The sequence below is a fragment of the Petroclostridium sp. X23 genome, from assembly GCF_030013905.1.
Classification (GTDB): domain Bacteria; phylum Bacillota; class Clostridia; order SK-Y3; family SK-Y3; genus X23.
This window is the reverse complement of sequence record NZ_CP124862.1, coordinates 5418671-5476341: the sequence shown is the minus strand read 5'-3', so window position 1 is coordinate 5476341 and position 57671 is coordinate 5418671. Positions and strand designations below refer to the sequence as shown.

The 57671-nt window shown below is 36.3% G+C and carries 59 protein-coding genes and 3 pseudogenes (2 of these 62 running past the window's edge); 9 read left to right on the top strand and 53 right to left on the bottom strand.

The genetic code is table 11. The features are described from left to right. The 14 genes from ssb to QKW49_RS25595 all read right to left on the bottom strand — a co-directional run. On the bottom strand, window positions 1-13 hold the 5' end (the start) of the coding sequence (ssb, locus tag QKW49_RS25660) for a single-stranded DNA-binding protein (RefSeq protein ID WP_282865480.1). It extends 398 nt beyond the left edge of the window; 13 of the gene's 411 nt are visible here — the first part of the coding sequence; the start codon lies at window positions 11-13; its stop codon lies off the left edge, out of view. A gap of 1 nt (window position 14) precedes the next feature. Beyond that, on the bottom strand, window positions 15-422 hold the full coding sequence (locus tag QKW49_RS25655) for a DUF5651 domain-containing protein (protein ID WP_282865479.1): 408 nt from the start codon (window positions 420-422) through the stop codon (window positions 15-17). A gap of 166 nt (window positions 423-588) precedes the next feature. Then, window positions 589-990 (bottom strand): DUF1064 domain-containing protein, encoded by a 402-nt coding sequence (locus QKW49_RS25650; RefSeq protein ID WP_282865478.1) that lies wholly within the window; start codon window positions 988-990, stop codon window positions 589-591. Between the two features lie 14 nt (window positions 991-1004). Beyond that, entirely contained in the window at window positions 1005-1535 is a 531-nt protein-coding gene (locus QKW49_RS25645) for a replicative helicase loader/inhibitor (RefSeq protein WP_282865477.1), read from the bottom strand. Further along, the gene (locus tag QKW49_RS25640; RefSeq protein ID WP_282865476.1) at window positions 1529-2458 is read right to left on the bottom strand and encodes a hypothetical protein; all 930 of its coding nucleotides are present in this window, start codon (window positions 2456-2458) and stop codon (window positions 1529-1531) included. The genes QKW49_RS25645 and QKW49_RS25640 overlap by 7 nt, the downstream gene beginning before the upstream one ends. Window positions 2459-2473: 15 nt before the next feature. Beyond that, window positions 2474-2791, bottom strand: coding sequence for a hypothetical protein (locus QKW49_RS25635; protein ID WP_282865475.1), 318 nt, complete (start codon window positions 2789-2791; stop codon window positions 2474-2476). A gap of 190 nt (window positions 2792-2981) precedes the next feature. After that, a complete protein-coding gene (locus tag QKW49_RS25630; protein ID WP_282865474.1) occupies window positions 2982-3887 on the bottom strand; it encodes a hypothetical protein in 906 nt (301 codons plus the stop codon). Beyond that, window positions 3884-5773, bottom strand: coding sequence for an AAA family ATPase (locus QKW49_RS25625; RefSeq protein ID WP_282865473.1), 1890 nt, complete (start codon window positions 5771-5773; stop codon window positions 3884-3886). The genes QKW49_RS25630 and QKW49_RS25625 overlap by 4 nt, the downstream gene beginning before the upstream one ends. A 2-nt stretch (window positions 5774-5775) precedes the next feature. Continuing rightward, on the bottom strand, window positions 5776-6120 hold the full coding sequence (locus tag QKW49_RS25620; protein WP_282865472.1) for a hypothetical protein: 345 nt from the start codon (window positions 6118-6120) through the stop codon (window positions 5776-5778). A gap of 33 nt (window positions 6121-6153) precedes the next feature. After that, window positions 6154-6417 carry a hypothetical protein gene (locus tag QKW49_RS25615; protein ID WP_282865471.1) on the bottom strand — a complete coding sequence of 88 codons (264 nt, stop codon included), beginning with the start codon at window positions 6415-6417 and terminating at the stop codon, window positions 6154-6156. A gap of 5 nt (window positions 6418-6422) precedes the next feature. Then, on the bottom strand, window positions 6423-6980 hold the full coding sequence (locus tag QKW49_RS25610; RefSeq protein ID WP_282865470.1) for a hypothetical protein: 558 nt from the start codon (window positions 6978-6980) through the stop codon (window positions 6423-6425). Between the two features lie 117 nt (window positions 6981-7097). After that, on the bottom strand, window positions 7098-7322 hold the full coding sequence (locus QKW49_RS25605; RefSeq protein WP_282865469.1) for a hypothetical protein: 225 nt from the start codon (window positions 7320-7322) through the stop codon (window positions 7098-7100). Window positions 7323-7366: 44 nt separating this feature from the next. Beyond that, window positions 7367-7537 (bottom strand): hypothetical protein, encoded by a 171-nt coding sequence (locus QKW49_RS25600; protein ID WP_282865468.1) that lies wholly within the window; start codon window positions 7535-7537, stop codon window positions 7367-7369. Between the two features lie 185 nt (window positions 7538-7722). Beyond that, window positions 7723-7956 carry a helix-turn-helix domain-containing protein gene (locus tag QKW49_RS25595; RefSeq protein WP_282865467.1) on the bottom strand — a complete coding sequence of 78 codons (234 nt, stop codon included), beginning with the start codon at window positions 7954-7956 and terminating at the stop codon, window positions 7723-7725. Between the two features lie 172 nt (window positions 7957-8128). Between QKW49_RS25595 and QKW49_RS25590 the strand changes: the two genes are divergently transcribed. Continuing rightward, entirely contained in the window at window positions 8129-8506 is a 378-nt protein-coding gene (locus QKW49_RS25590; protein ID WP_282865466.1) for a helix-turn-helix transcriptional regulator, read from the top strand. A 317-nt stretch (window positions 8507-8823) separates the two neighbouring features. Next, window positions 8824-10350: a recombinase family protein gene (locus tag QKW49_RS25585; RefSeq protein ID WP_282865465.1), complete on the top strand. Its 1527-nt coding sequence runs from the start codon at window positions 8824-8826 to the stop codon at window positions 10348-10350. Window positions 10351-10381: 31 nt separating this feature from the next. Here the strand turns inward: QKW49_RS25585 and QKW49_RS25580 are convergent. The 12 genes and pseudogenes from QKW49_RS25580 to QKW49_RS25525 all read right to left on the bottom strand — a co-directional run. After that, window positions 10382-10519 (bottom strand): annotated as a pseudogene (locus QKW49_RS25580) (ATPase); the annotation flags it as partial. Between the two features lie 198 nt (window positions 10520-10717). After that, window positions 10718-11371, bottom strand: a complete 654-nt coding sequence (locus QKW49_RS25575; RefSeq protein ID WP_282865464.1) for a response regulator transcription factor — start codon at window positions 11369-11371, stop codon at window positions 10718-10720. Beyond that, window positions 11358-12539 carry a sensor histidine kinase gene (locus tag QKW49_RS25570; RefSeq protein WP_282865463.1) on the bottom strand — a complete coding sequence of 394 codons (1182 nt, stop codon included), beginning with the start codon at window positions 12537-12539 and terminating at the stop codon, window positions 11358-11360. The genes QKW49_RS25575 and QKW49_RS25570 overlap by 14 nt, the downstream gene beginning before the upstream one ends. Before the next feature lie 259 nt (window positions 12540-12798). Next, window positions 12799-13005: a copper ion binding protein gene (locus QKW49_RS25565; RefSeq protein WP_282865462.1), complete on the bottom strand. Its 207-nt coding sequence runs from the start codon at window positions 13003-13005 to the stop codon at window positions 12799-12801. Between the two features lie 105 nt (window positions 13006-13110). Beyond that, complete coding sequence (locus tag QKW49_RS25560; RefSeq protein WP_282865461.1) at window positions 13111-14064, bottom strand: CPBP family intramembrane glutamic endopeptidase; 954 nt, start codon at window positions 14062-14064, stop codon at window positions 13111-13113. Then, window positions 14061-14630, bottom strand: a complete 570-nt coding sequence (locus QKW49_RS25555) for a 5-formyltetrahydrofolate cyclo-ligase (RefSeq protein WP_282865460.1) — start codon at window positions 14628-14630, stop codon at window positions 14061-14063. The genes QKW49_RS25560 and QKW49_RS25555 overlap by 4 nt, the downstream gene beginning before the upstream one ends. Window positions 14631-14645: 15 nt before the next feature. Beyond that, window positions 14646-15317 carry a DUF2085 domain-containing protein gene (locus tag QKW49_RS25550; protein ID WP_282865459.1) on the bottom strand — a complete coding sequence of 224 codons (672 nt, stop codon included), beginning with the start codon at window positions 15315-15317 and terminating at the stop codon, window positions 14646-14648. A gap of 13 nt (window positions 15318-15330) precedes the next feature. Next, window positions 15331-15750 carry a hypothetical protein gene (locus QKW49_RS25545; RefSeq protein ID WP_282865458.1) on the bottom strand — a complete coding sequence of 140 codons (420 nt, stop codon included), beginning with the start codon at window positions 15748-15750 and terminating at the stop codon, window positions 15331-15333. A 109-nt stretch (window positions 15751-15859) separates the two neighbouring features. Continuing rightward, window positions 15860-16921: a nicotinate-nucleotide--dimethylbenzimidazole phosphoribosyltransferase gene (cobT, locus tag QKW49_RS25540; protein WP_282865457.1), complete on the bottom strand. Its 1062-nt coding sequence runs from the start codon at window positions 16919-16921 to the stop codon at window positions 15860-15862. Window positions 16922-17008: 87 nt separating this feature from the next. Next, on the bottom strand, window positions 17009-17386 hold the full coding sequence (locus QKW49_RS25535; protein ID WP_282865456.1) for a zinc ribbon domain-containing protein: 378 nt from the start codon (window positions 17384-17386) through the stop codon (window positions 17009-17011). 27 nt (window positions 17387-17413) lie between these two features. After that, entirely contained in the window at window positions 17414-18022 is a 609-nt protein-coding gene (locus QKW49_RS25530; RefSeq protein WP_282865455.1) for a 50S ribosomal protein L25, read from the bottom strand. A 90-nt stretch (window positions 18023-18112) separates the two neighbouring features. After that, complete coding sequence (locus tag QKW49_RS25525) at window positions 18113-18409, bottom strand: hypothetical protein (RefSeq protein WP_282865454.1); 297 nt, start codon at window positions 18407-18409, stop codon at window positions 18113-18115. Between the two features lie 252 nt (window positions 18410-18661). Here QKW49_RS25525 and QKW49_RS25520 point away from each other — a divergent pair, with 252 nt between their 5' ends. Both QKW49_RS25520 and QKW49_RS25515 read left to right on the top strand, forming a co-directional pair. Continuing rightward, window positions 18662-19510: a hypothetical protein gene (locus tag QKW49_RS25520; RefSeq protein ID WP_282865453.1), complete on the top strand. Its 849-nt coding sequence runs from the start codon at window positions 18662-18664 to the stop codon at window positions 19508-19510. 126 nt (window positions 19511-19636) lie between these two features. Continuing rightward, window positions 19637-20848: a transposase gene (locus QKW49_RS25515; protein ID WP_282863267.1), complete on the top strand. Its 1212-nt coding sequence runs from the start codon at window positions 19637-19639 to the stop codon at window positions 20846-20848. Window positions 20849-21119: 271 nt separating this feature from the next. Here the strand turns inward: QKW49_RS25515 and QKW49_RS25510 are convergent, their stop codons facing one another. Further along, window positions 21120-21482, bottom strand: coding sequence for an MmcQ/YjbR family DNA-binding protein (locus QKW49_RS25510; RefSeq protein WP_282865452.1), 363 nt, complete (start codon window positions 21480-21482; stop codon window positions 21120-21122). Between the two features lie 278 nt (window positions 21483-21760). Here QKW49_RS25510 and QKW49_RS25505 point away from each other — a divergent pair, with 278 nt between their 5' ends. Further along, window positions 21761-22267, top strand: a complete 507-nt coding sequence (locus tag QKW49_RS25505; protein WP_282865451.1) for an acyl-CoA thioesterase — start codon at window positions 21761-21763, stop codon at window positions 22265-22267. A gap of 140 nt (window positions 22268-22407) precedes the next feature. On the opposite strand, the gene QKW49_RS25500 is transcribed toward QKW49_RS25505, so the two are convergent. The 7 genes from QKW49_RS25500 to QKW49_RS25470 all read right to left on the bottom strand — a co-directional run bounded on the left by QKW49_RS25500 (window position 22408) and on the right by QKW49_RS25470 (window position 30174). Continuing rightward, window positions 22408-23151, bottom strand: coding sequence for a 3-oxoacyl-ACP reductase family protein (locus QKW49_RS25500; RefSeq protein WP_282865450.1), 744 nt, complete (start codon window positions 23149-23151; stop codon window positions 22408-22410). Window positions 23152-23238: 87 nt separating this feature from the next. Next, the gene (locus tag QKW49_RS25495) at window positions 23239-24246 is read right to left on the bottom strand and encodes a LacI family DNA-binding transcriptional regulator (RefSeq protein ID WP_282865449.1); all 1008 of its coding nucleotides are present in this window, start codon (window positions 24244-24246) and stop codon (window positions 23239-23241) included. Window positions 24247-24522: 276 nt separating this feature from the next. Continuing rightward, the gene (locus tag QKW49_RS25490) at window positions 24523-25548 is read right to left on the bottom strand and encodes an alcohol dehydrogenase catalytic domain-containing protein (RefSeq protein WP_282865448.1); all 1026 of its coding nucleotides are present in this window, start codon (window positions 25546-25548) and stop codon (window positions 24523-24525) included. Window positions 25549-25645: 97 nt separating this feature from the next. Beyond that, window positions 25646-26917, bottom strand: a complete 1272-nt coding sequence (locus QKW49_RS25485; protein ID WP_282865447.1) for a lactate racemase domain-containing protein — start codon at window positions 26915-26917, stop codon at window positions 25646-25648. 169 nt (window positions 26918-27086) lie between these two features. Further along, window positions 27087-28376, bottom strand: coding sequence for a TRAP transporter large permease (locus QKW49_RS25480; protein WP_282865446.1), 1290 nt, complete (start codon window positions 28374-28376; stop codon window positions 27087-27089). 17 nt (window positions 28377-28393) lie between these two features. Continuing rightward, window positions 28394-28891 (bottom strand): TRAP transporter small permease, encoded by a 498-nt coding sequence (locus tag QKW49_RS25475; RefSeq protein ID WP_282865445.1) that lies wholly within the window; start codon window positions 28889-28891, stop codon window positions 28394-28396. Between the two features lie 179 nt (window positions 28892-29070). Then, a complete protein-coding gene (locus QKW49_RS25470) occupies window positions 29071-30174 on the bottom strand; it encodes a TRAP transporter substrate-binding protein (RefSeq protein ID WP_282865444.1) in 1104 nt (367 codons plus the stop codon). 530 nt (window positions 30175-30704) lie between these two features. Here QKW49_RS25470 and QKW49_RS25465 point away from each other — a divergent pair. Continuing rightward, entirely contained in the window at window positions 30705-32528 is a 1824-nt protein-coding gene (locus QKW49_RS25465; protein WP_282865443.1) for a sensor histidine kinase, read from the top strand. Between the two features lie 2 nt (window positions 32529-32530). Continuing rightward, window positions 32531-34159, top strand: a complete 1629-nt coding sequence (locus QKW49_RS25460; protein ID WP_282865442.1) for a response regulator — start codon at window positions 32531-32533, stop codon at window positions 34157-34159. Here QKW49_RS25460 and QKW49_RS25455 read toward each other — a convergent pair. The 3 genes and pseudogenes from QKW49_RS25455 to QKW49_RS25445 form a co-directional block, all read right to left on the bottom strand. Further along, window positions 34066-34350, bottom strand: coding sequence for a hypothetical protein (locus QKW49_RS25455; protein ID WP_282865441.1), 285 nt, complete (start codon window positions 34348-34350; stop codon window positions 34066-34068). The two genes, QKW49_RS25460 and QKW49_RS25455, sit on opposite strands and share 94 nt — an antisense overlap. A gap of 57 nt (window positions 34351-34407) precedes the next feature. Then, window positions 34408-35946, bottom strand: a complete 1539-nt coding sequence (citF, locus tag QKW49_RS25450; RefSeq protein WP_282865440.1) for a citrate lyase subunit alpha — start codon at window positions 35944-35946, stop codon at window positions 34408-34410. A gap of 13 nt (window positions 35947-35959) precedes the next feature. Then, a pseudogene (locus QKW49_RS25445) lies at window positions 35960-36271 on the bottom strand (HpcH/HpaI aldolase/citrate lyase family protein); the annotation flags it as partial. An 89-nt stretch (window positions 36272-36360) separates the two neighbouring features. Here QKW49_RS25445 and QKW49_RS25440 point away from each other — a divergent pair. Then, entirely contained in the window at window positions 36361-37716 is a 1356-nt protein-coding gene (locus QKW49_RS25440; protein ID WP_282863409.1) for an IS4 family transposase, read from the top strand. A gap of 32 nt (window positions 37717-37748) precedes the next feature. Here the strand turns inward: QKW49_RS25440 and QKW49_RS25435 are convergent. The 6 genes and pseudogenes from QKW49_RS25435 to QKW49_RS25410 all read right to left on the bottom strand — a co-directional run. Beyond that, window positions 37749-38345 (bottom strand): annotated as a pseudogene (locus QKW49_RS25435) (aldolase/citrate lyase family protein); the annotation flags it as partial. A 4-nt stretch (window positions 38346-38349) separates the two neighbouring features. Beyond that, a complete protein-coding gene (citD, locus tag QKW49_RS25430) occupies window positions 38350-38637 on the bottom strand; it encodes a citrate lyase acyl carrier protein (RefSeq protein WP_282865439.1) in 288 nt (95 codons plus the stop codon). An 85-nt stretch (window positions 38638-38722) separates the two neighbouring features. Continuing rightward, a complete protein-coding gene (locus QKW49_RS25425) occupies window positions 38723-39526 on the bottom strand; it encodes an alpha/beta hydrolase-fold protein (protein ID WP_282865438.1) in 804 nt (267 codons plus the stop codon). 14 nt (window positions 39527-39540) lie between these two features. Further along, window positions 39541-40290 carry a hypothetical protein gene (locus QKW49_RS25420; protein WP_282865437.1) on the bottom strand — a complete coding sequence of 250 codons (750 nt, stop codon included), beginning with the start codon at window positions 40288-40290 and terminating at the stop codon, window positions 39541-39543. Window positions 40291-40327: 37 nt separating this feature from the next. Beyond that, window positions 40328-41686 carry a 2-hydroxycarboxylate transporter family protein gene (locus tag QKW49_RS25415; protein WP_282865436.1) on the bottom strand — a complete coding sequence of 453 codons (1359 nt, stop codon included), beginning with the start codon at window positions 41684-41686 and terminating at the stop codon, window positions 40328-40330. Window positions 41687-42161: 475 nt separating this feature from the next. Beyond that, window positions 42162-42959, bottom strand: coding sequence for an alpha/beta hydrolase-fold protein (locus tag QKW49_RS25410; RefSeq protein WP_282865434.1), 798 nt, complete (start codon window positions 42957-42959; stop codon window positions 42162-42164). A gap of 357 nt (window positions 42960-43316) precedes the next feature. On the opposite strand from QKW49_RS25410, the gene QKW49_RS25405 reads away from it, so the two are divergent. After that, a complete protein-coding gene (locus QKW49_RS25405) occupies window positions 43317-44327 on the top strand; it encodes a LacI family DNA-binding transcriptional regulator (protein ID WP_282865433.1) in 1011 nt (336 codons plus the stop codon). A gap of 207 nt (window positions 44328-44534) precedes the next feature. Here QKW49_RS25405 and QKW49_RS25400 read toward each other — a convergent pair whose 3' ends face one another. The 10 genes from QKW49_RS25400 to QKW49_RS25355 all read right to left on the bottom strand — a co-directional run. After that, on the bottom strand, window positions 44535-45806 hold the full coding sequence (locus tag QKW49_RS25400) for a TRAP transporter large permease (RefSeq protein WP_282865432.1): 1272 nt from the start codon (window positions 45804-45806) through the stop codon (window positions 44535-44537). Then, the gene (locus tag QKW49_RS25395) at window positions 45800-46303 is read right to left on the bottom strand and encodes a TRAP transporter small permease (protein ID WP_282865431.1); all 504 of its coding nucleotides are present in this window, start codon (window positions 46301-46303) and stop codon (window positions 45800-45802) included. Before QKW49_RS25395 ends, QKW49_RS25400 begins: the two co-directional genes overlap by 7 nt. Window positions 46304-46417: 114 nt before the next feature. Further along, window positions 46418-47482, bottom strand: a complete 1065-nt coding sequence (locus QKW49_RS25390; protein ID WP_282865430.1) for a sialic acid TRAP transporter substrate-binding protein SiaP — start codon at window positions 47480-47482, stop codon at window positions 46418-46420. 322 nt (window positions 47483-47804) lie between these two features. After that, window positions 47805-48896, bottom strand: coding sequence for a TRAP transporter substrate-binding protein (locus QKW49_RS25385; RefSeq protein WP_282865429.1), 1092 nt, complete (start codon window positions 48894-48896; stop codon window positions 47805-47807). Window positions 48897-48916: 20 nt separating this feature from the next. Next, window positions 48917-51241, bottom strand: a complete 2325-nt coding sequence (locus QKW49_RS25380) for a helix-turn-helix domain-containing protein (protein ID WP_282865428.1) — start codon at window positions 51239-51241, stop codon at window positions 48917-48919. Window positions 51242-51638: 397 nt separating this feature from the next. Beyond that, a complete protein-coding gene (locus QKW49_RS25375; protein ID WP_282865427.1) occupies window positions 51639-52580 on the bottom strand; it encodes a transketolase C-terminal domain-containing protein in 942 nt (313 codons plus the stop codon). Beyond that, entirely contained in the window at window positions 52573-53412 is an 840-nt protein-coding gene (locus tag QKW49_RS25370) for a transketolase (RefSeq protein WP_282865426.1), read from the bottom strand. Before QKW49_RS25370 ends, QKW49_RS25375 begins: the two co-directional genes overlap by 8 nt. 18 nt (window positions 53413-53430) lie before the next feature. Beyond that, entirely contained in the window at window positions 53431-54498 is a 1068-nt protein-coding gene (locus QKW49_RS25365; protein ID WP_282865425.1) for a zinc-binding dehydrogenase, read from the bottom strand. Between the two features lie 381 nt (window positions 54499-54879). Further along, complete coding sequence (locus tag QKW49_RS25360; RefSeq protein ID WP_282865424.1) at window positions 54880-56823, bottom strand: sigma 54-interacting transcriptional regulator; 1944 nt, start codon at window positions 56821-56823, stop codon at window positions 54880-54882. Window positions 56824-57104: 281 nt separating this feature from the next. Beyond that, window positions 57105-57671, bottom strand: partial view of a TRAP transporter large permease gene (locus QKW49_RS25355; RefSeq protein WP_282865423.1) — the 3' portion only. Its footprint extends 714 nt past the window's final position; 567 of the gene's 1281 nt are visible here — the last part of the coding sequence; its start codon lies beyond the right edge, outside the window; its stop codon occupies window positions 57105-57107.

The window sequence follows — 57671 nt, the reverse complement described above, 5'->3', positions numbered from 1 at the left end:
CTTTATTAAGCACTTTAAGCACTCTCCCTATTCTTCATATCAATCTTGTACTCACACTTACCATTTTCATTCCACACCGGTATCTTTTTGAGCTTTAACAGCTTCCTTAACTCGCATTTCTCAGGTTTCTTATTGCAACTTTTATTGCAGTTCACAGCAATCAGGCACTCTGCCAAATCATATAACTGATCTTTATTTATCCTTTTGCTTCTTTCGAGCCATCTATCCCTTTCCAAGCTTTGCTCAAGCTTATATTGGATGTGCTGAGGAAGTCTGCTATTTAGTTCATCAAAGAATCTATTTGCTCTGACTTGACCAAATTGCAAGTGCCCTCTAACAGTCGCAAGTAGTGTTGTCCCAATACTGTTTATTTCCACTTTTAATGCGTCAATAAATTCCCTCTCTGTGAATGTTTTTTTCAATACCATTACCTCCAATCTCTGGGATATCTTGCTCTATGAATCTGATTTTTTATTATTTTTCTTCTTGTGTTCGCGTTTCTTCGCTTTCCGCTTTGATTTACCCCTATCCTTCGGCTTGCTAGAAGAGTAATTTTGCGCCCAATTCTTTAAGTGCATTATCTTCACCTCACATCTGTACTTTTAGCTCTAGCCCCGGATATTTCAGCCTGAATTGTTTAAAAGTTCGTTTCCACTGTTCGCTTTCAAAGCCTTTGGTATCAACTATTTCTGCCGTGCTATCATTGTGAAACACTATAAAATCAGCACTATAAGTAATTGCTTGATCCTGCTCATCCCCTTCGACCAATACAAATTTTGGCTGAAGGCAGAAACCTTTGATCTCCCCAACTTTTAGCAGTAACTTCAATCCAGCATAGTAGGCAGCTTCTTTTTGGCTATGGAATAATATCCCGTCCACCCTGACACGTTTTGCATTATACTTGCTTTTATTTTTCGGCTTTTGATCCTGCTGTTTTCCTGTTCGTTTTAGATAATCTTTAAAATCATCCTCTGACCATCTAAGGCTCATTGCTTACCACCTACTTACTCAGCAATGCTTTTAACAAGCTTTAGATTGCCTTTACTCGCAATTAATTGGATTTGAGACTTTAAATTCTCTGGCAATAAATTTTCACGTCTCTCTCTATTTGCTACCTGCTCAAACATTTTCAGGAACTGCCCTCTTATAACGCCTGGCTCTTCACACAAACATATCTCTCTAAAACCAATATAGTTTACAACTTTTGCAGTCAACGGCGATAAACTTTGTATAGCTTCCGTTTCTCTGTAGTACCCATATCTTCGCATTGCATCCACTACTTCGCCCCATGCATCAGCGGCATTTATTTGATTCTCAGACGGTGTTATAATTTCTGCAACCTGCTTTCTAATATCTGAGATAGCTGGTGGGAATGGGCTTTCCATTAGGAGCTTCTTAACTGCTAACTGTGCAATTTTATAATCAATATCTCCCAGCATTTCGTGCCATACATTTTGTTTGATCTCATCGATTTCGAACTTTGGATATGCTGCTGCAATAACAGCTAATATCTTTGCTATCTCGCTTTTTACCATATATCGCTATCCCCCTGTTCATTTTTCTGCAATTCTTCTTGTTCTGATTTTTTAACCAAATCGAGTGCCTTTTGAACATTACTGCGGATTTTAGGTTTCTCGATATCCGGGTACTCAGCTATGCCATTAATATAATCTTCAAACGGTTTACTTGGCCCTAAAAATGTTTTCGCATGCTTCACATATTGCACTGCCGTATTTTTAAGTTTGCATTCTTCAGCATAGTAATAGCTTGCTTTTATCAGATCGTGCGGAGAGATTTTACTTGATTTATTATTAACGAGTGTGTTCCAATTTTTAAATGCTGCCTTTTTTTCAACTCTCCTAGGGTAGTAACTCCAAAACTCTTCGAATTCTGTAGGGTATTCACCTTTGCCAGGACCGTTGTCCTGCGCTCCATTATCTTCTTCAGATAAATTCTCAGCCGGGGTGTCAACACACACATTATCTTCTGTTCCTGATACTGATACTGTTTCTGTTACTGTTTCTGTTACTGGTTGAATAAACCGTTTATTTAACTGTTCTTTTAACGGTTCCATAAATTCTTTTTCAAACTGTTCAATAACAACTTTGAAGTCTTGAATCAATGGAGTTTCAGGCAATTCATTTAATTTGTCTATTGCACTTTTAACCTGGTTTGGATTTTCTAGTGGATTATATTTTAGGTAATTACATACTAAAACTGTATGGTTTTTGTGATCGTATTTGATACGATTAATCCATTCTAGTTTTTCTAAGGCTTTAGTAAACCGTTTCTCATCCCACCCAAGATCAAAGCAAGCATATGGTATTGGTAAGAAGTAAAGCCCTAAAATATTCCGGTGTGGAGATGTGAGAAGATACAACATTAAGAATCTTTCATCACAATCAACAGACCGCATCTTATCATCCTGCCAAAATTGGCTCTCTACTCTTGTGTACATATATCATCTCTCCAGCTATACAGCTTCTTTATATAGTGCCTTGCTATTTGCTATCAACGTTGCATACTTTCTTTCTGCTGCTTTCCACTTATAAGTAGCAGCTTCTATAAATTCCTGATCTGCTTCTTCAAATTGCTTCTCTGCTATTTCCAATTCTAATTTTGCTTTTTGTATTTCACGTTTCAATATCTCCGCAAAATCGCTCTTTATTGGGTAATCCCTTTTAGCAGCTTCCTTGATCTGCGGCCATTCGATTGCCATCCAGATAAGTCCGCCACCGATAATCGTAATTAATATAATCACTTGGAGTAAATGTGCTGGTGAATAAATCATTGATGTGTCCTCCTTTACATTTTTGTTAAATTCGAGGAATAAAGTTCTATTTTAAAGGATATAATAATGGTGTGGAGGTATATGCCCCTGCCCCTATCAAAGAGACAGGATGCATACTCTCAGAACCCCTTTATAATTTAATATAGAACTTGTTAAATGCCTGCTGGACTGCGAATCTAGGCAGGTATTTTTATTTATTCCACGGAAGCCCTTCATCGTTAGGTTCTACTTCAAGTTCCGGCTCTTTTGCATCATTGACACTATTTGCGTCTTTCTGCTCTTTATGATCTTTGCTGCTTTTGTGCTCTTTTACTGCTTTTTTAATGAACGCACAAGCTTTCTTCAGTACTGCGTCACGTGCATTCTCTCCAAGCCAGTCAATATAATCCGGTTTTTCTTTATATATCTCACCAAGCGTTTTCCCTTTGTGCATTCCAAACGTTACTTTTATTTTAGAAGCACTTTCGGCAGTCATATTAGATGTTTGCTCATTTTGCATGAACTGCGCCATATCCTCAACGTCCTGGGTAAATATTTCAGAAAGGCTCGCTACTTGCAAAGTAGCATCAACAAGTGCTCTTTTCTTTGCCATCTTTAAAATAGTATTTGCTAACGAGCACCCTTCGTCATTTTCAACCTTATATTGCATGTTTCCGTATCTTTCTTTAGACTCAAGGCCTTCAATGTCTATACCAGATGGTATTTTATCTTCATTAACCCAAATATATCTATACTTACTTTCCTTTGAGTTGCAGCTTCCTACGCCTTCGCTAACCACTGAGCCGTTCTTATAAATCCGGCACTTAAAAGTGTAATTAAAAAATCCTTTATCAAAGTCCTCTATGCTGCTTATGATCTCATACTCAGGCGTCAAGCCCATCATCATACAGATTTTTTCAGAGCCAGGTTTTAAAAGAGTTGGCTTTGAAGTGCCTGGGACCTCTCCATAGTCGTGATCTTTTTTTAATGTCTGTTGAACAATCGCTTGAAAAGCCTGGATTTTTTGCATTGTGTTTTTAACTGTGTTTATGTCCATAGATTCAATAATACTTAATGCTAGATTCCCGTTCTGTGGGTATTCAACTATATTACTCATGCTGCGTCCTCCTCATTTTTATTTATTGCTTGTACCATTAACTTTTGACCTTCTACTACACGAGATTCGATGATCTGTGTGTCCGGCTTACTGTAATGTGTTATGCTCTCTGCATTATCTATGAAAATAGGAAACTGTAACCCAAGTAGATTAATAATCAAATTGCTTATTTCAAGTCCGGCCTTAATTCTTTCTGCACCGGATAGTACTTGAAATTCTCTGCCTTCATACATCAATTTGAATGTACCTTTAAGCTCCCCGGTGCTCTTTACCAACTCATAGAGTTTTAATGACACCTTGTCCAAATATTTATCAATCATCTGCGTCTGTATGTCTAACTTCTTAGTATTAAAGTTGATAGCAGAATTAATCTCTGCAGTAATACCTTCTTTGTCTTTCTTTAGCTGCGCAATACGCTCTTTAGCTTCTTTTAACTTAGCTTCATTTTCCTTAATTTGAGCGATACGTGCATTTCTTAAAGCATTCGCTTGATTAACATTTGTCTTTTTCAGTTCAAGTTCTGAGATTTTCACACGTATATTGCCTTTTTCAATATTGATCTTCTCAGCAACATTCTCATTTTCAATTATTCTTTCTTCAATCATTAAGTTATCTATCTCTACTTTAATCTCCGTAATTTGATCTTCACTAGAAGCCTCATGCTGAATTAAAAGCTGTTGATTATATGTCTCTGCCTCAATTATTTCAACTTTCAGTTGTTTTATTTTGGCTTCACAATCTTCAACATGCTGCTGGATCTTGAGGCTGTACTCGTTTTTAATTGCCTCGTTCTTCTTCTTGCCTTGATCTATCTGCCTTCGTAGTTCATTGCCGCAATCTACGATCTCCTGCATTTCATCTTTTAACCTGTTTTTCTCTGCGTCATTCAAGTCAATCTCATGTCCGCAGGAAGGGCATTCAATAGAAGGGTTTTCAGATAGTTTCTTTAACTTTGCATTGCACCTGTTATAATCTTGACCTAACACCTGCAACTTTTCTTCCATGCTCATAACGTCAATGTATCTTGGGCTCTCGCAAGGAACCATATTCTTTGACATTTCAAGATGATTTATTTTTTGTTGAATCTCTGATATATCCCGTAATTCCGGCTTATTCTTATTTTTTATATCAAGCATCTTTTGAGTTAATTTAAGTTTCTGCTCTTTTAATGCGTTGATATCATAAGGTAATTTAATCTCTTGGATCTCTTCCAACCTATTCCTTAGCTCCATAAGCTTCGCATCATCAAAGATAACTTCCTCTGGTATCTCTAAATTAGTGTTTGTTCCTTCTAAGAAGCCTTGTTTTTTAAGTAACTCCTCATCAACTTCTTTAATTAATTCTCTACGCTCTTGGAGGAATAAATCAGCATTTCTGAACCCTGCATTCGCAAGAATATCCCGAGAATTAGTATCCAACTCTTTCATAACCGCATCAGTTGATATATCCGGGATGATCTCCATCAAAAGTTCCTTTGCATCCTTCGGAGTTAGTGCCGGAAAATATGCCGGGTTAAATATACTGTAGAACACTCTCTTATCCTTATAGAACGCCGCCAAATCATTGTTAGTGACCTTCTTATCATCTAGGTATATGTCTGTTTTACTGCCTTTTCTATGCCGCCATACAGAATGTTGATCACTATCTACGGTAAAAACTAATTCTACATCTGTTACTTTGCTCTCAGGGTTCACAAGCACACTATCTGCTCTCTCGTTGCCCCATAGATTCGCACCAAATAACGCCCAACAGATACCTTCTCCTATAGTTGTTTTGCCTTGTCCGTTTTCGCCAGTAGCCTTAGTAAAATCACTAAAATCATACTCAACTTTATTTTTATGATTCTTAAACCCTTGCATGATCAGCTTATTAATTACTAATCTCATAATCACACTGCCCTCCATCGTCTGTAAAATCCGTTTTCTTGCTCGATTCCTTCAAGTCGATTCCTTAGTAGCCTGTTTTCATTTTCTAACTCATCTATCTTTTTCTTATAAGTTTCATCGAATAGTGCGGCATCTAACAGATCAACAGCTTTCTCACGCTCTTTTAGATCACAATTGATATTGAATACCGCAGGCTTTTCATTCCTAAGTACCGGCAGAGCAATAAATATGCCTTTCTTATAGTCTGCAATGCCCTTTTCAGAATCTATGAAAACTTTAGCTGCCCAAGAATCCTCAGGACCTGCAATAAAATTTTCAACTCTGATATCATCAAGATCATATCCCACTATGCAAACCTCCATTTCTATGCTATACTTTAGTCAACAATTAATTTTATCTGCGCTTGAATTAGCGCTTTTTTTATGTGTTTCTTCTCCCCTGAACCACGCCTGACAATCTTCGATGTTATAATAATAAGCTCCATCAACTTTTATAAAAGGCATCCCTTCCTTACGCCATTTCGTGAGATCATATGGGTCACAAAAAAACTTCTCATAAATTTGATTTGCATTAACAAATATTTTTCCGTTTGCATGAACTACCTTTATGCTGTTTCTATGCCTTCCACCTCTCAGCTTGTCCACCTCCTTTACACATATTGAAGCGTCTCGTTGCTTTTTACATAGCCTCTGGACCTGCATTTTTGGTTATGCTTTTGAATTTCAGTTATGACACGCCGAAGCCCCCACTTTCTAATTGTGGCTGCTACAAGTTCCTGGCAACAATGAAGCACATCCAACATTTCATGAAAAGCACTAAAAAATATATCTTCTTCGTTCTTGCTATAATCTGCTGCAGATTTCTTGTTTAAGCAAACTTCTTCTAAATCTTCTAATATTTCATAAAACTCTTTTCCTTCTCTGCGGCACTTCACAAGTATTCCATTCATGCTTAAGTCAACATTATTTAATGGTACTAATTCAAGGCTCTGTCCTATAATGCAATTTTCGTGGCAATACTTTCTTACTATATTAGGATTGTCCACTACATGCGCAATAGAAAATGCGGCATCTGCTCTCAGTGGTTTTTCGTGAGAAGTAATTTTATAAATCACTTTATTGCCTAAGCCGGCTTTTTCTTCTACAATCCGGTAACTTAAGTTTGGAGAAGATTCAACGGTTTCTCTAATTTCTGCTACTACACACACTCCTTTATCCCCCCTTTCGCTGAATGTTCGCCTGCGCTTTCACTGTTACGTATTTAAGTATTGCGTTATACTGTAATCAGTAATTAACGGCGCACTTCTAAATCTCACTTCCTAAATCTACCTCACCCCCTTCACTTCCGGGGCTCCTTGACCGAGGGCCCCAAGAATTTTCATTCTTTCCTCGCGCAAATCGGTGATACGCTTCCGGATTTGCTTCTTCCTTTCTGGTGCAGTACTACTTAGAAGATTCTCTTTGACTAACCTTGTATGTTCTACCAGGTTATCCTCTAGCCTATTGCACTCTTCATCAGAAAGCCTGTAAATTATCTTCCCTAAACTCATTGCATCACCTCCCCTCACTTATCCGCTAATGTTGCCTTTCGTGCCTATACTGCTTTTTTATGAGTGCTATTCTTCTTTGCTTTCTCTACGGTAACTATGGGACCATATTTAAGGACAAAATCCGTAAGTGCATTTATAAATTTGTCATAAGCCATCCTTTGTTCATCAGTCATGATCGTTTCCGCATATTCAAGATTAATATCAAGTTTTTTCATAGATTAGCACCCCCATAGTACAGTATATTTATTCTAAAATTTGTCCTATTACTTTAGCTCGAAATATCGTTAAAGCACTCCGGCATCTGTCTAGACTTTTTAAAATTTATTTTTATTAAACATCCTGGCACATTCTTTCCATAACTTACTTGATGAACATAATTCAAGAAACGGGTAAAATATAGTTAAGCAGTTTTGTTACACTGGTTTTGTAACGTTTCGTTACTTTTGTCATCAAAAAAAATTTTATTTACATCATCGTTAAAATATTGAGCAATATTATTTGCTAAATTTAAATTAGGATTTCTTGTTCCATTTTCTATCATTGCATAAAATGCTCTTGAAATCCCTAGATCAGTCGATACATCAAGCTGCGTTTTTTTGATCTCTTTTCTAAGTTTGATTAAATATTGGCGCATTACTTATCACCTCCAAGCTTATTGTTTGTAACGATGTGTGACTTTATACTACCATTATAATGTAACATTGTGTGACTGTCAATATTTTTTTGAAACTTTTTGTGACAATTATTAAATAATGTAACATATTGTGATATTATCAAAGAGGAATTTATCGTTACGAGGTGCTGAAATGACTTTAGGAAAGCGATTAGCGTACATGCGAAAAACTAAAAAATTGACCCAAGAAGATGTAGCAAAAATAATAGGCATATCTAGAGGGTCGTTGGCAATGTACGAAACCGATAAAAGAGAACCTGATAGAGATATGTTAAATAAGCTTGCTGATTATTTTAACGTTTCTACGGACTATCTGCTTGGCCGTACCAGCGACCCTAATTTAGCTGTATTAGAGGGCGAAAATATCCCAAAGGAATTCAGGGACATTGGTATAGAACATATGGTTGTTGCAAAAAAAATAAAGGAATCTGGTTTTACCCCTGAAGAAGTTCTAAACATGCTAGAAGTAATGGATAAATACAAAAAGAAAATGCAAGGTAACAAAGATTAAGATAATCCATTCTTAAAAGCGGCCTCAATAGTCGCTTTTTTTATAATCTAAATTACAATATGTAATATTGCCTATAATATACCTTTCTACAGAATCTATTCCTAGATGGATGTATATAATCATAAGCAAGACCCCCTATTTTATCAAAATACGAACAATAGTTCGTATGCCTTATTAATTATAACACAAATTTTTCCTCTATACAAAGTTATTTTTAAGCTTTTTCTAAATTTTAATTACTAAGCCAAAGGTTGCCTTTTGTAGAAGTAGCCTTTTATGTTATAATAACTATTATTTAATTGCTTGGAGTGATCATATTGCTAACTTCAAAACAAAAACAGACTGCAGCACTTTATGTTCGCGTAAGTACTGAAGAGCAGGCAAAGGAAGGGTACTCTATTGGTGCGCAAATAGATGTACTAACACAGTATTGCAAACTTTTCAATATAGATATATTTAAAGTATATAAAGACCTCGGTATATCTGGGAAAGATACTATTAATCGTGATGGTTTGAACCAGCTAGTTAGAGATTCTAAAAAAGGTGTGTTTAATCTTATTTTAGTCTGGAAAATTTCACGTCTGTCCAGGAGTCTTAAGGATATTCTCACGCTAGTGGACACATTTGAACAGCATGGCGTTAGTTTTGCCAGTTATTCTGAAAAGTTTGATACGTCTACCCCTGTTGGGAGAATGACACTTCAAATATTAGGTTCTATTGCTGAATTCGAGCGTAACACTATTGTTGAGAATGTTAAACTTGGACTTAAAGAAATTACAAAACAAGGTCGTAAAACAGGCGGCTCTATTTTAGGATATGATCCTGTAGACAAGAAATTAGTAATTAATGAAAAAGAAGCCAACATAGTACGGTTAATATTTGATTTATATGTAAATCAAAAAATGGGCTTAACAAAGATTGCTATATATCTTAATGAGAATGGATATAAAACAAAACGCGGTAGACCTTTTAGTAAAAATGGCGTGGGATTAATTTTAGCAAATTCCACATACATTGGTTTAAATCGCCATCAGATAGGCACAGAAAATGAGTATACCGTTGAAGGGATACATTCCCCAATTATAGATATGGAATTATGGGACAAAGCTCAAGCAATAAGAGAAAGCCGTGCCAGTATTGTTGAACGCCGCCATGAAGCCGGCATTTTCCTCCTTTCTGGATTGCTGAAGTGTCCTGCATGTGGTTGTGCAATGACTAGTGCATATACCATCTCTACAAAAAAATTAAAAAATACTAAAAAAACTTATCGTTATAGATACTATCATTGTAATAACTTTGATACAAAACGCACATGCAAAGCGCACTGGATATCTGCTAACAAAATAGAAAACCAAGTAATAGAATATATAGAGAATTTGTCTAAAAAGCCTAATGCAATAAAAAAAGTTATAAAAAATACTTATGAGAAAGCTAAAAAAGATAATACACCAGTAGAACAAGAAATAAAATACTTATCCAATGAAATAGATAAACTAGAGAAATCTAAAGAACAGTATTTCTATATGCTGGAATCAGGGAAAATATCTAATCCGGATACATTTATAGAAAGGATTAATGATATTGATATTAAACTGCAGCAATTAAAAAACAGTAAAGCTCAAAAAGAAATTATAATTGATAATTGTGCTGATCCGATTGACGATAAACAAGTGGTAAATTATTTTAAACAATTTTCAGATATGATGAAAGTTGCTACTCCTGAGGACAAAAAAGCACTTATTCGCTTATCAATAAAAGAAGTATTTGTTACAGATAATATGCAAATTGATGGGATAGAATTCTTATTCCCTATTGGTAAAAACGGTATTGTTCAACGGTTTTAAACCGGATATTTTCTCGCATTAAGACGAGGTTCCCTACGCCGGGACCTCCTTTGATACAGATGATTCTTGTCGCTTCTTCCTGTCCTAATATGTACTGATAATAGGAATAAAAACCTTTAGATGTGTTTCCACCCGGGAAGACATGTTTAATTGTGCCTTTTTTTGACATAATAGACCAACCCCTTTGTTGATATATTTACAGAAAAACAAATGATAATAGTTTCAAATGAAAGATTCTCTGTTGACCATGATTATCATTTATTTCTTCTATATAAAATATTAACCGAAGTTGAATTTTGTGCTTGTTCAATATTCGTATAATATATAAAAAAAGAAAAAGGTACTACAAAAGTTAGTACCTTTACGCTTAATCCTTCTTTATATTGTTTTTAAATGCATAAATCGCAGCCTGTGTTCTATCGGATACATTTAACTTTTTAAATATATTAGATACATGGTTTTTTACAGTTTTTTCACTAATATATAACTTAGCTGCAATCTCTTTATTTAACATCCCTTCCGCAATCAATTCCAATACTTCAATTTCCCTCTGGGTAAGTTGATTCTCGCCCCTGCTCCGCTGTTCGTCAATTGTTCCCTGTGTAAACTCCTTTATCAAATCGGTTGTCAGATTAGGTTGAATATACGACTGCCCTTTATATACACTTTGAATTGCTTCAATCAGTACGTCCGAATCAGCATCTTTTAGTACATATCCAGCTGCCCCAAGTTGAACTGTTTTTATAAGATATTCACGTTCAGCGTGAATCGTCAGCATAATTATCCTTGATGGACATCCTTTTTCTTTCAGCTGCGCTATAGCCTGAATACCATTTAAGTTCGGCATGTTTATATCCATCAAAATAACGTCAGGCTTAATCTCCATCGCTAACTTAACAGCTTCTTCTCCATTTGAAGCTTGGGCTACCACCTCTATATCATTTTCCAACTCAACAATTTGCTTAAGTCCTTGTCTCACCATCAAGTGGTCATCAGCAATCAATATTTTAATTTTGTTCATTAACCAGTTCCTCCTTTGATATCAGTGATATCTGAATGCAAAGCTTTGTGCCTTTGCCTATTTCAGATTGTATATCAAACTTACCATTCAATAGTTCAACTCTTTCTTTCATGCTGTATAATCCAAAGCCGCCGCTGTGGTCCCAGTTTTTTTCTCTTACTTCAGAAAGATTAAAACCTTTTCCATCATCACCAATATTCAGAGTTAAAATATTATTGCAGATTGATATTTTTACTGTTACACTTTGTGCTCTAGCATGTTTTTTTATATTATTTAAAGCCTCTTGCACAATTCTAAAAACAGTCAAAGAAACTACCGGACTAATATCATCCGGAATTCCTTGGGTCCGATACCTTACCTCAATACCTGTCTCTTCCTGATAATTAGACAAATATCTTTGTATGGTAGGAACCAAACCTAAGTCATCCAAAGACATCGGACGCAAATCGTAAATGATTCTTCGTACATCCTGCAAACAGTTTCGTACAACTCCTTTTAGCTCTCGCAATTCACTTTTTGCTTTTTGCGTATCTACATCTATTAATTTTTCACAAATTTCCGCTTTCAATACAACATTCGACATGGATTGAGCCGGACCGTCATGTATGTCACGCGCAACCCGCTGTCGTTCCTCTTCCTGCGCCTTTATAATCTTAATGCCAAGATTCTGCTTATGTTGAATATCTTCCAAATGATTAGTCAGGTCTGCCAGGTCACCGGATAAATAACCCACCGCCATCCCTACCTGAGTTATAAGTCCTTCTGCCTTCTCAACGGTTTTATACGCTTCCTTAATCCGGATTTCAAGTTCACTGCGCCGAGCAATCATGTTTTGCTCCTGTTCCCTTTTAATGGCCAGTTCAATCCGCAAACTATCAGCATATTCGTAAACTTCCTGAAGCTTCTCCTTGGAAGGATTATCAAATCTTTTACTAAGCATCATCAGTTTCTTTCGGCTGTCTTTCAAGTCTTGTTCAAGCTTTTCAACGGTTTCGATAACTTGCTTAACCTGTTCTTTTAATTGCCTTAAATCCCGTTCTAATCTTTCGCATTCCTTACGTGCGCCCTCAGCAATGTCATAAATCTGGTTTTTACTCGTAGTAATGGCTTCTAATGTTTTTTTAATTATTTTATCCAATCTGGCCACATCAAATTTATGATTAACCATAATCATACCCTTTCAAAAAATCCGTTTTATAATAATGATATATTCTATATAAATATTCAAAACCCTTTGGTAATTGCTCCCATTCGGCCTTTTAGGCACCATTATAGCTCTATTTTAGTACAACAACCCTATGAATAGTGCCAAATACCTAATATAAACGATAGGAATAATTAAATCAATAATTGTTTATGTATTCTCTAAAAAAGACTATATATTTTATTATATAGTCTTTTTTATTATGTTTACAACATTTATTTAATTATTTTATACCGTAACCCATTTCAGTGATAGTATTTTTTATTTCTTGTTCTTGTACCATAGAAGGATTAAAATCAACTTTTACCTGTTTATTATCAAAGTTGATTTTAACATTATCTACTCCTTTGATTGCACCTACCGAGCTGCGTATCATGTCAACACAGTTGCCGCAGGTCATTCCTTGTACATTAAATACTGCTGAACTCATAAAATCTCTCCTTGATTATCATTATAGTCTCAACACAAGACATACAATTATATTTTTTTCAAAGGTTGAAAATTTTATGCATATTTATTCTTTCGATTGTATATCCTACAATGGTAGCCCGTTTACGATTTCCATAATCGCAAATACCTGCAGTATTAAATATAATACCATTGTAAATATCATGGGAATATTTAAAAAAGCTGCTTTCAAATCCTGCTTCATACCTGCGATTGGCGCTTTTTCTTCTATACTCGTAGTTTTCCTGAATAAGATAAATGCCGGAATAAATATTAAAACAGCCACTACAAACGATAAAAAGAAGAACAGATCACTCTCCAAAAATGGTAATTGCACCAAATAGTTCTCTTGAAGATATCCGAGAAATACCGCAAAAGCATTATTAGCAAGATGTCCTAACATTCCGGCCAAAATCGAACCGGTCCGCAAAACAAAATATCCAAAAATCAATCCAAAAAAGATAGGGGCAATCAAATTCTTTATATCTCCGTGAATAATACCAAACAATAATGCAGAGATAATCAACCCTGTTTTGGTGCCCCGAATTTCATAAGCTCTCATGACGATTCCCCTCATGAGTATTTCCTCACATATAGCGGGCGTAACCGCAATAATTGCAAGACTGATGATAAATCCATCTAACGTGTGAGGTATAGGTATGGGAGATGGGGGGATTTCACCCAGCAAACTAAGTAACAACAAAATGGGTAAATTGAGTATCTGCGCTATAAACTGTCCTGCAATACCCATAATGGCTATTAATACAACATGTAGAAGCTTTATAGTCTTAAATCGTATCGTTTCCCTTACCGATATCCCTTTTAACATAAGGTATAGCATGGCGGGAATAACGACTGAAAATAATTGTGTTCCAACTAATAATATATTAAGCAGGGTATCTTCCGATAGTTCTCGTCCTGTCACAGCCGAATATATTTGCACACCTAAAATTCCTGCAAAGCTCACTCCAAACTGCAGCACCAATACGATAAAGAACAACCAGTTTGCACCTCGCACTGTTAGTTTTCCATATGTATTCATGGTTTAATAATCCTTTCGTCTGTGATAATATAGTCCACTTCTTTATCATAATCATCTTCAGGCAACCGGTCGACCACTTGGAACTCAAATGCTATCCCGACCGTAATAGCTGTTATCTCCTGGCGTGAAAGCAGCTTATCATAATATCCTCCGCCATATCCTATTCTATATCCTCTTTCATCATATACCAATGCCGGAACCAATATAAGCTCTAAAATCTCACCGGATACTTCACGCACATAATCTTTCTTGGGCTCCAACATGCCATAACTGCTTATATACAGCTCATTATCAAAATCTTTTAGCTCCGACAATATCAGTTTTTTTGAACTCATATCGGTAATGGGTACAATGATGCGTTTATTATCATTTAATGCATACCGTATGAAATTTCCGGTAACCACTTCATTTTTAAAATCTATATACGTCATTATACATGACGATTGTTTATACCATGTTGTTTCGATCAGCCGGTCTATGATTATTTTACTCTTCATCATGACTTCATCTTTTTTCATAGCTTGCCGCATCTGATGATACTTCTTTCGCAAATCCTTCTTATTCAAGGTTATCCTCCACTCTTATATATAATCATATAACTGCCTTAACGGTGCAAAAACATACGTTGAAAATAAATATAGACATATAAATAGACATATCTCCAAAAACAACGCAACAAATATCCTGTAACGCCCAAACCTCTGAAATACTTGAACAGTCACACTATAACACACTCTATAGTAAAGCAGTAATATCGTAGTGATCAACAATGTAGAAATAATCCACCAACTTACAAATACATTGTAATAAATAACCGCACACACCGCTGCCAGTATGATTACAAGTATAGCTAATTCTTTATAGCTGTTAAGTGAGGGCATGGTATTTTTCCCGTATACCTTAAAGTTTGCAATAGGAAATAATAATAAAGGAATGGTTAATCCGAAAAGACCTCCCGATATAAGCCTAATCCCATTATTTGTAGTTCTGAAGCCTAAATACGATGTTGCTCCATCCACGGCCATCACCGCAATAAAAATACATAAAATAATGGTTAGCCTTATTTTAGGCGGTTTATCACACCTCCACCTTTTCATGACTAACAGAAAAAACATCGTGATAAACATCCCTGTATATATCCCGGTATCCCGCGCACAAAAAGGCAGCGGATATCCGTCAACCCATAATGTTCTGGATAGTTCCTGATGACAAATCAGCGAGCCGAACCAGAAGTATATTTTTTGTATTAACATAGATATCACAACGTCACTGCATATTCTTAAACTGTTCAAATATTTGAGGCATGGTATCCGATACTATATATAGTGAGAAAACAAAATACGCAACACAGCATAAACAGGTGAGAACCGTGATGATAAGTGTCCCTGTGAGCAATGCCCTCCCAAAAGACTTCTTATCCGGATTGCCTTCACTGTTCATATATATGATGCCCATTATAATACCTGCCAATTGACCGATTAGCGGTATGGTAGCTACCATCGTAATAAAAACTTTAAACCCATTGCTTAAATGTTCTCGATGTTGTTCGGGAGGAATATATCCTGCAACTTCGTAAGTAGCTTCATTGATCTGGCCGTTACTTTGAGGCTCCACCGTACTACCGCAAAAAACACATTTAGAAGCCGCATTGTCTATCTGCTCCCCGCAGTAAGGACATTGTCTCATATCGTACTCTCCTTTTAAATCCAATTGTTTTGCTTGCTGATCTACTCTTTATAATTCTATATTTTCTCAAAAAACCCTTTTAATTTACAATAAAAGTTATAATAACAAACTATTCCAGCGGTTCATACTGCTCAATATCCGCATCTTCAAAAGTACCCATCTGGGTATATGCCGCTACCGCAGCATCAACGATATGGAAAGCTAAAGCTGCACCCGTACCTTCTCCTAACCGCATTCCAAGATTAAGCATAGGCTGCATATTCAACATCTTCATAACAACTTCTGCTCCCGGTTCAGCGGAACCATGAGAAGGAAGAATATATTCTTTAACCAACGGATTGATTTTGCTGGCAATTAATGCCGCAGCTGCTGAAATAAACCCATCAATGATGATAGGGGTTTTATGATATGCCGCACCGATAAAGCACCCTGCTAACCCCGCGATATCAAGTCCTCCCACCTTCGCCAGAACATCGATAGGATCATCTTTATCCGGCTGATTAATTTCTATTGATTTTTTTACTATATTCATTTTATTTTGATAATCTTCCCGCGTTAATCCGGCTCCTCGACCTACAACGTGTTCAATAGGACAATCAGCATATACTGCAGCGATTGCACCGGATGTAGTCGTATTCCCGATCCCCATCTCCCCTGTCCCGAAGAGCCGGATACCTTGATCTACCCGTTGAGATATGATATCAATCCCGATTTCTATTGCTTTCACAGCTTCATCTCGTGACATGGCAGGTCCCTTGGCAATATTATCTGTCCCCCATTTTACTTTTCTATTGATGATTTGAGGATGTTCCAGTTTTGCGTCTACACCGATATCTACAATGACGAGATCACTGTTTGTATGACGGGTAAAAATGTTTATTCCCGTTATTCCTCTTGTAAAATTTTGAGTAACTTTTGCAGTAACATCTTTTGGGCAGGAACTGACTCCTTCCGCTACAACACCGTTATCCGCACACATGACGATAACACACTTTTTATCCACTTCAGGGTACATATGACCCTTTATCCCTGCCAACCGCACTACAATATCTTCTAACCGCCCCAAACTGCCTATTGGTTTTGTAAGGCTATCCAGTCTTTTTTTTACAACAACCATTGTATTCTGATTGAGCGGAGTAATTCTTGAAGTGATATAATCTAAAGAAAACATTGAAAAACCTCCTACATATTTATGAGTATATCATATAATACGTCGGAGGTAATCTGCAATAAAAAATCTTTAGATTTTTTTTACTTTTTAATCATCTTGTATTTCATCTTCTTCAATTCTGAATCCGCATTTGGAGCAATAAGCCGCATCTATTTCATTTTCTTTCTCACATCTTGGACATAATTTCATCTTCTTTATTTCTGCAATTTTTTCTTTTATTTGACTAACTTTTTCTATTGTTTGTTCTATCTCTTCACAACGATTTGTCAATTCATCAGAAAAAACATCTCCGTCTTTATACGCATCATAAATGATTTGCCCTACTTCTTTCATCAATACATCTATTCGCGTTTGAGCATCGCCTATCGAAATATTGAGTTTGGTAACCTCTACAATTTCATTAGATTTTTTAATAGCACTTTTTGCTGTCTCAGTGACTTTACTTTTAATCTGATAAAATTTCATCTAATGTCGCTCCCCTTTAAAGTTCATTTATTTTTCCCCTTTTTCTTTCTCTACGCTATTTGCAACACCTTCTGCCGGTTCAACAAAATTGTTGGCTGCGGTCAAGGTCACAAGCACTTCACTTGGCCTTGTAAGTATCGAAAGTTCCTCCGCTACTTCCAAGTCCAGTACTTTAAAGCTTTGTCCTACTGCAAGCTTACTTAAATCCGCATTGATAAATTTAGGCACTCTATCCGCAGCGCATTCAACTTCAATTTCCTGCTTTTGCTTTTGAAGGATCCCATTGCTTCTTTCAACATAATCTGTTCCGATAAAACGAATAGGTACATGAGTACGCACCTTAGAATCTTGCTCAACAGGCTTCAAATCCACATGTATTACTTGGTTGGTAACGGGATGATATTGTACTTCTTTTATCATCGCCCTTACCGTTTCATCGCCTAATTGAACATTTAAAATCGCATTATCACCATGTTGTGTCAGCAATGTATCCAAATCTTTTTTTTCTATTCCTATCATTTTATTGGCTGTAGCATCATATACAACTGCCGGCACCTGACCGATGCTTCTTGTTCTATGCGCACTATTTGTTCCGATTCCTTTTCTATAATATGCATTCAAAGTGGGTGTTTCCATAAATACTCCTCCTTATAATCTATGATCTATCAGAGGAGTATTCCCATACTATAGATTTTTTAAACGTGAATAATCATCAATTCCTCTAATCTAATGACTTGCTGCAACTTCTAATGTATTTGCAATCTCATCAATAATCTTATGTTTATTCTTACTGTTTACTTCAACAATATCTTCATCACCCAACTGTACCCATAATGATATATTATAATCACTGATATTGTCCATCACAACATCAATAATATTCATCGCTTTGATAACATTCCGATATACATATATCCATTCTATCACACTATCATCTACATCTGTTTCCTTATCAAAATATTTATCTAAAAACTTTTTAATTTCCCCCCTTTTCTTTGACATAATACTTATCGTAACCAACATATTAAAACTCCCCTCAGTATACTTAAGAATGACAAAATAAAAATCCCTTGCTTGAAAATCGGGTATTATTATTCCGTCATTCCATAAAACAAAAAAGACATAAATACTTAATTCAACAAAAACATTGAAAATCCTTTATGTAATTTTTTCTTTTTACATGCTAATATCTGACATGAAGTATGTTTTGATCCTATCATCATTTATTGAATGGATTATAATCTTTGTGGTTAGACTAAAATTGAGGTGATTCACATGAAAAAACGACTGGTTTTATATATAATGTTGGTACTTATGTCGCTCATTTTTAACACTATGCTGTGCGGTTGTTCAAAAAAAGCGGAGAAACCTGCTCCCAGCGAATCCGATGAAGAAAAGAAAAAGACGCCGGATGTGCTCAAAGAATTGGAATCATCCATACAGGATATTATGGATGAATTGGATAAAAAAGAAGAAGAAAAAGAAAAAGCCGAGATTACGATAGAGTCAAAAACGGAAATTAAACAAGAAGAAGGTCAGGATAAAGCCAGTAATGAAACAAAGCAAGAAACCAAGCAAGAAGTAAAACAAGAATCCCCGGAAGATAAAAAGTGGGAATCCATTACAAAAAAAGTTGAAAAAATCCATGAGCAATGGAACGAGCTTCAACCCGAGGCAGTGAAAGGCGGGACACCTACAAAAGTAATGGATACGTTCAGTAATACTCTAAATACCCTAACTACTTATGTTGAAAGCCGTGATATGCAAAACACATTGTTTTTTGCAAATGAATTATATAGAAATATCCCTGACTTTATGGAGCAGTATAATGAAAAAGTCCCTCCGGATATAAAAAGGATGGCTTATTTTATAAGAGATGCAAAATACAATGGGATGATCAACCAATGGGAAAAATCTGTTTCCAGTATTAATAATCTGAAATCTCACTGGGCCATTGTAAAAGCACAAGGAAAAAAAGAGCAAGAAAAACAAGTAAGCCAAATGGATTTCTCAATCACTGAATTGGAAAAAGTGGTTACCCAAGGGAATATAACTTTAACACGTTTGAAAAGCGATATCGCGTTGGATAATTTGAAGAAATTAGAGGAATCCTTTAACAAGTGAGTTAATTTCATAATTTCTAATCCTTGAAAACACAAGGTTAGAAAAAAGCATAAAAAATAGTTTACCCCAATCCGATAAATAATTCGTCCAAACAATCCACAGAAAGGAGTAAACGTTGTACGAATTATGAATCGGCAAACAACATTATTTACTTTAGAGCAAATTATAGAAATTCAACCATTAACAAAATTACAAGCTGTTTTAACATTTATTGATTATTCAATTATGCTTGAAACTTTTAAAATTGATGTCAGCAAACGTGGTCCTAAAGGATTTGCGTATACCAGCTTGCTCAATGCTTTACTTGCAATGCAAATAGATCAAATACCTACTATTAAAGCATTAGTTAAAAGGTTGAAAACAGACCCCGTTTTAAGAGTAACCTGCGGGTTTGATACTATTGGCAAAACGCCTAGTGCTTCAACTTTCTCTAGGTTTATAGAAAAGCTCTCTAAAACCGATGTACTTGAAAAAACTTTTCAGAGAATGGTTCGTAGAGCCAAAACCTTGGGACTTATTAATGGTTCCCATGTCTCAATAGATGCATCGAAAATTGATGCCTTTGAGCATGCTGTACCAAAATCAAAAATACCAGAAAACAATCCAGAGTTTCCTCACTGGGGTGCCAAGCAAGATACCAATGGCAATATGATAAAATGGTTTGGTTGGAAGATGCATGCTGTAGTAGATACAACAAGCGGAATCCCATTAGGGTACATCATAACCCCTGCAAATGTTGCAGATATGGTAATGGCAATACCACTAATGAATAAGCTTAAGGCAGATTATGAAGACTTATTCAAACCATCTTACTACATTATGGATACAGGCTATGATATACCATCTATCTATCAACATGCTGTATCATTTGGTGCTCAAGCTATTATGCCAATTAACTGGAGAAATACGAAAACTCCACCTGAAGGCATTAACTGGGAAGGTCAACTTGTTTGCACCATGAATTATCCGTATGTGAATGGTGGAAATGATAATGGAACCATTCGGTTATTATGTCCCCACGCTTGCGGAAAAGCCAATTGTCCTATGGGTTCAAGTTGGTGTACGAGTACAAAATCAGGATACATTGGCAAAGTTAAAATTAAGGATAATCCACGGTTTATATCTTATCCATTACGAGGAACAGAAGCATGGGACAATCTATATGATGAAAGAACATCCGTTGAACGCTTTTTTGGTGATGGAAAAGAAAACTATGCTTTAAACAATCTGCGTGTAGCAGGGCTAAAAAAAGCAAAAGTATTCATGGATTTAGCCTGCATTGCAATTATTGCTACAAGAATTACAAAAGCAGAACAATCAAAAAATATTGCAGCTTAGTATTTTAATTATCAAGGAACAGGAGATGATATTTCTTAATTTCAAAACTATATAGTTGTGGATAACTATCTATTGTAAGGATAGTCTAACCTTTTTTTGCACAATTTCAAAAATATCAGTAGGAATTATCCACATTCTTGATTTTTGAATTATGAAATATCCTCAAGTAGTATAAGTTATTAGTCTTTAAATCCAATTGCATGAATATTGCCAAATTTGACCACATCATACGTTAGTCGGTTAAATTTGGCAATTGATATCTATGCTATAGTTATGCCTCCAATATTTCTTTTTGTACTTTTTTGCTCAAAGACTCAAAAATCAGACGGTAAGACCGGTCTACCATATCCTTTAATACCTCGTCCGGCACATCGCCATCTAAATATAGCGAATTCCAATGCTCCTTGTTCATATAATATCCAGGAACAATATCTTCTTCATATTGCTGCCTTAAAACCTCTCCATAGGAAGGTTCCAGTTTAAGCGTAATAATCGCTTTGCCTTCCTTGTCCCCGCCCTGTAAAGCAAACATCTTTCCGTTAATCATATATCTTGTTGCATTCCATTCGGGCTTAAAATCCTTTACTGCACTCTTTTTTGAAAGGCAATATTCATCCAACCATGCATATTTCATAATACTCCTCCTTATCTATAGTTCACTAATATAAACTATAACATATTCAAAAGTTAAAATCCATGATTTGAGAATAAATGCAAAAATGAGTAATATAACGTATCTACTATTCCGCGGTACTCTTGATATTTATACCTCAGGTACATATAATAGATGTACCTCATTCTTTTCTGCTAAACTATATACAAGGTGTTTTATCTATAGCAATAAATAGTTATTTAAATTCAGCTAATATTCATTGATTTATAACTAAAGACGATATTAAAGGAGAGAATCTTATGAGCGAAAATTTCGTAATCGATAGAGAGAATCTTCTAGGGAAAACACCTAGTGAATCTGCTGTCGAGATGACTGAATTGGTACTTCCTAATGACACAAACCTTCTTGGTAACCTTTTGGGTGGCCGTTTAATGCATTGGATTGATATTGCTTCAGCAATGGCAGCCTCCAGACATTCAAATAAAATTGTGGCTACAGTTTCTGTTGACAGTCTGGATTTTCGTCATCCCGTCCGTATGGGCGAACTGGTCATCCTTAAGGCTAGATTAACCTGGGTTGGAAGGTCTTCTATGGAGGTCATGGTAAAGGTTTATGCCGAAAACATTAAATCAGGAAAAACTGCATTAACCAATAAGGCATTTTTAACTTTTGTAGCCTTAGATGATAACTGCAAGCCTACTCCTGTTCCATCTTTACACTTTGAAACAGAGGAAGAGAAAAAGATAGCACAGGCTGCAGAAATCAGGCATCTTGAAAGACTGAAAAGGAAATCAAAAGAAGAATAATTTCTTTGATTAGGTTTTTAGATAATATCCATGAAAATAACTCCTTCTTGGCTTTTATAATAAATTTTGCCATGAAGGAGTTATCTTCTAATGATACCAATAAATTTTTTGAAAGTCACAAAGACGATGATACTTCCACTTTATCCGATAAACATGCCGCCGTTTACATCTATTGTTGCTCCGGTCATAAATGCTGCACCATCACCTGCAAGAAAAGCAACCACATCCGCAATATTTTCTTGTTTCCCTACTCTGCCCAGCAAAATGTTCTTTTTGAGAGCCTCATAGTCCTCTTCGGTCAGTCCGATATCACTCTCAGTTGGTCCAGGTGCAACGGTATTAACATTAATATTATATCCTGCGACTTTCCTTGCCAGACTTTTTGTTAGACCAATCATTGCCGCTTTTGATGCCGAATATGCACAACCTACACTAAAGCCGCCCGTTCTTCCTGCAAGAGATGCTATGTTAATAATTTTCCCGCTTTTTTGCTTTGTCATATATTTTAATACTTGCTGCGAAGTGAAAAATGCACTCTTTAAATTTACATTCATTACTCTATCCCATTCTTGTTCGGTCAACTGGTCAAAAGGTGCTTTATCAATAATACCCGCATTATTTACCAATACGTCAATTCTTCCGTATTTTTGTCCCACGGCCTCTACCATATCCGTAATTTCCTGTACTTTAGACACATCGGTCTTTACAGCCATTGACGGTATACCCATCGCATTGATCTCTGCAGCAACACCGGCAGCGTTTTTTTCATCTATATCAACAATAACCGGGACAGCCCCCTTCTCCGCCATTGTAAGTGCAATACACCGCCCTATTCCCTTTCCTGCTCCTGTTACTATACATACTTTGTCTTTCAAATTCATCATTGAAACCTCCCTTAATATTTTTATATTTTTACAGAGTATACTATTTGTTTAACGTTTAACTGAATACCAAAAGGAAATAAGAGAATCTCACGTAGATTGTCTTACTACCAATTCAGGTTTTAAAACTACGTGCTGCATTCCATCAACTTTATTCCTAATCTTATTTATCAGTAACTCGGTACCTTTACAGCCAATAGAATATTTCGGCTGTCTGATGGTTGTCAACGGTACGCGCAGATACGCCGCAAAATCAATATCATCATATCCTGCTACCTGTATATCTTCCGGTATCTTTAGACCCTTTTCGATAATTGCTTCCATCACTCCGATACTGATCACGTCACAGCCACAGAATACTGCTTTTACGTCTTCTCCTTTCTCAAGAAGCTGCCGCATCGCTGTATATCCGTCCTCAATTTCAGGATTCATATTAAGTACTAATGACGGATCATATTGAACTCCATTTTCTTCAAGTGCCTTTTTGTATCCTATTAACCTGTCCACAGCACTTATATTATATTCTTTTATATTGAAAAAATGAATTTTCCTATGATATCTTAGTAAATAATTAGCCATTAAGTATGCACCTGATACATTATCATTGATAACATAATCCGCACTTTCTACCTCACTTCTTCTAATAAGAAAGACAAACGGGATATCCAATTCTTTTAGCAAAGCATAATCTTCTGCATGTGTAAGCATTGATGCCGCAAGAATAACACCATCAATTCTTTTGCTAATAAGCACATTCAAGGCTTTTTTCTCTTTTTCCTTGACACTATCGGTATTGCATAGAATAATGCTATATCCTTCCTTTGACGCCGCATCTTCTATTCCTTTAATGACCTTTGGAAAGAAGGTATGCGAACTGTCAGAAATAATCACACCAATTGTTTTAGTTTTGTTCAATTTAAGACTTTTGGCTATAACGTTGGGTTTATAATCCAATCTCTTTGCTGTTTCTTTTATTTTCTTTACCATTTCTTCACTTATGCCGCCTTTATTATTTAAGGCTTTAGAAACAGCAGTTGCAGAAATCCCTAATTCTTTTGCAATATCTTTAATTGTTGCTATCTTTTTAGTAGCTTTCATTTGTATCATCCTTAAATAATATTTTAGCTTAAAGCATTTTTTGTTTTGTGATACTCCAAGAATTAAGAAGTTCCAAGGCATAATTAATAAGTTTAACGTTAAACAACATTATAAATATATATTCGATATTTATTTAAAAAATCCTTCTTTTTTATTAAATATTTTCTTCTTTTTATAAACAAAATCAAAGTTAAAATTATCCTATATATGAAACACCCTGATATTCTATAGGGAATCAGGGTGTTTTATTATAAGCCGGTATTCTAATAAACAGTACTATTCATTTACCTTTAACATGACCTTCATAATGTCGTTCATGTGCTCATCTATATACTCATAAGCTTCTTTTACTTGTTTCAGGTCAAAATGATTTGTAATAATGCCTTCAGTGTTAATCTTTCCTTCTCCTAACAGACGTACTGCATCTTCATAATCTTCACGCACATACATCATCACGCTGATTAAATCTATTTCCTGTCTTTGGAGCATAGGAATCTCAATTTCCACAGGCTCTTTAAAATTACCAACAATGATAATTTTAGACGCTCTGCGCGCACTCTTAATAGCCTGTTGGATTGAAGCTTTAACTGCCGCACAGTCGATGATCGCATCGGCACCTCTAGCTCCGAAATTTTCTTTAATCGCATCTGCCAGACCCGTTTTCATGGTATTCACACAATAGTCTACATTTCCTTTTTTTGCAAGCTCCAGCCTCTTATCCTGAACGTCCGTAATCATGACATTCGCTGCGCCCAGCGCTTTTGCAGCCTGAGCTGTAAAATTACCTATTGCTCCGGCACCTAATACAACAACATTCGCGCCTTTGATCTGTCCAACCTTTTTCGCCGCATGAACACCTACAGCTACCGGCTCCACCAGCGCGCCTATATCAAAATCCATATCATCGGGAAGCTTAACTACTTTTGAGGCATCCACTGCAAAATAATCAGAGCACGCACCGGTAGTATGAATGCCTATGACTTTCAAATTTTGGCATACATTATAACTTCCTATTTGGCAAGGATAGCATTCACCACAGAAGATTTGAGGCTGAATAGTCACCCGTTCTCCTACCTTCACGTTAGTAACATTTTTACCAGCCTGCATTACTACCGCAGAAATTTCATGCCCTAATACGATTGGAAACGTCATATACTTGTGTTTTCCATGATACACCTGTATATCTGAACCGCAAATGCCAACTCTCTTCATTTCCAGTAGCACCTGATTATCTCCTGCTTCAGGAACAGGTACATCTAATAATTCAAATGTATATGCTTTTGTTGTTAATGCCTGTAACATTGGATTTCCCCCTCTTTTGAAAATATATCTAAATAATAATATTTTCTTGTAATATATTCCATGTAAAATCTTTAATGCATTTAATATATTTTATAACTTAAAATAAATTACCTTGATCGTCAAAAGCAAAGTATTCCGGTTCACCTAAAATTTCAATATCAGGATTTCTTTTTGCTTCTTCCAGTAAAGCTTCGGATATATATATTTCGCCGACATGCAAAGAGTTCTTAATTCTTACGATTCTGGCATTATTTTTATCTATCTCATTGCATATTTTTACCGCTGCGGCAATTGCTAAACGATCGCTTTTCATAATCATAGGAATTTTGACCGTGCTTGATACCGTCGCTGTCAAAGCATTTGGATAACTCTTATCAAGATCTGCTTTGTCAAAAAGCTTTTTTGTTATAAAGTCTGCCATTCCCATTCCTACGGCATTTCCATGTGTTTCTTCAGTCAAGTCCAGCACAACCACCCTCTGGATTTCCGGACCGCCGCTGGCATACGGGGTACAATAAGTAGCCGTAATATTCGGATCCATCCCATCTCCGCTAATGTTCTTACCTATCTCGTCTACCACTAAAACATCAAATTTATCAAACATAATTTTAGGCATCAAATTCTTAGCTTCAATTAAAAGATCCGGTTCCTTTTCAGGAATTTCATCTTTTTCCAGTGCGATTATTCTACAGGTCTCATCGTAAGGATTTTCGATTAATCCAAGTCCAAACAAAACGTTGGCATGCTTTAATATAGCATTGGCAAAAAGCGGTACATTATAGGCCATATGCTTAAATCCTGCTTCATGACATGTATCGGCACCTTTTTGCTTCCCCAGACCAATAGTCATCATCTTCATTAGTCCGCTTTCATATTTACCCCTAAAAGCTGTATGTGGCTTGATTCGACCAACAACAATGATTCCATCTGCTTCTGCAGCATGTTTGTCAATTAAAACCGGCCGATCATCCTCAGTACGCCCTATTTCCTTTACTTCCATCGATGATTTGATAGGTGCATCTATATATTCCTCGGTTACGCCAAAACTTTCCAACACTTCCCTTTGTCCTTCAGCGGTTGCACCCCCGTGACTTCCCATAGCAGGAACGATAAAAGGATTTCCACCAAGGCTTTTGACAACTTTTACAACTTCCTTGGTAATCAGCGCAACATTGGCTACTCCTCTGCTCCCTACTGTAATGGCTATACTTTCACCGGACTTTATCGTCTTAGCAATCTCCGGTTTTGAAATTTCATTATATACCGCGAGCGGAATATCATCAATCTTTGGTCGGGGAAAGTTTTGGCGGATTTTTACCATTTTAGGCAATTTGATGTCACTTAATAAATTACTGATAACCTCACTCATACTAATCACCTCATCATTAAATTTTATTTATACATTATTAAATTTTATCTATACATTCTATTATAATATAATTATAAATTGTACTCAATAATAATCAAAAAAAGATAGTGCCGTTCAACATATATTGCTGAAAGACACTTTAATTATAATCATTCTATTCAATTGCGTATTATAGTCCGAATACTTTAGGCAAGAATAACGAAAGCTGAGGTATTAATGTGACCAGTATCAGTGTAATAAACATGGCCACATAAAACGGCATCGCTTTTCTCACCAATTTATCCATGGATATCTTACATACCGAGGCTATACTAAATAGACATACACCGTAAGGCGGAGTAGTTAAACCTAACGCAAAGCCCATAACCGTAATAACGATAAAGTGGGTTGGATCTATGCCCATAGACATCGCTATAGGAAGAAATAGTGGTGTGAAAATCAATGTTGCCGGGCTTGCATCGATGGTCATTCCTATCATGATCAATACCAAATCCATTAACAGTAAAAATCCTATTTGCCCGCCCGGCACATTTGCAAGCTGCTCTGCAAGATACTTTGGAACACCTTCATAAGCAATAATAAAGTTAGTAATCGCGCTGGAAGTTGCAATAAACAATATCGCACTTGTCAATACAGCCGTACTCTTAAACGCTTCAACCAAGTCTACACGTTTCAGTTTTTTAAAGATTAATCCGTCAATGATTAAGATGTATAATACTGCTACCGCTGCCCCTTCAGTAGGCGTTACAATTCCTGAGAAAATAGTTCCTAATATGATCAATGGAGCAACCAATGCAGTCCAACATGAACTCACTTTTTCCATAACATTTTTTATTGAGAATTTGGTTTTATGTCCATAATTATTTTTTTTAGATATATAATAATTAGGGATCAATAGCGCAACCGTAATTAATATCCCCGGAAGCAGTCCACCTGCCAAAGCACGCGCAACCGATTGCTGTGTAGCAGCAGCACCCAGCACCAGTAATATACTCGGCGGTATTACAACCGAAAGCGAAGAAGATGTAAGGGTTACCGCTCCGGCATAGTCCTTAGGATATCCATCTTCTACCATTCTCGGTACCAGGATTGAACCGAAAGTAGCCGTATCCGCCAAAGAAGAACCGGAAATCCCTCCAAATATCATACTACCTACAATATTTACCGCACCTAGTCCGCCAGTTGCCCATCCCACGATGGCATTGGTAAATTCAATAAGATTCCGACCTACCGTACCTCTTTCCATAAGACTACCGGCAAGAATAAACAATGGTACAGCGAGTAAAACGAACGAGGTTGACGCTTCACTGAATAATTGCGGTATAAGCTGCATATTAGGCACCGGTTGGAATATCATGATTACGACGACAGAAGACAACCCTAATGCGATGGCAATGGGTGCTCCTACAACTAAAAGCACTATTGCTAATATAACTAATGTAATTGACATAACAGGCATTATATATTCCCCCCTTCTTAAATCTGGTCATCAGGAAATGCAACTTCCTGACCACGGATTATTCTGTATTCTTTTACCAGCAGTCTGATCAGTGTAAAAATACACCCTAATAAAATAGGCATCCTCACCCAAAACATACTGATACCTAAAATAGTAGATTTGCTGCCCAATTTTGTATAATATTCTAATAAAGTCCATGTAAAACTTCCCAATAATACCACATGAGCTATAAAAAAGCCATTGGCGATTATCCCGAATATTTTTCTGGTCTTAGGAGGGAATTTTTTTACAAGCAAATCAAATGCTACGTGTCCATTGGTTGCAACGCCCACACTTAACCCAAACCATATAAGGGCACCCAGCAGCATTTCACCCACTTCCACCGTCCATGAAATAGAATTACCGGGCAATACTCTGCTGACAACCTGAAGAAAGACATCAATTAAGATTGCAAGTAAAATGATGGGGCCAATATAGACGTCAATGTTTTTAATGAAATTTATAATTTTATTCAAGAATACCGCTCCTCACATCATACATTGTATAAGAGTAACAATTTGTCTAAAATAACACGTTAAATCTTAATATGGATACCCTTTCAGGTATCCATATTAGTAATTATTGATTCTTATTTCTTTAATTTAGTAACATCATCTTTTACTTGGTCTAATTTAGAAATAGCCTGAATTTTTAATTATTTTGCTTCTTCTACAGCCTTTAAGAATGCATTCCAATCTTCTTCGCCACGTGCAGTTTTTGTTTCTTCATAAAGAGGTTGTACCAGTTCCTTAAATGCTGCCTGTCCTTCAGCCGGCATATCATAGAACTCAACACCTGCTTTTTCCATTTCTTCTCTTGCTTTTATTTGATAAGCGTCGTCTTCTTCAACATTTACTTTTACCCATTCTTTTCCTGCTTTTTTGAATAACGCTTTGTCTTCATCAGACATGGAATCCCACATATCTTTATTCATAACTACGATTGAAGCATCCGCCATATAGTTCCAAATAGTCATGTATTTTGCAACTTCATGAGTTTTAAAGTCATATACAACCGGTACGGAGTTATCTTCTCCAACAACTGTACCCAATTGAATCGCTGAATAGATTTCACCAGAGGACAATGGCACAGGTTTAGCGCCTATAAGTTCAAATACTTTTACGAAGAATGGATTTGCCGGAACTCTGAATTTTAAACCTTTAATATCTTCAGGAGTTTTAACAAGTCTCTTATTGTTGATCAGCTGTCTGAATTTTCTTGGTGCGACAGCAACAACTACCATATTCTTTTCTTCGAATTTTTTATACCATTTTTGTAATATTGGAGACTCTGTTTCTAAAAATTTGATAAGATGTGCATCATCTTGGAACAGGAACGGTAATTGGACAGTTCCTAATTCTGGTACTTCAGATGCAAGAGCTGTAATACTTTCTATACCGATTTGTGAAGAACCGGACTGGGTCATTTCCAACATTACTTTCCAGTTCTTTTGGAATAATTGGCCGTTAGGGAATGTGCTAACTTCAAATTTGCCATTAGATTCTTTATTTATAATATCAGCAAATTTAAGTGAAGCTTTTTCCCAAGGACTTTCTGCAGAACTGTTGTGTGAAACAGCAACTTTTATAGCTTTTTCCGGTTTTGCCTCCGGAGCTGGCGTTTGGGCTGTATCTTTCTGTTCAGCCGCCGGTTTCGGATCTGCTGCCGGTGCAGGCTTTGAGCTGGAGCAAGCAATCATTGAAAATGAAAGCATCGTTGCCACTGCCAAAGCTGCGACTCTCTTAAAACTTTTTTTCATAAACAATTCCCCCTAAAAATTAGTTTATTTTTTTGACAACATACGTTGCCGTATATATCTACAGGGCGTTTGGCACCCCGGTTAGATATCAAGAAAAGCTTGTACCAACTAGGCTTTTGAATTGCATTTATTTATCTTGTATAACGTTTAACGTTAAATAGATTATACTTGATTCACTTAAATAATCATATAGAAATTATTTCTTATTTATATAGAAATTTTTATTCATTATATCTCTTATAGACAAACAAATTGGAACTTTAAAATCGCCAAGTTTTATCGCACGAGTGATCGTAGGGCGGACGACCCTGTCCGCCCGGTACATTGTTACACGATCTGCGGGTGGACAGAGTCGTCCACCCCTACAAGAACTCACATAGTATATAAGTTGGAAAATCATAATTCTACACATGATTATCTATAAAATACCTCTAGTTAACATTAGCATTAATAAATGATGGCTCTTTCTACACAAATCATTTATAATAGAACTATATCGTACATGTTATCAATGGAAAGAAGGATTAGAAATGAATTTAAAAAGATATATTAAATATAAATTAAAGCGAACGTTTATCCCTTTTCATATAAAGCTTTCTATTTCCCATATATTAATTTCAATATTGCCGATATGTATTATATATTTTATATCTTACAATATATACAGTAATTCCATACTATCAGAAACCTCGGATAGAATGACCAGCGTGATCATGCAGGCAAGTGAAGATGTTGAAGACATATTTCATTCAATGACAGTATTGTTAATGTCTATCCCTTCCAGCACAAAAATAAAAGAGGTAATTTATAATCCCCGCTGGATTACAGAAACACCTGATATTAAGAAGATGGAGGATTATCAAAGCGTTAACGATGCATTTTACGGTATATTATATCTAAGAACCGATATTGCCAGCGTACGACTTGTCCCTTTCCAAGGAGCAAGTATCATTTATTTTGAAAATGGTGTATTGATCGGTTACCCCCACCCTTTTATACCGTGGCTTAGAGAGATATTTTTCGAAAATGGAAGAGAGGTTTTTATTTCTCCCCATAAGACATTAGCACCATCAAATATCAAGACCAACGTTTTTTCAGTAGCCAAAGCCTTTAAAGACCGTAATGGCCGCATCGTAGGCACTATAATGGTAGACGCGAAAGTAGATGAAATCAATACCATTATTGATAATGCCGGCAGTATTAATAAAACACAGGTAGCTATATTGGATACCGAAGGTTCCATTATATTTAATTCAAGTAATTTGCAATATGTAAAACGATTAGATGATCAACTATTATCAAAAATCCAAGGTTCTCCTAGTGGAACTTTGAGACATATAATAAACGGCGAAGATTATCTGGTCATTCATAAAACATCTGAAGTGTCCGGATGGAAGTTTGTTGCCTTCTCAAAGATCAACAGCTTATTGGAAAAAACCCATAAAGTTAAAACTATCGTCTTAACGGTAGGATTCTTTGCTTTCTCTTTCTCAGTGATTCTTTCGATTGTGATTGCGATCAAGGTAACAACACCATTAAAAAATCTGAATATTTCTATGGACGGTGTTACAGATAGAAATTTTGATGTATACCTTCGTCCAACAAGTAATGACGAAATAGGAAAACTTACACGAAACTTTAATTCTATGATCCGAAGGATAAAAAATCTTATCGTAAAGAAATATGAAGCCGATATAAGAAGAAAGCAAGCGGAGCTAAAGGCCTTAGAATCGCAAATTAACCCTCACTTTTTATATAATACCCTTGAAACCATAAGCAGCATTGCCTATTTAAAGGATGTTCCGGAAATCATGACCATTTCCAGAAGCTTATCCGATTTGTTCCGTTACAGCATAAATAATGAAAAAAAGTTAGTCACCCTTGGTGATGAACTATACCATACTGCAAATTACATCAACATTCAAAAGATCAGGCATGGAAACAAGTTCAATGTATGCTACAATATTCCTGAAGAAGCTAAAAAATATAATGTAATAAAACTAATATTGCAGCCAATTATTGAAAATTCAATTAATCATGGGTTAGAATTGATTAAATTAGGCGGTATAATAAAAGTCAGCGCGCATAAAAGCCTTGATAATATGTTGATTATAGAAGTAGAAGATAATGGAATAGGGATCCCTCATGAAAAGCTGAAAAGGATACAGGCTGATCTAAACCGGGATTCTGCTGAAACATATGAAACATCCGGAAGTATAGGCCTTGCAAATGTACATTTTAGAATTAAGCATTATTATGGAAACAACTACGGACTTACCATCGAAAGTACCGATGAAAAAGGCTGCAAGGTCATTTTAAAACTTCCCATCACAGAAGATAGAAAGGAAATATAGATATGTATAGAGTGTTAGTAGCGGATGATGAAAAGTGGATCAGAAAAGCCATTGTAAAAAGGGTTTTATCCTGTGGTCTGGCAGTTAAGATTGCAGCAGAAGCAGAAGATGGCCAAGAAGCTTATGAGTTGGCCCTTAATACAAAGCCCGATATTATTATAACGGATATCAAAATGCCTTGCATGAACGGGTTGCAACTTATTGAACGATTAAAAGATCAGTTGCCCAGAACAAAATTTATCATTATCTCAGGATATGCCGATTTTGAATATGCACGTTCTGCTTTACAACTAAAAGTATGCCAATATATATTAAAAACAGTAGATGACCATGAATTAAGAGAAGCCCTAGAGCAAGCAATCCAACAAATTAAAGATGAAGATATGACAGCCGGACAGATAAATACTTTACAAACAAAACTTGTAGAAAGAACGCATATATTACAAAGACATTTTATTCAGCAAATGGTATCATCCAACCGCTTTTCTAAAGAGTACACCCAACGGATGGTAGACAACTTGGGACTGCCTTTTGAGGAAGACACTTATTTCTGTGTGCTGGTGTTAGAAATAGATACATCTATTACTGAAAATCAAGATATAAATAAAATGCTAAACAGTATAAGTAATTTTTTCACCAAATACGACTATAGAGGCTTCGTATTTGAGAATATGCAGGGCTATAATGAGCTGAACATATTGCTGTATTCTGCTGATATGAGTCAACTGGATAAAATCCATTTGTTTGATCTGACAAAGAAATTGAAAGAAATATTTAAAAAGACTTTCTCTTTAGCCGGAATAAGCAATACTTATCAGTCTTATTTGGAACTTAACAAAGCATATATCGAAGCAATTGATGCTTTAAAAAATAAAAATTTACTGAAAAACAAAAAGACACACTGCATATATTATCAAGACATACGCGCCTATGACAGTTTAATTGACTACCAATATTTTACTGCCGCAGATGAAAGGACCTTAGCTTACCATATTGAATCAGGTAGTATTGATGATATTGCCTCTTGTATAACGGCAGTATTTGATAAGATAAAAGCCAGCGCACAGATTTCAACCAAAATACTAATGAAATTGTATTATGAAGTAATTCTTTTATTAGAACGTGTATTGGCTAAATATCAGCTATCGGTAGAAGATGTTTTGGAAGTAGACTTCTTATCTTTGATTAATGTTCCAAAAACATCAACTGCTGAAGAGTTAGAAACATTATTAGCCTCGTTTTCTACAAAAGTAGCGCAATATCTTGCTACATTGGAAAATGATAATCCACGTATCATTTTTAACAACATCAAGCATTATATAGATACCAATTACTTTGAACCTATTACTTTAGATAGCATTACTCAAAAGTTTTTTATCAGCAAAACTTTTTTTAATAAGCTGTTCAAAAAGGAAACAAATATGACCTTTGTGAGTTATCTGACAAAGATTCGAATGGAAAATGCATTGGAGCTGTTACAACATAATCAATTAAAAGTGAATGAAGTGGCAAAAATGGTAGGCTATTCAGATCCACTTTATTTTGGACAAGTATTTAAAAAACATTTCGGGGTTTTACCATCAGAATACTCATCCAACAATGATGTTATGGAAGAATATCCTTCACTCTGATATTCTTCCGAAACGGCAATACATTTTAATATATTTCTCTCTCCGGAACCTGTAGCAACTATCTTGTCATCCTCAGTAACAACTATAGTAAATTCAATACCGTCATCATAATCAAGGCCGCTGCTCTTTAGAAAAGATACAACACCTGCGAGTTTTTTGCCTGAAAATGGGATTCTATATTCAATATTCACTTTTGTCCCCCTTGCTAATCCTTGTTTGAATACAGATATAATTATTTGGAAAACCGCTTACTCATTAACCTGCCGAATCACATCTATTACTGATCCATCACGATATGTAACAACTCCAACAATTTTATCTGTATATTCAATCTGATCAGGCTTGCCTACAGTCTGCTCAGCTTTTTCTTTCAACTCTTCGATAGTACAAATAGGAAGTCCCGACTTCTGAAGATTTGCCAGAAGATTCTTACGACGAGGATTCACTGCAATCCCCTTTTCCGTTACAATCACATCAATCGTTTTTCCTGGTGTCACAACCGTATTTACTTTTTCAACAACACAAGGAATCCTTCCGCGAGTCAAGGGTACAACAACAATTGCAACACTTGCACCTGCAGACGTATCACAATGTCCACCGACTGCTCCTCGGATAATTCCATCAGAACCTGTCAATACATTCACATTATAGTCTATATCTACCTCAAGTGCGGAAAGTACCACAATATCAAGTTGATTCACAGCCGTGCCTAAATTTCCCGGACTTGCATAATATGACGCAGAAATTTGCTGATGGAAGCGATTGTCTTTCAAAGACTGCGCAGCCCTAAGATCAAAAGACTGAACATCAAGAATTTTTTTAATTAGTCCTTCTTCATGCAGATCAACAATCTGACCTGTAATGCCACCGAGGGCAAAATTGGCTCTTATATTTTTTTGAAGCATTTTTTCTCTTAAAAATCTTGCCACGGCAAGAGACGCACCCCCGGAACCCATCTGCATGGAAAATCCATCAACAAAACATCCGCTATATTCGATTACCTGAGCGGCTTTTTCAGCAATCAATAGTTCTTTCGGATTTTTGGTGAATCGTGTAGCACCGCTCATAATCCCTACCGGGTCCCCTACTGCATCAACTTTTACAATATAATCCACGTCTGATTCCGGAATTCCGAATGGTGCATTCGGATAACGAACAATGTTGTCGGTCAGAATGATGGTCTTTTTTGCATATTGCGCATCCAGTTTTGCATAACCCATAGAACCACAGCTTATTCCTGTATCATTATCCCGTGAATATCCATTGGCATTTCCATACGCATCGCAAGACGGCGCACCTAAAAATGCCATATCAATAGGCAAATTGCCGGTCTCAATTACGTATGCTCTTCCTCCATGAGAGCGAAACACAACTGGAACATCCATCAGTCCATGTGAGATTTCCTCTGCCAGTTTCCCACGAAGGCCGCTTGTTTCAATACGTCTGATTACTCCATTTTTTATGTGCTTGATCAACGGCTCGTGGCAATCAGTGAGCGAACTTGCCGACATTACAAGATTTTTAAAGCCCATTTCAGCAAGTTTATCGACTACAAGATTAATAATATAATCTCCGTTACGGAAATGATGATGAAATGAAATAGTCATGCCGTCCTTCAGTCCCGACAAGCAAACAGCATCCTCAAGACTATCTACGATTTTATTTCGCATCTTTTCTTTCTGAGCAAGTGTTTCAAAATCTTTCTGCATTTTTTTAGCATCAAACGGATGATGAATTGTTTTTAATTCATCGATATAAGGGATTTTGTCCAAACTTATTTTACTCATTGTATTCCGCCTCCTAATCAATAGCACCCACTGCACGAGCCAAATCCAGTACGCGCTGAGCGCGAGCCACAACCGGTTTGTCAATCATCTTACCATTTAAGGATATGACACCACTTCCTTTTATATGTGCTTGCTCGATTGCATCCATAATTGCAAGCGATTTATCTATTTCCTTTTGAGACGGTGTATATATTTCGTGAACAGGTTTGATTTGACGAGGATTGACGATAGATTTCCCATCAAAGCCAAGCTGGTGAATCAGCTTTACTTCTGCACAGAATCCTTCTTCATTATTTATATCCGAATCATACGCGTTAAGCTAAGCCATGTTATGGTAAACCAATAATTACATTTGCAAAAAAGAAAAAAACATGAGAACCTCAAAGTAATAGAGAAATGAAAGGTGAGGTTCCCATGTTTCAAGTTCCCATATCACTAATTATAAGCTTTATTTGCTTTTTAGGAAAGACAAAAATACTGGAAATTTCTAAGGACACAGGGTTTACGGTGCGCCGCTCTAAGCTGCTGCCAGATACTATAGTAAAAGTATTTACATTCGGCTTATGGGACACCCCTAATCCATCCTTACGTCAAACTGCTTCTAAATGCGAAAATATTCAACGCGGACTTAGTATAACACGCGAAGGACTTTTTCAACGTTTGGCTACAAGTGCTTTATTGCTAAAACAAGTATTCCAGTCAGCAGTTGAGTATTCTGCCAAGAGAGCAATAACTGTCCAGAATCTCGATGTGCTCCAAGCTTTTACTGATGTAAAAATATGTGATAGCTCTAAAGTTACTCTTCCGGACAAATTAGCAGATGTCTGGAAAGGTCTTGGTGGCAATAATGCAAAAGCTGCTCTAAAAATCCAGACTATATATAGCCTTAAGTCCAGAACTATCACAAATATGGAGTTGACAAAGGCGCCTGGTCCAGATGCCGGCTATAAAGATGAACTTCTAAAACACATTCATCATGGTGAGCTGTTAATTACTGACTTAGGATATTACAGTAAAGATTTGTTTAGGAAAATAATATCCAAAGGTGCATATTTTCTTAGCCGAATTAAATCAAATACTGTTTTTCAAATACAAAATTCTGACACTAAATCTTTTAAAGCCTTAGACCTTTTAAGTGTTTTAAAAAACAGCTCCAGTGTTGATATAGATGTATACTTTGGCACCAAGTATTCTAAATTACTACAATGTCGGCTGATTGGTGTACGTTTACCTGATGAAGTCGCTAATGAACGTAGGCGCAAAGCAAATAAAAAAGCAAAGTCACAAGGCAAAACACTGAGTGACTATGACTTAGAGTTATTAGGATGGAACCTTCTAATTACTAACGCCCCAGCACATATGCTTACTCCAAAGGCAGCCTGTGAATTGTACAGAGCTAGATGGCAGATAGAGCTTTTATTTAAGGCTTGCAAAAGCTATCTAAACCTTGGCAAAGTAGGCAACTGTGGTAAAGAGCAATTAGAGTGTCTTCTATATGGAAGGTTAATTGCCATTATACTAATTTTCACAGTCTACTCAGCACTGTATGCCCTCATGTACCAACAAAAAAACAGATGCATTAGTATGATGTCGTTTATCAAACTAATTGCGACAAAGGTGGAAAAAATATTTTCAAGCCTTTATGCAACCACTGAAGCAATATCGGAACTGCGACTGATTCTTAAAAGAGCGGCCGAACAAAGCTTACATGATAAACGTAATCGCAAAACCACGGTTGAGCGATTGCAGGAACACTATTTGCTCAATTAAATTGGTAAAAAATAGCTTAACTTAACGCGTATGATATCCGAATAAACAGTATCAATAGCGTCAATACCTGCTGTACGAGCTGCGAGAAGCACCATACTTCTGCCAAAAAGCAATTCAATACCTTGTGGAGAACGATTGGTTTTCAGGTCGGTTACAAAGTCTTCAGCTCCTATTGCTATTCCGATCAGCCTCTTGCTTGCACAAGCGATTTCCTTTGCATTTAGCACACCTTTAGCACTTTCAATCGCTGCCATCATAGAAGTCGAGCCAACCTCTACGCCGATTTCCTTTTCAATCCTCGCAATCTCCTTCTCGCATTGTAAAACATCCTGTACCGTCTCTGTTTTCGGCAGGCGGATTGCCACTCTGCGTGTTCTGACCATTGCTTCCAAATCTTTAATCCCAAGTCCGCTTGAAAGGTCATTAATACGTACAATCAATTCTTTTTTTCCATAATCCATTGTCTTTAGAGCCTGATAAACAAGAAATCTAGCACTGTCTTTTTCAGTCAAGGATACAGAATCCTCCAAGTCAAACATGATGCAGTCACTATCGTAAATTCCAGCATCTTTAATCATCCCGGGATTATTTCCCGGTACATACAACATGGTACGCCTTAACTGTTTCATTATTTCACGCCTCCCAGCTGTAAGATTCTACTTCACAAGCACGATAAACCGCTGTTTTTACTCTTGCCTCTATAGTACAATCAAGAGCTCCCTTATCCACAGCAATAATTTTAGCTGCATCCACATTCAGTCTTCGTAAGGTTTCAAGAATAATCCTGCGAATCTGTCTTCCAAACTGTTTTTCCACCGTACTGTTTAGTTCAATCTCAATACCGCTATCGTAGGGCTCTACCCAAATCATAATATCACTAGATTCCAAGGTGCCGGATACTGCTTTTATTTTGATGTTCATACTAATCACTCCCGTATTAAAGGGCAGAAATAATTACCTCCGCCCTTTCTTAAAACACTTCAATATATTCCTCTCAAAATATAGTTCAAATATCCTGAAATACCCAGCGTAGAGCATCCGGAAAACGGACACGCCATTCCTTCTGGTGATGTATTGCATCAGGATAGATATTATATTTTAACTGTCTATCGCTAAGATGATTTTTCTTTAAGTAATCGTATATTATATCAGCGCCTTCCAAGAATTCTTCTTTTGTCGTCATACGTCCAAACTCGTTGGTTCCCACATCCACATAAACATATTTCAGGTGGCTGTAATCTGCACTTTTCATTGTCTCTTCAAGTTTATCCATCCAAATATAAACTGCGGAACTCATTGCAATCAGACGGGAAAAAATGTGTGGATATTGAAGTCCCGCATAAATGCAGTTCAACCCTCCTGTACTATATCCGCAGATCCCTGTATATTCCTGCTCAGGTCTTGTACGGTAACATTTGTCAATCATTTCTTTAAAATCAGTGGTTAACCAATCCAGATATGCAACACCCTTTCCTTCAATATGAGACTCAAATTTCTTTTCCGGCGGCACATTAAAATCCTTTGTATACGGTGAATACTGCGCTGTCCTTACAGCGTTAATATCTGGTGATTCAATTGCCACAAGAATCACTTCCGGCAGGAACTTGCCATAATCCTTGTAATACTGTTCGAAGCGCAGGCTTTCTCCGTTCCAGAATACGTCTTGGTCACGGAATACATCCTGTCCATCATTTATGTATAAAACAGGATAACATTTATCTGATGAATCATACCCATCAGGTACCATTACCCGAGCCTTCACCGATCTATCCAGTGTTGTGATTTTTCTATTTATCACATCAATTCTCATTTATCCAACTCCTTCTAAATGCTATCTGCATAAATTCCTATACGCTCTGCCGTATCTTTTTCAAGTACCAGTGTCATATCATCAAGCTGCGTTTGAATTAACTTTTCTTTCTTCAAATTGGTCAGTTCTAATTGTATATTCATTGGCTGCTTTTTTTTACGATTAATCATATCACATAAAATATCATCATAGATAAAGCTTTCAATGATCATGAGGTTATTTAATCGTAGGCCTTCTGCTCTTAAAAGCTCCTGATGGTTTTCTTTCCTTTCTTTCCATAGCATTGAATGTTTATCTAAGGTTTTGTATCCTTCTTCCAGCACCACTCTGTTTAGTTCAAAGCAGTAAAAAGCCTGATCATTCACGGCATATACGCAATTTTTTATAAATATATTTCCAAACATATACAGATAATTCTCTGTCTCATACAGGTAAACCGGTTCCAGTTTTTTTGCCGTAACACAATATCCAAATGCGGGTCGTCCGGTTTCCTGCCATATTCCAATCTTTTTAAGTCTTTCAGTAAGAAGATTTATCTGCTGCTGCTCAATTTGTTCGTAAGACCTGCACAGCACATTATTGCGCTGATAAGAAAAAAGGAGAATGGCTATAATATACACAATCCCGGCTAGCATCCATACATCCCACTTCGTTAGCAAATATAGGATTGGAAAGACGGCAGCAATTAGAACTAATTTATTGTTTTTTCTTTTATATTCAATATGTTTTTTTAAAATGCGCTGATACTCCGCTTCTAAGGTCACCCTTTTCTCCTCTTTCTTATCTAAATATTTATATTCCTTATGATGCAAATAATCCAAATAAGATACTTGCGATAACTAGGATAATTGCGCCTCCAATTCTTGAAGAAATCTGAGCAAAAGGCATCAATTCCATTCTATGTGACGCACCTAGAACCTGTACATCACCGGAACCACCGCCGTTAGCCATACAAAGGCCGGCTGTAATAGCAGCTTCAACAGGATAGAATTTAAACCATCTACCTACAACAATCGTACCAATAATAGATCCTATAACCACAGCGAGACTTATAGCGATCTTCTGGAAAGAGAACACTGTTGCAAAATCTGCAAGATTCAATGTGATACCAACCGTCACCATCAACGGAAGTGACATGTGCTTTACAAAGAACTGCTGTACTCCCTTTGAACCTGCACGAATTTCAGCAGGAACAATATTGGAAACGTTTAATAATCCACAGAAAATAACCATGAAGGCGTATTTGTGAATGGTAAAACCAAGTCCTAAATGATTGATGATAGAAAACTTATCTGCATAAAAGCCTGCCAGTACAAACATAAACAGAGCCAGCGCTAAACCGGACGCATATTCAGTCATGCCGACTTTAATCTCTTCATTTCCCTTTGAAACCGCTTCCTGATTATGTCCACGAATCAGCTGACCTTCTCCCGTAATATTAGGATACTTTTTACCAAGCCGGTCAAGTAATGCTCCCCCAACAACTGCCATTAAATTACCTATAACAATGGTTGCAAAAGCCGGCGCATACCATATCGCCGGGTCTTTACCCGTTATCCCTCCCCATATTTTACTCATGGGAATTACACCTGCACCGTTGCCTCCTCCTATAATAGGAAGAGCCGTATTTAAGATTGCTTCAACGGGTCCTACACCAACAATCGTACCTACAAGAGCCGCTAACCCGAAAGATACAACTACACCACCGAGAATGGTCGGAATAAAACCTGCAAATGCTCTAATGAGCAGCTTTCTGTCAACAACAAGAACAGACCCTGTCAACAGCACTACTATATAAAAATCCAAAAAACCCATCTTGCCATTAAAATTGCTTACAGTAGTAATAACACTTTCCGGAACCAGTTTGAAAGTATATAATGCTCCTGCAGCCAATGAGGTAAACAACATTCCGCCGCCACACCAATCCTTCCATATTGGAATATTGTCACCAATCCAACCTACTATACCACCGAAGATTATTGCAAACAGTAGTGCGCCTATGATATTGTCTAATAAAATGCCTTGTGCTGCGATTACACCAACAATGATTGCCATTGGGAGCAGCATGTACAATGGAAAGCCTAAAATCTTAATTTTGCTAATTTTGCCCATCGCTAGCTCTCCTGTTTTTTTTCCTGTTGATACAGAAATTTTACTCATCTTTAACCCCCCTGTTTTTTCTGCTATAGAATATAAATACGATTTGACCTAAAACCTCTTTAACTATTTTTGGTTAAGCGCTTTACCAACTACAATTATACTACTTTTACTAATAACTTGTCAATATATTCCTTATATTTTAGCATATTATACAAAGAAGTACCTCATTTTAAGCAAATCTCCCTTAAATCCATTCTAAATGCCGCAATATATAAGCATTAAGATAAATCGCTTTATCATAAAGAGATAAAAAGTCAAGAGACTTTTTATCTCTTGACTTTTTTAACTAGCCTATTTATACAAAGAATGAGATCTTGTATTCTGTGTCATATTGTAAAGAAGAACAATGCACAATTGGTAAAAAAGATCTGGCCATTGAAACAGCTTGCAGAACAATTAGGCATCCCAAGACCTTCCCTCATTATAATTAAAATGTCCTGACAATTAAATATTGTTGCCATGACATTTGTATACTTTATGTATCTTGAAACACCCATCGCAAAGCATCTGGAAAACGTCTAGCAAAGCAGTGATGCGTATGGGTATCATTTTCCCAGATAGCAAATTTCATTTGTTTTTCATCAAACCCTAAATCCATAAATTTCTGATGCATCATTTCATTTCCTTTGATAAACTGTTCTTCTTCTGTCATACGGCCCCGTTCCTTTGTACCTGCATCAAGATAAATATAATTCACATGGTCAAAAGTAGATTCTTCTATCGTTTTTTTAAGGCAGTCAAACCAAATATAGTATGCACTACTTAAAGCAATCAGCCTGCTGAATACTTCAGGATATTTCATTAACGCATATGTACTGACAACTCCTGCTGTACTGCTTCCGTATATTCCTGTCATTTCACATTCAGGTCTTGTACGATAGCTTGCATCAATCCATGGTTTTAGTTCATTCACAAGCCATTCAAGATATTCTTTCCCTGTACCATTAATTTCTGGTTCGAAGTTTTTTCCCTGAACATCAAAAGTTTTATAATAAGGCGTATACTGCGCTGTTCTAACAACATTGTCTGAAGGACAATCAATTCCCACAAGTATTATTTCAGGAAGAAATTTTCCGAATTCTTTATAATACTGAGCAAACTTCAAGCTTTCACCATCGCATGCATCGTCATCATAGAAGATGTCCTGCCCGTCATTCATGTATAAAACAGGATAGCGCTTGTGCGAAACTTCATAGCTGTCAGGCGTCATAACGCGAAATATTACATCCCGATCAAAAGGCGTAAGTTTAGTATTAAACACATCAATATTCATCTTCGATTCCTCCTAATCATTATTCAGTCTGAGCAGTTATGCCTTCAAACGCTGTTTTTGAGCAATGTGTATCCTCATAAGATTCTGATTCAATATTATGTTGTTAAATCGATTTATCTAAATAAAACTCTAACATCTGTTCTTTACTTTGTCAACAGTGACAGAATACATTATACGCTTTATATAATAGTCATTTAAATTATTTATACAATATACCTAAAGATATTTTATTTTTTTATCGTATGGTTTATGATATGATATAATATGATATTATATGTTGCATATGCTAAATCGCTTTATTATGTTTTTTGATATTGTTTATATAAATTTCTCTTTAGGAATTGCAGGAGGTTACCTATGGGTGTTACCATTAAAGATGTAGCAAAAAAAGCGGGCATTTCTACTACAACAGTCTCTCTGGTATTAAATAATAAAAGCAATGCCCGTATTTCCGAAAAGACAAGACAACTTGTTACTAACGCAGCAATGGAACTGAACTACATACCGAATCAAATGGCAGTAGGCCTGGCAACAAAAAAAACACAAACCATTGGGCTTCTTCTTCCTGATGTAAACAGCTACCATTTTACCAGCCTAATTCATTCTATCGAAGCTGCCTGCAAAAAAACGAACTATTTTTTGATGATTGGTACAATTTCATCAGGGTCCGAAAATGAGCTTACCTACATTACTAATTTTATTAACCGAGGTGTTGACGGCATCATTTTTGACCCTTCCTTGTGCTCTAAGGAATTCAGTCAGAAATATGTTAATTCCATTGCTTCACTTAATGTACCGGTTATATCTCTAGGTCCTGTAAACGCAAGCTTACTCCCAAATTCTATTGTTCCTGACTATCGTCAGGGAGGTTATATCGCCGCAACCCATTTACTTGAAATGGGTCATAGACGTATCGGTTTTTTTATTACCTGTGCCGATTTCAACGCTGTATCTGCTATCTCAGACGGCTATCAAGACGCTCTTGACGAATGGGATATTCCATATGACTCGAATTTGGTTTTTGAAGGCACCTTACATTCTGACAGTGGTTACCAATGTCTCGATAAGCTTCTCAATCAGAATATTACTGCTATATTTTCTAGTTCAGACATTGCAGCATATGGAATTTATCGTTATGCTCGCGAGCATAAGATTCGTATTCCCGATGACTTGTCCGTTGTCGGCTTTTCTGATATTACGCTTTCAGCTGCTCTGGATGTTCCTTTAACATCAGTTTCTTTTCATATGGACCGTATTGCAAGAAAATCCGTTAATCTTTTAAGGAAAGTATCGGAAAGTAAAGAACAACTGATTCCAGAGATTATACCGCCTAATCTTATTCTTCGCAGCAGCACAAGAAAAATATAAACTTCTGAACTAATATGGTAGCATCCATAAAAATGTATTTTCTGTAAATGTCATCAAACTCTGCTCCTACAGCATTTCGTATAAAAGCAGAGAACCTGAAAACATCTATACAATTTGTTATCAAGTTCCCTACTCATACGCATTTAATTTATACACCTCGCCTTAAATATTTATAATTGTCCTGCCGCAACAGTCCCCGGACTGTTGCTAATTGCCAAACAGTAAATCCGGTAAGAAGGTCACTAAAATAGGAACATAAGTGATTACCAATAAAACAACACCTAATACCAGCACATACGGCAGTATTGCCTTAGATATCTTTTCAAACGGTACTTTTGAAATACTTGAAAGCACATACAGCACCAAGCCTATCGGAGGTGTCATTAATCCGATCATTAGGTTTAATATCATAATGATACCAAAATGTACAGGGTCCACACCCATCTTCATCACCATCGGAACCAAAATGGGTACAAGTATAATCTGTGCTGCTGAAGTTTCTAAAAAACATCCAACTAATAATAAAAATACATTAAGTACTAATAATGCCAAATATTTATCCGCAATCACACTTAAAAACGCCACAGCCAGCTTTTGCGGTACCTGTGATGTAGTCATAATCCAGCCAAAAAGATTGGCACTTGAGATAATGAATAAAATTCCTATCGTTGTGTTCAATGTTTCACGTAAAAACCCCGGCAACTGCGTAATCCTTATTTCTTTATAAATAAAACTTAATAATAATGCATAGAAAACCGCCGCAATAGCCGCTTCCGTGGGTGTAAAAACACCGCCTATGATCCCGCCAATAATGATTACCGGCGCGAGCAGCGGCAGAAATGCGCTCTTTAAAGCATGGAAAATTTCTTTGAATGAAGCCCTTTTGCGTTTTGGATATTTCTTCTTTTTACTGATAAAATATACCATGGCGGACATAGCTCCACCCATAAGAAGTCCCGGAATGACTCCTCCTGCGAATAACCTTCCTATAGATACGCCGGAGGTTACACCAAAAATAACCGCAGGAATACTTGGAGGTATGATAGGCCCGATAATGGCTGACGCACCGGTAACCGCAAGACTGAAATCTTCATCATAGCCCGCTTCTTTCATTGCCTGCAATTCAATTGCGCCTAATCCACCGGTATCTGCTACAGCTGAACCGGACATACCGGAAAAAATAATACTTGCCAGGATATTCGCATGCCCTAAACCCCCGGTAAAATGACCAACGATATGATCAGCAAAATCAAATATTTTTCTGGTGATTCCACCGGAATTCATAATACTGCCTGCTAAAACGAAAAACGCGATTGCAAGCAGCGGAAAAGAATCCGGACCTGCCGCAAGCCTTTGAGCTGCCATCTCCAACGGAATATCATTGACGACCATATACAGGACGGAACTGCCAAATAAACTGAATCCCACAGGCACACCTAGTATTAAAAGAATAAAAAATACTCCGAATAATATTAACATCTGTTTTCCCTCTCTTTCATACCGGTCAGACTAATTACATTCAGCCATGTATCAGTCAGTAGATAGAGTATTGAGACAATTGCGCCAATTGGCAGCACAATATATACGATGCTCATTCTTACTCCCATCGCAGCAGAATCTATGAGATTTTGGTCCATCACAAAACGCATTACCCCAGGCATGTAAAAAACAAAGCATAAAACTAAAAATAAATTCGTTAATATCGTTACGGTTTTTTGTCCCGCAACAGGTAACTTCTGATAGAATATTTTCATCTCAATATGCGATTTGTTTCTTATTCCGTATCCTAATCCTATAAAAGTGATCCATACATGCAGATATCTCGCTAATTCTTCACTCCATATTAACGGCATGTTAAACAGATATCTGAATACTACTTGCAAGAATAACGATATCCCCATCACAGCCAAGCAGATCATTAAAATGATTTCTTCTATATTCCACAATATTTTGAGCAATTTATTGGATTGCTTCATTAGAGATCCTCCTTAATAAATCATGTCGTAAGACAACAGGGTATAATATAATTCTCATCCTTGAGGAAAAAACCTCTAGGATGAGAATGAATTGTTTTATATCTTTTGTTAAGACTATTTTATTGCTCTTATGTCCTCAAGCAATCCTTCTCCCCACTGGCTTTCATACTCATCATACAGCGGTTGAGCAGCTTTAATAAATGCTTCACGGTCAGGCTCTACGATTGTCATGCCTTTCTCAACAAGTTCTTTTAGCAATTTATCTTCTAAAGCAAAGGCTTGTTCATTAACCCAGTCAGCAGTCTCCTGTCCGGCTTCCAAAATAGCCTTTTGGATATCTTCCGGAAGTGTCTTGAATACTTTCTCACTCACGAAAATATGATTTCCTTGAGCGATATGACCGGTTTTAATAAGGTATTTTTGTACCTCAAAGAACTTCATGGATGTAATAGCGGCTGCAGGATTTTCCTGCCCATCCACAACACCTTGCTGTAATGCCAGATATACTTCTGAGAAAGCCATAGGAGCAGGTGTAGCACCCATTGCTTTAACAACACCAACAAACATAGGTTGATCCGGACATCTGAGTTTTAAGCCTTTTAATTCTTCAGGTGTTTTAGCAGCAACTTTGCTGGTGGTTACATGACGTGTACCGTAGTAAGTGCCGCCAATAGGACGAATGCCGGCCTTAGCCGCCGATTCATCGGCCATCTTTGCAAATAAATCACTTTTAAATACATTAATCAGGTGATCTCTATCTCTAAAAATGAATGGTCCGTCAAATATCAGCGCCGGTTTATATCTCTTTGCGATTTCTCCCATACCAATCAATGCAAAATCAAGTGTTCCCATCGCTACTGCATCGGAATGATCCTTTTCTGAACCAAGCTGAGCCGCAGGATATATTTCGATAGTAACCTTGCCTCCGGTTTTTTCATTTACAAGCTTTGCGAAATGTTCCGATCCTAAATGATTCAAATGGTCTGTGGGTAAAACATGACCCATTTTAAAAGTATAGGTTTTTTCATCTTTTGGCGCTTCAGTTTTAGGTGCTTCCTGTTTAGCATCGTTTTTATCTGCTGCAGGTTCACTTTTTGTACCACAACCAGAGAATATAGAACCAAAAATAAATACAGCTGCCATAACCAGGATCAAAGCTTTCGTTTTTTTCTTAAACATTATAACTCCTCCTTAAGTTTGGTAATTTTAGTAATTATAGATAATTTTCTCAATGCTGCAGCATATTGAATTGTACAAGTTTAATATAGTGGAAATATTCTTATCTGTAAATGTACATTTTTAAAAGGAATGAACTTTTTGCCCACACGCTATGTTTAAAGCCCTTTGTAACACAGTTTGTTTACAAAACGTTCATCGTTTTACTATTTGTTAATACTAAAAAAGCTTTCTATCTTTAATTAACTGCAATGATATCCAAGACAGAAAGCTTTTTATTATTATTTGTTGACATTTTATTAGCAAATGAACATTTTGATCATCTTTAAATATTATTTTCATTGATTAATTGATTTAAAAGCTTTTTCAGCTCATCATTATTATTTAACCATTCATTATATAAAGGAGATACCGTTCTTTTATACACCGTTATATCAGGATACTCTATCTCTATTCCCTTTTGTTCTAACGCTTTAAAAATGTCTTCTTCTGCTTTTCTTAATAGCTTCACTTCATAAGCAGCAGATTCTTTTGCTGCTTTTTCGATCAGTTCTCTATGCTCTTTTGACAGACTGCGCCAAAACTTATCGCTTATCAAATACATTGTGGGACTAATAATATGATTTGTGACGATAATCTTCTTTTGATTATTGTACCATCCGTTATTATAACTTAACAACGGAGGACTATCATGTCCATCAACTACATTTTGTCTTAATGCCATGGCGGTGTCCTGTACGTCCAATGATAAAGCATCAAACTGCATTGCTTTTAATGTATCAAGATTAATACCCGAAAAAGCGGTAGCAAGTAATGGCTTTCTTAAATATCCTTTATTGGGTATATCCTTCTGACTAATGGATATTTGTCTAAAGCCATTTAAGGTCCAGGCCAAACAACGAACGCCTAATGCGTCCATACCTTCAATGATTTTATTGCCAAATTCACCGTTTAACACATTCATTGCCTGCTCATAACTATCAAAAATATAAGGATATTTTATGATACTCATCTTGGGCAGTATATCCTCTACCGACTGACTTCCTATGCACATCTCGATTGTGCCATGCTTAACCCCTTGAATATAACCTTTTTCACCTATAAGCTGATTATTCGGATATGTTTCTACGCGTATTTTCCAGCTACTCTGTTCTTGAACCATCGGAATAAACTTTTCAACCAGCGCCAAATGCTGTGGGTGGGATTCCGGATAATTGTGCGCTATTTTGAGAATGATCATCTCTTCTGGTATAGGATCGTCAAATACTGCGGATTGTCTGCTTATTTTACTTCCCTTATATTGAGTGCTATCCTTCTTTGCATCATAAAAAACATTATAAACATATATCAATAATGTCAATACAAATACAACACCCAGCACTACTAATATCTGATTTCTTGATATAAATTTTTCCAATCAATTATCCCCCCATAGCATTAAATACGGATATTATCTCTATATTGCCCCGGAGTAATACCTTCGTATTTTTTAAAAGTTCTCATAAAAGTCTGAATGCTGTTAAATCCAACTCTAAATCCTACTTCTTTTATGGATAGTTGAGAATCCTTAAGAAGCTGTTTGGCTTTTTCTATACGGTTTCCATTTACATAATCGGTATAGTTTTTCCCTGTATAGTCTTTAAATATCTTACTGACGTATGCTCTGCTAAAACCAATTAAATCCGCAACTTCGTTTAATGAAATATCCTTACTTAAATTCTCGTTAATATATTCCAATATTCTCTCTGCATTTTTTTGGCTTTTATCACTATTCGTGCTGTTGATTTCATCCGAGATGGTCCGGCAGATCTTCATAAGCCAAACTTTAATATCTTCTATTGTCTCTTGAGCCGCCAATTGTTCATACAGATTCGCTTGTTTTCCAAAAATCTCATCTACCGTCATTCCCATATTGATTATCAGTTCCACAATGCCATTGACCAATCTTACAAATACCTGTTGAACACTTTCATATGAAATACTGCGGTTATTTAAAATCTCACCGGCCATTTCTTCAACTAATGTTTCTACTTCCTTATATTGGCCAATTCTAAGGTTATTTACAATCATTTTTTCTTTTTCTGAATTATGATAGTATAGTTCTTCTGATTGTACTTCTATATCATCTATATTGATTACCTCATTTGTACCCTGGTACAACTTATATTTAAGAGCAATAATTGCTTCATTGTAGGATAACTTAATATCGACAATACTCTTATACACCCTTCCGACCCCTTGTGTAATGGTAAAAGGAAAGTGCTTTTTAACCTCGTTCTTTATCTTTTCTATCATCAGTAGTAATTCATCTCTTGCTTGCATTGAAATACCTTCATTGGTGCAATTAATGATTGCGGCTATTTTATCAGACTCTATTTCAATACATACTCCCTTATTTCTACTTGAAATGACTGTTTCCGCCATGGCCATCAGGTTAATTTTATAAATACTTCTATCAATCTCATCGAATTTTTTGCAAAATTCGCTGTAATTATCTATTTGCATGACTACAACAATAAAATTTGTTGAATGGAAATCAATACTTAGCAATTTTAGTTTTTCAAGGATCTCTTCCAAACTCGTTCTCTTCCCCATGATCAAATTCGTAAATAATTTTTCTTTTACCATGGGTTTTATACTTTTGATAGCATCTTCCATACTTTTGTTTTTATCAATGACATCATTATAAGCATAATTTAAGAATTCGTACTCATCTTTGGCTGTAATGCCTTTGGTAAAAAACTCATCTTTTGAGGACGCTAAAATAAGATTGATTAATCTCTCAATAGGTTCATACATACCTTTTGAAATCAAGAAAGAAAATACCAAAGCAAATAGGATATAAATGATTGCTGAAATTTTGATCATTTTTGATATAATTTTAGAATCCTTTTGTAACTCTTCCAATGGAATGGAATAAATGTATTTCCATCCATTATATCCGGAAGTAGTATATGTAACCAACATCTTTTTACCATTGACATGTTGAATAACGTATCCGCTGTCATCTTTTAAAATAGCATTCATGCTAGGGTCATCACTAAAATATGTTCTTAATTTACTTTTCTCTTTATGAAGCAGTATTTTTCCATCACGATTGACTACATAAAGAACCCCATTATCTTCTGTATTTACTCCCGACACCAATTCATACAGCTTTTCTTCATTAATATTGACTATCACCGCACCCAACTTGCTCCATGATGAAAACGGAATATTCCTTATAAACGTAATACAATTAAATTGGTTGCCCAAAGCATCGGATATCTTTCTAGTCTCAAGTTTTGATGTGCCAATAATAAATTTATTATAGTCTTTAAACCAATCTTTATCATAAAAATCACTAAACTTATAAACCCCTCCTGTTGAGCTGTAAATTTTATCATTGTATGTATTATAGACATAAACAGAGGATATATAATTCGAGGCATATGAAACATTCATCAGCTTCCCAATGATCTTATGACTATTAGTAAACGACTCACTTGCAGGGTCAATGACTAATTCTACAACATCAGAGTCCTTGGCAATCTGCTGTACGATATCATCTACCTGCTTAAAAATCAAATCTACCGCTTCATTGGTTTTCACCAGCATATTCATATTGATATTATGCGCTTGCTTTTGTATGATCGCTATAGACCGTCTATAAATCACCGCATTGGTAGCTATTAAAGGTATAAGTGAAAACATCATAAGTACAAGTAAGGTTTTGACAAAAATACTATTAAATTTATAGTCATTTACATATTTTCTTTTCATATTCGCAAGTTCCTTCTTTCATGATCTATGCACCAATGATAATACTGACTTCTGAATGATTCTATTTATAAATGAATTGCAATTATATTTACCTTGTATAATACACCGTAAATCGCTAAGATAAGCAAAATGAATAAAGATTTGCATAATACTTTTAGTTAGTTTAGTATAACATATATTATTTCAATACTCAACATTTTACATAAACACTTCTATTCACATTATTCAAACTTTATAGGAGGGTGCGAAAACGTCCGATTTAGCACTTTTTCACAACCTCCTGTAATAATTAAACAAAAAAACTTCTTCTCGATAAATAGTATTATATTATACCAAGAAGAAGTTTTATAAATTACATGATTCTCATTTGATTAGTATTAATTTATGCTTCAATACCTTACTTCTTTTTTTTCATTACTGCTTCTACCTTGCTTACAATATTCCCAGCACTTAATCCGTATTTTTCCAGAAGTTCTTCATAGTCTCCCGATTCGGTAAATGTATCTTCTACGCCTATGATTTCCATTGGAACAGGATATTCTTTAATAAGTACTTCAGAAACTGCGCTTCCCAATCCGCCATAAACATTATGTTCTTCAGCGGTTACTACTGCGCCGGTTTCCTGCGCGCATTTTATTAGAAGTTCCTTATCAATTGGTTTTATTGTATGAATATTGACAACTCTTGCTTTAATTCCTTTAGATTTCAGCAATTCTGCCGCTTCTAATGATTTTGTAACCATATAACCTGTTGCTACAATGGTAACATCATTTCCTTCTGTCAGCTGAACACCCTTACCAATCTCAAATTCATAGCTTTCATCAAAAATAATAGGTACTTCTGCTCTGCTTAATCTCAGATATACAGGTCCATTATATGCTGCAGCCGCTTTTGTTGCCTTTGCTGTTTCAACAGCGTCAGCTACTGAAATTACGGTCATATTCGGCAATGCTCTCATGAAAGCGATGTCTGCGATCGCATGATGGCTTGCACCGTCGTAAGAATCCGACAAGCCTGCATATGTTCCTGCGAGTTTAACATTCAAATTTGTATATGCGATCAAGCTTCTTGCCGGATCTGCTGCTCTTAGCACCATAAAAGCTGCAAAAGTATTGATAAAAGGAATTTTGCCGGTAGTAGCCAACCCTGCAGCGATTGCTGCCATATTCGCTTCAGCGATCCCTACATTAAAGAATCTGTCAGGAAATTCTTTTCCAAACACACCACTTTTACTTGAACTCGCCACGTCAGCATCTAATACAACAACATCTTTATTCTCTTTTCCTATCTCAAGCAATACCTCACCATAAGCATCTCTTATCGCTTTTTTATTAGCCATTGACAGCACCTCCTAATTCAGCCATTGCTTTTTTGTAATCTTCTGCTCCGATTGGTTTTCCATGCCATGCATTCTGACCTTCCATGAAAGAAACACCCTTACCTTTAACGGTTTTTGCAATAATGATGGTAGGCATTCCTTTTGTTTTCTTTGCTTCATCAATTGCATCGGATATTTCTTCAACATTATGTCCATCAATATGGATTACATTCCAGCCAAAAGCTTTCCACTTTGCTGCAATATCTCCCATCGGCATGATTTCTTCCACTGTACCATCAAGTTGTACGCCGTTATTATCCAGAATCGCAATTAGGTTATCAGCTTTAAATTTCGCAGCGGACATTGCAGCTTCCCACACAATACCTTCTTGGATTTCTCCATCTCCCATTAAAACATAGGTATAATAATCCTTATTATCTAATTTTGCTCCCATTGCCATACCCAATCCGGCCGGCAATCCTAATCCCAAAGGACCGGTTGATAGTTCTACACCACAAGTCTTCTTCGCACAAGGATGCCCTTGCAGATTACTATTGATTTGTCTAAGTGTCTGCATTTCTTCTTTAGGGAAGTATCCTTTTTCAGCAAGTACAAAATATAATATCGGTGCCGCATGGCCTTTTGCCAATATGAAACGGTCCCTGTCTTCTTTTTTAGGATTTTTAGGGTCTACATTCATCTTTTCAAAGTATAATGTTGTAAGAATTTCAGTCGCTGATAATGATCCTCCCGGGTGTCCTGTTTGAATCTTGTGCAGCAGTTCGATAATTTCCACTCTGAAATTTTTACATAAATCTTCAAGGTATTTCTTCTTTTCTGCAGTTAAACTCATATGATCTCCTCCTTTATATTAATCTTCAACCGGCAGTAATACCAATTTCAGACCTTGCTTGCTTTCAAACATTTCAAAAGCTTTTTCCCATTCGGTAATGGGGAACTGATGGGATACAAGCGGTTTTGTTTTAACTTTGCCCTGTTCTAGAAGCTGAATCGCTTTTTCCCATGAGGTCCATCTGGAACCTAGTGAACCGGTTACTTTTAGCTCTTTATAGCAAATTCTTTCAAAATCAATGGTGATAGGCTTTCCAAACAAACCGATTTGGGTAAACTGTCCTTGCTTTTTAATTACATTTAAAGCACCATCGATAGCTCTTCCAACCCCAGAGCATTCGAAGACGATATCTACACCTCTACCATTTGTCAATTCCGATACAAATTTAGACAAATCTTCTTGCTGGACATTAATCGTATAGTCTGCTCCCAATTCTTTTGCCATCTTTAATCTTTCAGCATCAACATCTGTACCCGATACAATCACCGTAGCTCCTTGAGATTTTGCTACCTGCATCGTTGCCAATCCAATGGCACCAGGACCTTGAACCAGTACGACATCGCTTACGGTAATAGTAGTCAGCTCCAAAACAGCATGTGTGATACATGCCAAAGGCTCAATCAATGCGCCCGAAACAAAATCAATACTATCAGGAAGCGCATGTACTCTTTCGTGCGGCACCATGGTATATTTTGCGAAAGCACCATTGTACCAGTATCCCAAAGTCCTTCTATTATTACATAAATTATAATATCCGGTAATACAATAGTGACATTTCCCGCAGAAGCTATATGCTGTTTCGGATGTCACTCTGTCCCCTGGTTTCCATTCAGTAACTCCTTCTCCAACTTCAACAACCACACCACAGAACTCATGTCCTGTAATGACCGGTGGATTAATAGGAATACCGTCAATATCATCATGATAGATATGAAGATCCGAACCACAGATTCCCGCGGCTTTCACTTCTATTTTCACCTGCCCCGGTCCTGGTTTCGGTTCAGGTATATCTCTGATTTCCATATTCCCGTTTCCTCTAGCGTATTTTACTAATGCTTTCATAGAATTCCCGTATTGTACATACAATACGGTTAACCCTCCTCTCATAAACGAGCTTGTTAATTACACTTATTATATAAGCAATAACCATGCCAATTATTTTACCCTAAGTATTAGGTTGCCCCATATAAATAAAAAAATTAGGTTTTAAACTGTATTTTTTACCAAATACGCAAATAATCTGATCCCTGTTCGCCTACAAACAGCAAAAATTACAAATTCGGGCGGACAGAGTCATCCGCCCCTACTATATAAATTACACATTTTCCAGAATATAAAACATCATTCATATACTTACGTTTCAATATGGAACCATTATATATAAACAATCAGCATATTTATACCAAAGGCTTATCCCAGTTAAGCTTGCGACAATCGTTCTATTATGAAACAAACTCGGATTATGTTTCAATCCGAAACACAACCCGAGTCATTGATCCATCTCCACAATGTAGTTCTACCTATCCCTAATATTTTAGCTGCTTTTGTCCTGTCATCACCTGTAAATTCAAGTACCTTTTTTATGATCTCACTTTCAATCTCTTTTAAACTTCTATTGATGTCCAATCGAATTTTATATTCCTCCGATATATCCGGATGCTCATTATTTTCTTGTATTACCGGCGGTACTTCTTCATCCCAATCATCAATAAAGTTTTTAATGTGATAAAGCTCTACACGCTTTGCCGGAACAATGATTGCCAGTCTTTCTACTACATTTTCCAATTCTCGAACATTCCCATACCAATTGTATGATTGTAAAGCATTCATTGCTTCTTCCGACACTGTTTTTACATCTATATCGTTTTTCCTGCAATATTTCTCAATAAATGAATGGACAAATAACGGGATTGCATCTTTTCTCTCTCTTAGAGGGGGAATTTTTAAAGTTAGAACATTTAACCGGTAATAGAGATCTTCTCTAAAAATGTTGTCATCTATGGCTTTTTTCAAATCTTTATTTGTTGCGGCAATAACTCTTACGTCCACAGGCATTACCCGGTCGCTTCCTAACCTCATCACCTGCTTTTCCTGCAGTACCCTTAAAAGTCTGGTTTGTATGTGGGGCGCAATTTCACCAATTTCATCTAAAAAAATTGTTCCGCTGTGGGCAAGTTCAAAAAGACCTTGTTTTCCACCCTTTTTCGCCCCGGTAAAGGCACCTTCCTCATATCCGAACAATTCACTCTCCAAAAGATTATCAGGCAAAGCAGCACAATTTAAAGCCACAAAGGGTCTTTTTTTTCTACTGCTCGCATTATGAATTCCCTGAGCAAAAAATTCTTTGCCGGTACCCGTTTCTCCTACAAGAAGAATATTTGAACTGGTATTGGCATACAATTTAGCGATATCTACTAACTTATTCATCTTCTCATTTCCGGTAATCATATCCTCAAAATGATACCGAGCTACATGTCCTTTTAAATATACTTTCTTCCTGATTTTTTCTTCTGTATTTTGTATATTGCTTATATCCTGAAATACGCTTAAAGCCCCTGTAATTTTATCTCTAATCTTAATAGGCAGTGTACTGGCAATAATAATTTTTTCCCCAATATTATAAAACTCGTCCACTTTCGATTGCCCGTTCTTTATAACATCCTTAAAATTAACATGAGGCAGTACATCATTAATACTATGTCCTATTACTCGATCTTTGTGTATATTAAAAACTTTTTCCGCCGCAGGGTTAAAAAACTTTATTTGTCCTTTATTGCTAATACTCATAATACCGTCATGACTATAGTCTAGTATGGCTTTTAACTCTTCGAAACGTTCTCTCTCTCTATTGGTAGCATCTCTTATCTTTTTTGCCTCCGAAATGCTTTCTAAGACAGAATCCTTTCCCGACTCAATCAACAGTCCCTCAATGCCGCATTGTCTGGCAATTTGAATAGATATATGATCTCCTATTACCATCTCTGCTTTTCCTATGAGCTGCATAATCTTCGCTTTCTTTTGTTCAATGGTCTCCGCTTTATTAAAAATAACCGGTATAAGATTTACATCCAAAATCTCTGCGATGGTTTCAATATTATATACCACATTGTCATATCCCAAAAATCCAATATTCTTCCCTTTTTTTTTCGCTTCTTTTATAGATCGCATAATATCAATGGATGTAATCTGAATCTCAACGATGGGCACATCTATGAACTCTCTGAGCACAATGGCCGTCCCACCCCTGCTGATAATCACTTCCACTCCTTCAGAAATCATTTTATTGGCAATAGGGATAGCCTCATTCATATCTCCTAATTCAATATCAATCTGTTCATCAGTCATGTCGTTTATTTCTTTTGCAATATCCACAAGTTTCTCATAAGGCGAGATTAATCCAATTGAATACATAAATCTACCTCTCTGTAATACACGATTTGACTACATTATACTACATTGACGATAGAGTTTAAATAGTGAATAGGTAATAGTGAATAGTGAATAATTATAAAAATCCTGCTATGGCCTATCAATCATTCACTATTCATTACTCACTATTCATTACTCACTATTCATTACTCATTGTTCATTACTCACTGTTCATTACTCACTGTTCATTATTCACTACTCATTACTCACTGTTCACTATTCACTATTCACTATTCATTATTCACTGTTCATTATTCACTGAATTATTTCGCTGCTCCAAATAGCAAGTCAGGCAAAAATAGCGAAATCTGCGGAACGTAGGTTATAATCAACAGCGTTACCGCTAATATAATCAAATACGGCGTAACTGCCTTCGATATCTTTTCAAAAGGAACTTTGGATACACCGGCTAGTACATATAGTACCATTCCTACAGGAGGAGTCAGCAATCCTATCATCAGATTCAATATCATAACAATCCCAAAATGTACAGGATCTATTCCCAGTCCCATAACTACCGGCATTAATACAGGCGTTAATATGGTAAGCGCCGCAATTGTTTCCATAAAAGTACCTGCAATTAATAGAAAGATATTGATTACTAAAAGCGCCATATATTTATTCGGGAAATTGGCAAGGAAAAATTGAGATAATTTCTGTGGAATCTGTTCACTGGCCAATATCCATCCAAATAGAGAAGCAGCTGCTACAATCAGCATAACACCAACTGTCGTATTTGCTGTTTCTCTTAAAAAACGCGGCAAATCCTTAATAGTAATAGAACGATATACAAATGCCAGTATAAGAGAATATATCACCGCAATAATGGC

Excerpts from the sequence above, each read along its gene's own strand:
- QKW49_RS25485 (WP_282865447.1), bottom strand. The coding sequence starts at position 26,917 with ATGAGTGAGGTTATCAGTAATTTATTAAGTGACATCAAATTGCCTAAA.
- QKW49_RS25650 (WP_282865478.1), bottom strand. The coding sequence starts at position 990 with ATGAGCCTTAGATGGTCAGAGGATGATTTTAAAGATTATCTAAAACGA.
- QKW49_RS25630 (WP_282865474.1), bottom strand. The coding sequence starts at position 3,887 with ATGAGTAATATAGTTGAATACCCACAGAACGGGAATCTAGCATTAAGT.
- QKW49_RS25645 (WP_282865477.1), bottom strand. The coding sequence starts at position 1,535 with ATGGTAAAAAGCGAGATAGCAAAGATATTAGCTGTTATTGCAGCAGCA.
- QKW49_RS25480 (WP_282865446.1), bottom strand. The coding sequence starts at position 28,376 with ATGCCTGTTATGTCAATTACATTAGTTATATTAGCAATAGTGCTTTTA.
- QKW49_RS25590 (WP_282865466.1), top strand. The coding sequence starts at position 8,129 with ATGACTTTAGGAAAGCGATTAGCGTACATGCGAAAAACTAAAAAATTG.
- cobT (WP_282865457.1), bottom strand. The coding sequence starts at position 16,921 with ATGTTTTCTTTAGATTATATCACTTCAAGAATTACTCCGCTCAATCAG.
- QKW49_RS25465 (WP_282865443.1), top strand. The coding sequence starts at position 30,705 with ATGAATTTAAAAAGATATATTAAATATAAATTAAAGCGAACGTTTATC.
- QKW49_RS25495 (WP_282865449.1), bottom strand. The coding sequence starts at position 24,246 with ATGAAAGCTACTAAAAAGATAGCAACAATTAAAGATATTGCAAAAGAA.
- QKW49_RS25625 (WP_282865473.1), bottom strand. The coding sequence starts at position 5,773 with ATGAGATTAGTAATTAATAAGCTGATCATGCAAGGGTTTAAGAATCAT.
- QKW49_RS25470 (WP_282865444.1), bottom strand. The coding sequence starts at position 30,174 with ATGAAAAAAAGTTTTAAGAGAGTCGCAGCTTTGGCAGTGGCAACGATG.
- QKW49_RS25425 (WP_282865438.1), bottom strand. The coding sequence starts at position 39,526 with ATGAGAATTGATGTGATAAATAGAAAAATCACAACACTGGATAGATCG.
- QKW49_RS25570 (WP_282865463.1), bottom strand. The coding sequence starts at position 12,539 with ATGGTTAATCATAAATTTGATGTGGCCAGATTGGATAAAATAATTAAA.
- QKW49_RS25415 (WP_282865436.1), bottom strand. The coding sequence starts at position 41,686 with ATGAGTAAAATTTCTGTATCAACAGGAAAAAAAACAGGAGAGCTAGCG.
- QKW49_RS25360 (WP_282865424.1), bottom strand. The coding sequence starts at position 56,823 with ATGTATTCAATTGGATTAATCTCGCCTTATGAGAAACTTGTGGATATT.
- QKW49_RS25395 (WP_282865431.1), bottom strand. The coding sequence starts at position 46,303 with ATGAAGCAATCCAATAAATTGCTCAAAATATTGTGGAATATAGAAGAA.
- citF (WP_282865440.1), bottom strand. The coding sequence starts at position 35,946 with ATGAGTAAAATAAGTTTGGACAAAATCCCTTATATCGATGAATTAAAA.
- QKW49_RS25500 (WP_282865450.1), bottom strand. The coding sequence starts at position 23,151 with ATGATGAATTTGAAAGACAAAGTATGTATAGTAACAGGAGCAGGAAAG.
- QKW49_RS25635 (WP_282865475.1), bottom strand. The coding sequence starts at position 2,791 with ATGATTTATTCACCAGCACATTTACTCCAAGTGATTATATTAATTACG.
- QKW49_RS25545 (WP_282865458.1), bottom strand. The coding sequence starts at position 15,750 with ATGAGACAATGTCCTTACTGCGGGGAGCAGATAGACAATGCGGCTTCT.
- QKW49_RS25550 (WP_282865459.1), bottom strand. The coding sequence starts at position 15,317 with ATGTTAATACAAAAAATATACTTCTGGTTCGGCTCGCTGATTTGTCAT.
- QKW49_RS25380 (WP_282865428.1), bottom strand. The coding sequence starts at position 51,241 with ATGAAAAGAAAATATGTAAATGACTATAAATTTAATAGTATTTTTGTC.
- QKW49_RS25535 (WP_282865456.1), bottom strand. The coding sequence starts at position 17,386 with ATGAAATTTTATCAGATTAAAAGTAAAGTCACTGAGACAGCAAAAAGT.
- citD (WP_282865439.1), bottom strand. The coding sequence starts at position 38,637 with ATGAACATCAAAATAAAAGCAGTATCCGGCACCTTGGAATCTAGTGAT.
- QKW49_RS25565 (WP_282865462.1), bottom strand. The coding sequence starts at position 13,005 with ATGAGTTCAGCAGTATTTAATGTACAAGGAATGACCTGCGGCAACTGT.
- QKW49_RS25490 (WP_282865448.1), bottom strand. The coding sequence starts at position 25,548 with ATGTTACAGGCATTAACAACAAAAGCATATACATTTGAATTATTAGAT.
- QKW49_RS25510 (WP_282865452.1), bottom strand. The coding sequence starts at position 21,482 with ATGAAATATGCATGGTTGGATGAATATTGCCTTTCAAAAAAGAGTGCA.
- QKW49_RS25375 (WP_282865427.1), bottom strand. The coding sequence starts at position 52,580 with ATGGCTAATAAAAAAGCGATAAGAGATGCTTATGGTGAGGTATTGCTT.
- QKW49_RS25600 (WP_282865468.1), bottom strand. The coding sequence starts at position 7,537 with ATGAAAAAACTTGATATTAATCTTGAATATGCGGAAACGATCATGACT.
- QKW49_RS25440 (WP_282863409.1), top strand. The coding sequence starts at position 36,361 with ATGTTTCAAGTTCCCATATCACTAATTATAAGCTTTATTTGCTTTTTA.
- QKW49_RS25640 (WP_282865476.1), bottom strand. The coding sequence starts at position 2,458 with ATGTACACAAGAGTAGAGAGCCAATTTTGGCAGGATGATAAGATGCGG.
- QKW49_RS25410 (WP_282865434.1), bottom strand. The coding sequence starts at position 42,959 with ATGAATATTGATGTGTTTAATACTAAACTTACGCCTTTTGATCGGGAT.
- QKW49_RS25460 (WP_282865442.1), top strand. The coding sequence starts at position 32,531 with ATGTATAGAGTGTTAGTAGCGGATGATGAAAAGTGGATCAGAAAAGCC.
- QKW49_RS25525 (WP_282865454.1), bottom strand. The coding sequence starts at position 18,409 with ATGTTGGTTACGATAAGTATTATGTCAAAGAAAAGGGGGGAAATTAAA.
- QKW49_RS25505 (WP_282865451.1), top strand. The coding sequence starts at position 21,761 with ATGAGCGAAAATTTCGTAATCGATAGAGAGAATCTTCTAGGGAAAACA.
- QKW49_RS25530 (WP_282865455.1), bottom strand. The coding sequence starts at position 18,022 with ATGGAAACACCCACTTTGAATGCATATTATAGAAAAGGAATCGGAACA.
- QKW49_RS25560 (WP_282865461.1), bottom strand. The coding sequence starts at position 14,064 with ATGAATACATATGGAAAACTAACAGTGCGAGGTGCAAACTGGTTGTTC.
- QKW49_RS25595 (WP_282865467.1), bottom strand. The coding sequence starts at position 7,956 with ATGCGCCAATATTTAATCAAACTTAGAAAAGAGATCAAAAAAACGCAG.
- QKW49_RS25390 (WP_282865430.1), bottom strand. The coding sequence starts at position 47,482 with ATGTTTAAGAAAAAAACGAAAGCTTTGATCCTGGTTATGGCAGCTGTA.
- QKW49_RS25400 (WP_282865432.1), bottom strand. The coding sequence starts at position 45,806 with ATGTTAATATTATTCGGAGTATTTTTTATTCTTTTAATACTAGGTGTG.
- QKW49_RS25405 (WP_282865433.1), top strand. The coding sequence starts at position 43,317 with ATGGGTGTTACCATTAAAGATGTAGCAAAAAAAGCGGGCATTTCTACT.
- QKW49_RS25370 (WP_282865426.1), bottom strand. The coding sequence starts at position 53,412 with ATGAGTTTAACTGCAGAAAAGAAGAAATACCTTGAAGATTTATGTAAA.
- QKW49_RS25520 (WP_282865453.1), top strand. The coding sequence starts at position 18,662 with ATGAAAAAACGACTGGTTTTATATATAATGTTGGTACTTATGTCGCTC.
- QKW49_RS25605 (WP_282865469.1), bottom strand. The coding sequence starts at position 7,322 with ATGAGTTTAGGGAAGATAATTTACAGGCTTTCTGATGAAGAGTGCAAT.
- QKW49_RS25575 (WP_282865464.1), bottom strand. The coding sequence starts at position 11,371 with ATGAACAAAATTAAAATATTGATTGCTGATGACCACTTGATGGTGAGA.
- QKW49_RS25515 (WP_282863267.1), top strand. The coding sequence starts at position 19,637 with ATGAATCGGCAAACAACATTATTTACTTTAGAGCAAATTATAGAAATT.